Origin of the sequence: Bradyrhizobium sp. UBA2491 (genome assembly GCF_002341725.1) — a bacterium.
Classification (GTDB): Bacteria; Pseudomonadota; Alphaproteobacteria; order Rhizobiales; family Xanthobacteraceae; genus Bradyrhizobium.
In genome coordinates this window covers 47,578-102,636 of sequence record NZ_DDOP01000050.1, presented here as the reverse complement: position 1 = coordinate 102,636, position 55,059 = coordinate 47,578, and the positions used below count along the sequence as shown (strand labels likewise).

The 55,059-nt window shown below is 64.2% G+C and carries 59 protein-coding genes, 1 pseudogene and 2 riboswitches (1 of these 62 only partly in view); of the genes and pseudogenes, 35 read left to right on the top strand and 25 right to left on the bottom strand.

Annotated elements, in window-relative coordinates; translation table 11 throughout:
- On the top strand, positions 1-385 hold the 3' portion of the coding sequence (locus B2W55_RS17030; protein ID WP_024582471.1) for a PilZ domain-containing protein. The gene continues 233 nt to the left of window position 1, outside the view; only the last 385 of its 618 coding nucleotides appear in the window; the start codon falls outside the window, past its left edge; its stop codon occupies positions 383-385.
- Positions 386-718: 333 nt separating this feature from the next.
- On the top strand, positions 719-1,333 hold the full coding sequence (locus B2W55_RS17025) for a transglutaminase-like cysteine peptidase (protein WP_024582472.1): 615 nt from the start codon (positions 719-721) through the stop codon (positions 1,331-1,333).
- A gap of 128 nt (positions 1,334-1,461) precedes the next feature.
- Here B2W55_RS17025 and B2W55_RS17020 read toward each other — a convergent pair whose 3' ends face one another.
- Positions 1,462-1,974 (bottom strand): hypothetical protein, encoded by a 513-nt coding sequence (locus B2W55_RS17020; RefSeq protein WP_244442245.1) that lies wholly within the window; start codon positions 1,972-1,974, stop codon positions 1,462-1,464.
- Between B2W55_RS17020 and B2W55_RS17015 the strand changes: the two genes are divergently transcribed.
- The 3 genes from B2W55_RS17015 (at position 1,973) to B2W55_RS17005 (ending at position 3,806) form a co-directional block, all read left to right on the top strand.
- Entirely contained in the window at positions 1,973-2,602 is a 630-nt protein-coding gene (locus B2W55_RS17015; RefSeq protein ID WP_160306783.1) for a TetR/AcrR family transcriptional regulator, read from the top strand. The genes B2W55_RS17020 and B2W55_RS17015 overlap by 2 nt on opposite strands.
- A gap of 18 nt (positions 2,603-2,620) precedes the next feature.
- A complete protein-coding gene (gene fabA, locus B2W55_RS17010; protein WP_371412478.1) occupies positions 2,621-3,166 on the top strand; it encodes a bifunctional 3-hydroxydecanoyl-ACP dehydratase/trans-2-decenoyl-ACP isomerase in 546 nt (181 codons plus the stop codon).
- Between the two features lie 148 nt (positions 3,167-3,314).
- On the top strand, positions 3,315-3,806 hold the full coding sequence (locus B2W55_RS17005; RefSeq protein ID WP_024582476.1) for a hypothetical protein: 492 nt from the start codon (positions 3,315-3,317) through the stop codon (positions 3,804-3,806).
- A 413-nt stretch (positions 3,807-4,219) separates the two neighbouring features.
- Here B2W55_RS17005 and B2W55_RS17000 read toward each other — a convergent pair whose 3' ends face one another.
- The 3 genes from B2W55_RS17000 to B2W55_RS16990 all read right to left on the bottom strand — a co-directional run bounded on the left by B2W55_RS17000 (position 4,220) and on the right by B2W55_RS16990 (position 5,494).
- Positions 4,220-4,369 carry a hypothetical protein gene (locus B2W55_RS17000; RefSeq protein ID WP_160306785.1) on the bottom strand — a complete coding sequence of 50 codons (150 nt, stop codon included), beginning with the start codon at positions 4,367-4,369 and terminating at the stop codon, positions 4,220-4,222.
- Between the two features lie 199 nt (positions 4,370-4,568).
- A complete protein-coding gene (locus tag B2W55_RS16995) occupies positions 4,569-5,045 on the bottom strand; it encodes a hypothetical protein (RefSeq protein ID WP_029879427.1) in 477 nt (158 codons plus the stop codon).
- Positions 5,046-5,200: 155 nt separating this feature from the next.
- Entirely contained in the window at positions 5,201-5,494 is a 294-nt protein-coding gene (locus B2W55_RS16990; protein ID WP_029879428.1) for a hypothetical protein, read from the bottom strand.
- A gap of 86 nt (positions 5,495-5,580) precedes the next feature.
- Here B2W55_RS16990 and B2W55_RS16985 point away from each other — a divergent pair, with 86 nt between their 5' ends.
- The gene (locus tag B2W55_RS16985) at positions 5,581-5,817 is read left to right on the top strand and encodes a hypothetical protein (RefSeq protein ID WP_024582479.1); all 237 of its coding nucleotides are present in this window, start codon (positions 5,581-5,583) and stop codon (positions 5,815-5,817) included.
- Between the two features lie 4 nt (positions 5,818-5,821).
- Here the strand turns inward: B2W55_RS16985 and B2W55_RS16980 are convergent, their stop codons facing one another.
- Positions 5,822-6,352: a gamma carbonic anhydrase family protein gene (locus tag B2W55_RS16980; RefSeq protein WP_024582480.1), complete on the bottom strand. Its 531-nt coding sequence runs from the start codon at positions 6,350-6,352 to the stop codon at positions 5,822-5,824.
- A gap of 90 nt (positions 6,353-6,442) precedes the next feature.
- Entirely contained in the window at positions 6,443-6,772 is a 330-nt protein-coding gene (locus tag B2W55_RS16975) for a DUF6949 family protein (protein WP_024582481.1), read from the bottom strand.
- A 220-nt stretch (positions 6,773-6,992) separates the two neighbouring features.
- Between B2W55_RS16975 and B2W55_RS16970 the strand changes: the two genes are divergently transcribed.
- Entirely contained in the window at positions 6,993-7,703 is a 711-nt protein-coding gene (locus tag B2W55_RS16970) for a hypothetical protein (protein ID WP_024582482.1), read from the top strand.
- A 57-nt stretch (positions 7,704-7,760) separates the two neighbouring features.
- Here B2W55_RS16970 and B2W55_RS16965 read toward each other — a convergent pair whose 3' ends face one another.
- A complete protein-coding gene (locus B2W55_RS16965) occupies positions 7,761-7,973 on the bottom strand; it encodes a DUF3126 family protein (protein ID WP_024582483.1) in 213 nt (70 codons plus the stop codon).
- A 182-nt stretch (positions 7,974-8,155) separates the two neighbouring features.
- Complete coding sequence (cysE, locus tag B2W55_RS16960) at positions 8,156-8,983, bottom strand: serine O-acetyltransferase (protein ID WP_024582484.1); 828 nt, start codon at positions 8,981-8,983, stop codon at positions 8,156-8,158.
- Between the two features lie 196 nt (positions 8,984-9,179).
- Here cysE and B2W55_RS16955 point away from each other — a divergent pair.
- A pseudogene (locus B2W55_RS16955) lies at positions 9,180-10,562 on the top strand (hypothetical protein); the annotation flags it as partial.
- A gap of 3 nt (positions 10,563-10,565) precedes the next feature.
- Here B2W55_RS16955 and B2W55_RS16950 read toward each other — a convergent pair.
- The gene (locus B2W55_RS16950) at positions 10,566-11,318 is read right to left on the bottom strand and encodes an alpha/beta fold hydrolase (protein ID WP_024582486.1); all 753 of its coding nucleotides are present in this window, start codon (positions 11,316-11,318) and stop codon (positions 10,566-10,568) included.
- A gap of 85 nt (positions 11,319-11,403) precedes the next feature.
- A complete protein-coding gene (locus B2W55_RS16945) occupies positions 11,404-12,537 on the bottom strand; it encodes a hypothetical protein (RefSeq protein WP_024582487.1) in 1,134 nt (377 codons plus the stop codon).
- A 249-nt stretch (positions 12,538-12,786) separates the two neighbouring features.
- On the opposite strand from B2W55_RS16945, the gene B2W55_RS16940 reads away from it, so the two are divergent.
- Together B2W55_RS16940 and B2W55_RS16935 are read left to right on the top strand one after the other, a co-directional pair.
- The gene (locus tag B2W55_RS16940) at positions 12,787-13,032 is read left to right on the top strand and encodes a zinc-finger domain-containing protein (RefSeq protein WP_021077734.1); all 246 of its coding nucleotides are present in this window, start codon (positions 12,787-12,789) and stop codon (positions 13,030-13,032) included.
- Between the two features lie 7 nt (positions 13,033-13,039).
- Positions 13,040-14,242 (top strand): FAD-dependent monooxygenase, encoded by a 1,203-nt coding sequence (locus B2W55_RS16935; RefSeq protein WP_024582488.1) that lies wholly within the window; start codon positions 13,040-13,042, stop codon positions 14,240-14,242.
- Between the two features lie 34 nt (positions 14,243-14,276).
- Here B2W55_RS16935 and B2W55_RS16930 read toward each other — a convergent pair whose 3' ends face one another.
- Positions 14,277-14,711, bottom strand: coding sequence for a hypothetical protein (locus tag B2W55_RS16930; RefSeq protein WP_024582489.1), 435 nt, complete (start codon positions 14,709-14,711; stop codon positions 14,277-14,279).
- A gap of 313 nt (positions 14,712-15,024) precedes the next feature.
- Between B2W55_RS16930 and B2W55_RS16925 the strand changes: the two genes are divergently transcribed.
- Both B2W55_RS16925 and B2W55_RS16920 read left to right on the top strand, forming a co-directional pair.
- Positions 15,025-15,219, top strand: a complete 195-nt coding sequence (locus B2W55_RS16925) for a hypothetical protein (protein WP_024582490.1) — start codon at positions 15,025-15,027, stop codon at positions 15,217-15,219.
- Between the two features lie 7 nt (positions 15,220-15,226).
- The gene (locus B2W55_RS16920) at positions 15,227-15,805 is read left to right on the top strand and encodes a Fic/DOC family protein (RefSeq protein ID WP_024582491.1); all 579 of its coding nucleotides are present in this window, start codon (positions 15,227-15,229) and stop codon (positions 15,803-15,805) included.
- 433 nt (positions 15,806-16,238) lie between these two features.
- Here the strand turns inward: B2W55_RS16920 and B2W55_RS16915 are convergent, their stop codons facing one another.
- Together B2W55_RS16915 and B2W55_RS16910 are read right to left on the bottom strand one after the other, a co-directional pair.
- On the bottom strand, positions 16,239-18,131 hold the full coding sequence (locus B2W55_RS16915; protein ID WP_145987227.1) for an ATP-binding response regulator: 1,893 nt from the start codon (positions 18,129-18,131) through the stop codon (positions 16,239-16,241).
- The gene (locus tag B2W55_RS16910; protein WP_291532253.1) at positions 18,050-18,748 is read right to left on the bottom strand and encodes a response regulator transcription factor; all 699 of its coding nucleotides are present in this window, start codon (positions 18,746-18,748) and stop codon (positions 18,050-18,052) included. Before B2W55_RS16910 ends, B2W55_RS16915 begins: the two co-directional genes overlap by 82 nt.
- 62 nt (positions 18,749-18,810) lie before the next feature.
- Here B2W55_RS16910 and B2W55_RS16905 point away from each other — a divergent pair, with 62 nt between their 5' ends.
- Positions 18,811-19,704, top strand: a complete 894-nt coding sequence (locus B2W55_RS16905) for a PEP-CTERM sorting domain-containing protein (protein ID WP_200894421.1) — start codon at positions 18,811-18,813, stop codon at positions 19,702-19,704.
- A 129-nt stretch (positions 19,705-19,833) separates the two neighbouring features.
- On the opposite strand, the gene B2W55_RS16900 is transcribed toward B2W55_RS16905, so the two are convergent.
- Together B2W55_RS16900 and B2W55_RS16895 are read right to left on the bottom strand one after the other, a co-directional pair.
- Complete coding sequence (locus B2W55_RS16900; RefSeq protein ID WP_043855753.1) at positions 19,834-20,121, bottom strand: PilZ domain-containing protein; 288 nt, start codon at positions 20,119-20,121, stop codon at positions 19,834-19,836.
- Positions 20,122-20,393: 272 nt separating this feature from the next.
- Positions 20,394-22,013, bottom strand: a complete 1,620-nt coding sequence (locus B2W55_RS16895) for an ABC transporter substrate-binding protein (RefSeq protein WP_024582496.1) — start codon at positions 22,011-22,013, stop codon at positions 20,394-20,396.
- 288 nt (positions 22,014-22,301) lie between these two features.
- Between B2W55_RS16895 and B2W55_RS16890 the strand changes: the two genes are divergently transcribed.
- The 12 genes from B2W55_RS16890 (at position 22,302) to B2W55_RS16835 (ending at position 36,553) form a co-directional block, all read left to right on the top strand.
- Complete coding sequence (locus B2W55_RS16890) at positions 22,302-23,432, top strand: M20/M25/M40 family metallo-hydrolase (RefSeq protein ID WP_024582497.1); 1,131 nt, start codon at positions 22,302-22,304, stop codon at positions 23,430-23,432.
- 91 nt (positions 23,433-23,523) lie between these two features.
- A riboswitch (glycine riboswitch) is annotated at positions 23,524-23,631 on the top strand.
- Between the two features lie 3 nt (positions 23,632-23,634).
- Positions 23,635-23,750, top strand: a riboswitch (glycine riboswitch).
- A 65-nt stretch (positions 23,751-23,815) separates the two neighbouring features.
- Entirely contained in the window at positions 23,816-25,126 is a 1,311-nt protein-coding gene (locus B2W55_RS16885; protein WP_024582498.1) for a D-amino acid dehydrogenase, read from the top strand.
- A gap of 122 nt (positions 25,127-25,248) precedes the next feature.
- Positions 25,249-25,446, top strand: a complete 198-nt coding sequence (locus tag B2W55_RS16880; RefSeq protein WP_029879431.1) for a hypothetical protein — start codon at positions 25,249-25,251, stop codon at positions 25,444-25,446.
- Positions 25,443-26,741 carry an ArgE/DapE family deacylase gene (locus tag B2W55_RS16875; RefSeq protein ID WP_024582499.1) on the top strand — a complete coding sequence of 433 codons (1,299 nt, stop codon included), beginning with the start codon at positions 25,443-25,445 and terminating at the stop codon, positions 26,739-26,741. Before B2W55_RS16880 ends, B2W55_RS16875 begins: the two co-directional genes overlap by 4 nt.
- A gap of 260 nt (positions 26,742-27,001) precedes the next feature.
- Positions 27,002-27,946 (top strand): ABC transporter permease, encoded by a 945-nt coding sequence (locus B2W55_RS16870; protein ID WP_024582500.1) that lies wholly within the window; start codon positions 27,002-27,004, stop codon positions 27,944-27,946.
- A gap of 3 nt (positions 27,947-27,949) precedes the next feature.
- A complete protein-coding gene (locus B2W55_RS16865; RefSeq protein ID WP_024582501.1) occupies positions 27,950-28,837 on the top strand; it encodes an ABC transporter permease in 888 nt (295 codons plus the stop codon).
- Positions 28,834-30,498 (top strand): ABC transporter ATP-binding protein, encoded by a 1,665-nt coding sequence (locus B2W55_RS16860; RefSeq protein WP_024582502.1) that lies wholly within the window; start codon positions 28,834-28,836, stop codon positions 30,496-30,498. The genes B2W55_RS16865 and B2W55_RS16860 overlap by 4 nt, the downstream gene beginning before the upstream one ends.
- Before the next feature lie 248 nt (positions 30,499-30,746).
- Positions 30,747-32,267, top strand: coding sequence for a M81 family metallopeptidase (locus B2W55_RS16855; protein ID WP_024582503.1), 1,521 nt, complete (start codon positions 30,747-30,749; stop codon positions 32,265-32,267).
- Between the two features lie 6 nt (positions 32,268-32,273).
- A complete protein-coding gene (locus tag B2W55_RS16850) occupies positions 32,274-33,446 on the top strand; it encodes a M20 aminoacylase family protein (protein WP_024582504.1) in 1,173 nt (390 codons plus the stop codon).
- Positions 33,439-34,857, top strand: coding sequence for an amidase (locus B2W55_RS16845; RefSeq protein ID WP_024582505.1), 1,419 nt, complete (start codon positions 33,439-33,441; stop codon positions 34,855-34,857). Before B2W55_RS16850 ends, B2W55_RS16845 begins: the two co-directional genes overlap by 8 nt.
- Positions 34,858-34,991: 134 nt before the next feature.
- A complete protein-coding gene (locus B2W55_RS16840; protein ID WP_024582506.1) occupies positions 34,992-35,882 on the top strand; it encodes a crotonase/enoyl-CoA hydratase family protein in 891 nt (296 codons plus the stop codon).
- Positions 35,879-36,553 carry an alpha/beta fold hydrolase gene (locus B2W55_RS16835; protein WP_024582507.1) on the top strand — a complete coding sequence of 225 codons (675 nt, stop codon included), beginning with the start codon at positions 35,879-35,881 and terminating at the stop codon, positions 36,551-36,553. The genes B2W55_RS16840 and B2W55_RS16835 overlap by 4 nt, the downstream gene beginning before the upstream one ends.
- Positions 36,554-36,641: 88 nt before the next feature.
- Here B2W55_RS16835 and B2W55_RS16830 read toward each other — a convergent pair whose 3' ends face one another.
- The 3 genes from B2W55_RS16830 to B2W55_RS16820 all read right to left on the bottom strand — a co-directional run bounded on the left by B2W55_RS16830 (position 36,642) and on the right by B2W55_RS16820 (position 39,071).
- Complete coding sequence (locus B2W55_RS16830; RefSeq protein ID WP_024582508.1) at positions 36,642-37,616, bottom strand: NADPH:quinone oxidoreductase family protein; 975 nt, start codon at positions 37,614-37,616, stop codon at positions 36,642-36,644.
- Positions 37,616-38,227 carry a 2-hydroxychromene-2-carboxylate isomerase gene (locus B2W55_RS16825; RefSeq protein ID WP_024582509.1) on the bottom strand — a complete coding sequence of 204 codons (612 nt, stop codon included), beginning with the start codon at positions 38,225-38,227 and terminating at the stop codon, positions 37,616-37,618. Before B2W55_RS16825 ends, B2W55_RS16830 begins: the two co-directional genes overlap by 1 nt.
- A 139-nt stretch (positions 38,228-38,366) precedes the next feature.
- Complete coding sequence (locus B2W55_RS16820; protein WP_024582510.1) at positions 38,367-39,071, bottom strand: glutathione binding-like protein; 705 nt, start codon at positions 39,069-39,071, stop codon at positions 38,367-38,369.
- Between the two features lie 98 nt (positions 39,072-39,169).
- Between B2W55_RS16820 and B2W55_RS16815 the strand changes: the two genes are divergently transcribed.
- The gene (locus B2W55_RS16815; RefSeq protein ID WP_024582511.1) at positions 39,170-40,192 is read left to right on the top strand and encodes a methionine synthase; all 1,023 of its coding nucleotides are present in this window, start codon (positions 39,170-39,172) and stop codon (positions 40,190-40,192) included.
- A 117-nt stretch (positions 40,193-40,309) separates the two neighbouring features.
- On the opposite strand, the gene B2W55_RS16810 is transcribed toward B2W55_RS16815, so the two are convergent.
- The 3 genes from B2W55_RS16810 to B2W55_RS16800 form a co-directional block, all read right to left on the bottom strand.
- The gene (locus B2W55_RS16810) at positions 40,310-40,963 is read right to left on the bottom strand and encodes a hypothetical protein (RefSeq protein WP_024582512.1); all 654 of its coding nucleotides are present in this window, start codon (positions 40,961-40,963) and stop codon (positions 40,310-40,312) included.
- Between the two features lie 113 nt (positions 40,964-41,076).
- Positions 41,077-41,604 (bottom strand): xanthine phosphoribosyltransferase, encoded by a 528-nt coding sequence (gene gpt, locus B2W55_RS16805; RefSeq protein WP_024582513.1) that lies wholly within the window; start codon positions 41,602-41,604, stop codon positions 41,077-41,079.
- Positions 41,605-41,610: 6 nt separating this feature from the next.
- Positions 41,611-42,363: a competence/damage-inducible protein A gene (locus tag B2W55_RS16800; RefSeq protein WP_024582514.1), complete on the bottom strand. Its 753-nt coding sequence runs from the start codon at positions 42,361-42,363 to the stop codon at positions 41,611-41,613.
- Between the two features lie 226 nt (positions 42,364-42,589).
- On the opposite strand from B2W55_RS16800, the gene B2W55_RS16795 reads away from it, so the two are divergent.
- The 4 genes from B2W55_RS16795 (at position 42,590) to B2W55_RS16780 (ending at position 46,560) form a co-directional block, all read left to right on the top strand.
- Positions 42,590-44,008, top strand: coding sequence for a circularly permuted type 2 ATP-grasp protein (locus B2W55_RS16795; protein WP_024582515.1), 1,419 nt, complete (start codon positions 42,590-42,592; stop codon positions 44,006-44,008).
- 8 nt (positions 44,009-44,016) lie between these two features.
- Positions 44,017-44,964: an alpha-E domain-containing protein gene (locus tag B2W55_RS16790; protein WP_024582516.1), complete on the top strand. Its 948-nt coding sequence runs from the start codon at positions 44,017-44,019 to the stop codon at positions 44,962-44,964.
- 211 nt (positions 44,965-45,175) lie between these two features.
- Entirely contained in the window at positions 45,176-46,018 is an 843-nt protein-coding gene (locus B2W55_RS16785) for a transglutaminase family protein (RefSeq protein ID WP_024582517.1), read from the top strand.
- 116 nt (positions 46,019-46,134) lie between these two features.
- Positions 46,135-46,560, top strand: a complete 426-nt coding sequence (locus tag B2W55_RS16780; protein WP_024582518.1) for a carboxymuconolactone decarboxylase family protein — start codon at positions 46,135-46,137, stop codon at positions 46,558-46,560.
- 110 nt (positions 46,561-46,670) lie between these two features.
- On the opposite strand, the gene B2W55_RS16775 is transcribed toward B2W55_RS16780, so the two are convergent.
- The gene (locus B2W55_RS16775; RefSeq protein ID WP_024582519.1) at positions 46,671-48,281 is read right to left on the bottom strand and encodes an ABC transporter substrate-binding protein; all 1,611 of its coding nucleotides are present in this window, start codon (positions 48,279-48,281) and stop codon (positions 46,671-46,673) included.
- A 282-nt stretch (positions 48,282-48,563) separates the two neighbouring features.
- Here B2W55_RS16775 and B2W55_RS16770 point away from each other — a divergent pair, with 282 nt between their 5' ends.
- Together B2W55_RS16770 and B2W55_RS16765 are read left to right on the top strand one after the other, a co-directional pair.
- Positions 48,564-49,325, top strand: a complete 762-nt coding sequence (locus B2W55_RS16770; protein WP_024582520.1) for a peptidase — start codon at positions 48,564-48,566, stop codon at positions 49,323-49,325.
- Between the two features lie 14 nt (positions 49,326-49,339).
- Entirely contained in the window at positions 49,340-50,101 is a 762-nt protein-coding gene (locus tag B2W55_RS16765) for an SDR family oxidoreductase (RefSeq protein WP_024582521.1), read from the top strand.
- 338 nt (positions 50,102-50,439) lie between these two features.
- Here the strand turns inward: B2W55_RS16765 and B2W55_RS16760 are convergent, their stop codons facing one another.
- Positions 50,440-51,663, bottom strand: a complete 1,224-nt coding sequence (locus B2W55_RS16760; protein ID WP_024582522.1) for an MFS transporter — start codon at positions 51,661-51,663, stop codon at positions 50,440-50,442.
- Between the two features lie 117 nt (positions 51,664-51,780).
- On the opposite strand from B2W55_RS16760, the gene B2W55_RS16755 reads away from it, so the two are divergent.
- Positions 51,781-53,031, top strand: a complete 1,251-nt coding sequence (locus tag B2W55_RS16755) for a NupC/NupG family nucleoside CNT transporter (protein ID WP_024582523.1) — start codon at positions 51,781-51,783, stop codon at positions 53,029-53,031.
- Positions 53,032-53,153: 122 nt separating this feature from the next.
- Here the strand turns inward: B2W55_RS16755 and B2W55_RS16750 are convergent, their stop codons facing one another.
- On the bottom strand, positions 53,154-53,705 hold the full coding sequence (locus B2W55_RS16750; RefSeq protein WP_024582524.1) for a cupin domain-containing protein: 552 nt from the start codon (positions 53,703-53,705) through the stop codon (positions 53,154-53,156).
- Positions 53,706-53,804: 99 nt separating this feature from the next.
- The gene (locus B2W55_RS16745) at positions 53,805-54,095 is read right to left on the bottom strand and encodes an usg protein (RefSeq protein ID WP_024582525.1); all 291 of its coding nucleotides are present in this window, start codon (positions 54,093-54,095) and stop codon (positions 53,805-53,807) included.
- A 393-nt stretch (positions 54,096-54,488) separates the two neighbouring features.
- Here B2W55_RS16745 and groES point away from each other — a divergent pair, with 393 nt between their 5' ends.
- Both groES and B2W55_RS16735 read left to right on the top strand, forming a co-directional pair.
- A complete protein-coding gene (groES, locus tag B2W55_RS16740; RefSeq protein ID WP_021077770.1) occupies positions 54,489-54,803 on the top strand; it encodes a co-chaperone GroES in 315 nt (104 codons plus the stop codon).
- A gap of 46 nt (positions 54,804-54,849) precedes the next feature.
- A partial coding sequence (locus B2W55_RS16735) for a TCP-1/cpn60 chaperonin family protein (protein ID WP_291532252.1) occupies positions 54,850-55,059 on the top strand: 210 nt, incomplete at its 3' end.

The window sequence follows — 55,059 nt, the reverse complement described above, 5'->3', positions numbered from 1 at the left end:
GATCACCCGCATCATCGACAACGGCTTCGCGATGACGATCGGCGCCACCGCCCGCAAGCGTGACAAGCTCGCCGCCCAGCTCACCTGGCTCGCCAATCGCGACATCCTCAACCTGCCCGAGGACCGCCGCCACGACCGTATCGTGCCGCGCAACCCGATCGCCCTGCTCACCCAGGAAGACGGCACGCGGATGACCTGCCGCATCATCGACCTTTCCTTGTCCGGTGCGGCGATCGCCGCGGAGAACCGGCCGCCGCTGAAGTCGCTCGTGATGCTCGGCAAGGTGCAGGCCCGCGTGGTGCGAAATCTCGAAGAAGGCTTCGCGCTCGAGTTCGTCCACGAGCAGTCCGCGGAAACGCTCGAAGAGAGCGTTACCGCGAGGTAAAGCGAAAAGCGGCTCAATACCCCCATTTTCAGCGCGCGAAGGCGGCCACCGGTGCACCGGTGGCCGCCTTCGGCGCATTTGGTCCGGTGAAATCGGCGGTTAACGGCGGACGGGTTTGCCGCAACAAACCACGCTGGCGCAGCGCTTGCCGCGTTAATGCATAAAATTTGAATCAATTGCAGTTGTTTCAAATTTTACGCGAATTCGATTCAAGTACAGTTCGAATTCGCCGCAGGTTTTACCAGTATTCGCGTCAAATCTACTTTGCGTACTTAGCGGCGGCGCAAAAGCTTTGTGCGACATGTGGTCCCAACAAGAAGAACGGGGGCCACGATGTTTGGGTTCAGGGGACAGGGGAAAGGTTTGGCGGTTGCCGCCATTCTGTTTGCGACGTGCGTGTCGGCCAAGGCCGGCGACGTGGTCTATGCCAGCCTGGGCGATGTTACGCGTTCGCCGATCGGCTGGGTCGAATTCTGCGCCGACAATCCGGCCGAGTGCCGCGGCGGCGCGACGCAACCACGCGACATCGTGTTGTCGCAGACCGCTTGGCGCGACCTCGTTCGGGTCAACAAGTGGGTCAACGAGACCGTCAAGCCGATGACCGACATGGATCATTGGGGCGTGATCGAGAAATGGTCGTTGCCGACCGACGGCTACGGCGACTGCGAGGACTACGTGCTCCTGAAGCGCAAGATGTTGATGGACGCCGGCTGGCCCCGCGAGGCGCTGTTGATCACGGTGGTGCGCGACAAGAAGGGCGAAGGCCACGCGGTGCTGACGGTGAAGACCGACAAGGGCGAGTTCGTGCTCGATAACCAGAACGAGAGCATCGTCGCCTGGACGGAGACCGGCTACCGCTTCGTCAAGCGGCAATCGCAGAGCGATCCCAACGTGTGGGTCTCGCTCGGCGACAACCGCCCCGCAGTTTCAACCGCAAGCTCGCGCTGAGCGGCAACAAGGAATCGAGTTCGCGACCCGGTCACATCCCCACCCCTCCCCGTCCCAGACCGGTTCGCGCGCGGCCAGGCTCCCCCAAGCCTGGCCGCAACCTTTTTGGGGACGCGAAAGGCCGATGATCAGAACAGACCTTCGAGAAAAACCGCTGTCTCGTCCGTGATGCCGACGATCTTGTTGGTAGCCTGCCGGTAGAACTTGAAATTGAGTTCGGTCTCCGGCCGGCCGTCGTCCCAATCCTTGAAGCGCTTGAGCTGGTCGCGCCCCAACTTCTGCTTCGCGAGCGCGACGCGCCGCACTGCGATGCTGACTCGCGGCGTTTGCCGCGCGACACCAGCCTTCCGCGCCACCGGCTCGGCCGACGTCACGACCGCGCGCGCGATCAGGCCTTTGCCGCCCTCGTTCTCGCTCGCGAACACGAAGACGGTGTCGCCCGTGGCGATGCGCTTGCCGCCGTACATGGTCTTCTGCGCGGCGAAGGTGAAGGCCTTCGCTTTCAGATCGCGGATCTCGGTCTTGATCGCATATGCCATCGCATGCCTTTCGCCGCTCCGCCCCGCCGTCCCGCGCCACGGCTTGACATCGTAGCACCGTCGCGCTTGAATTGAATTCAGTTCAATGATCGAGCGGGCCATGGACGCGACCAGCCAGGGGACACGGCAACGGCTGCTCTCGGCGGCGCAGGACGAGCTCATCGCAGGCCATGGGCATCTCGAGATGCAGGCCGTCGCCAGGCGGGCGCAGGTCTCGGTCGGGCTCGCCTACCACCATTTCGGATCGAAGGCCGGTCTGATCGCCGCCGTGGTCGATGACTTCTATGAACGCCTCGACGAGGCGGCGTTCGGCGGCGCCAAATTCTCGGCCCGGAGCTGGTCCGACCGGGAAAAGCAGCGGGTCGGCGCCTACGTCGCGTTTCACTACGACCACCCGTTCGCCCCGCTGGTCATCGGACCGCTGAGCCGCGCGTCCGAGGTGCTCGATGTCGAGACCGCCTTCACCAGCCGCCAGCTGGCCGCCGGTGCCCGCATGCTTCAGGCGGCCCAGCGCGACCGGATCGTGCCCGGCGACATCGACCCTCATCTCACCATCGCGCTGATGATCGGCGGCATCCGCCAGGCGCTGATCGGCGCGCTCACGGGCGAACGGCGCCCCGATCCCGCCAAGCTGACCGACGAGATCTGGGCCTTCATGGCCGCTGCATTGCGCCTGCCCGCCGGATCGCAAATCGTAACGCCAAAGGCCGCGCGCCGAGGCCGAGCCTAAGGTTCACCCTTAACCCCAATGTCGGTGGCCATCTTGTTCAACCCGCACGATTTTCACACGCCGCAATCGTCCTACGGCAAGCCGGATCTGCTGCGTTCGAGCGAAGGCGGCTATTTCGGGCCAGGCAACGCGCAATTGCCGGCACCGCCGATGCTGATGATGGACCGGATCACCGCGATCAACCTGGACGGCGGCGCTTTCGGCAAGGGCCATGTCGCCGGCGAACTGGACATCGTGCCGGAGCATTGGTTCTTCGCCTGCCACTTTGCCGGCGATCCCGTGATGCCCGGCTGCCTTGGCCTCGATGCGATGTGGCAGATCATCGGCTTCTGGCTGGGCTGGTCGGGCTCACCAGGCAAAGGCCGTGCGCTCGGGGTCGGCGAGGTCAAATTCCGGGGGCACATCACGCGCGACGTCCGGCTGGTCCGCTACGAGGTCGACATCCGCCAGGTCAGGCGCGGCCGCCTGGTGCTGGGCGTCGCCGATGGCCGCGTGCTTGCCGACGGCGCCTGTGTCTACCTCGCGAAGGACATGAGGGTCGGCCTGATCGCGCCCAAGAGTTGAGCCCGGCGTTGCCGTCGTGCCGCAAAAGCCCTTTGCATTTGCGGCGAATTCGACCGATCCAGGCGTCACCTGCTTGAACCGCCCGGGTTTTGCCCGCGCCGGGGTTGTGGTATTCGGAACCTTTCCAATGATGTCCGGTTCTGGTCGCATGGTCGAACTTGCTCCCCGGAATTCCCAAGCCCGCAACCTGATTGGCGTGCAGCCGATCGCGATCGGCGTGGTGGCGCTGGTGCTCGTGCTGTTCGGGATCGGCTCGATCGCGCTGTGGCGCGCTTTCACCGGCAATGCGCCTGAGACCGACCGGATGGTCGCAGCCCGCCAGTTGCAGGCCCGTACCGCGCAGGTCTCCGAGGCCTTGGTGGAAAAGACCAAGGGGATCGAGGAGACCCAGCAGGAATCGATCGACCAGTTGCAGGTGGTGCAGGATCAGTTGCAGACCATGCGCAAGCAGTTCGCCGCGCAGCAGGCCGACGCCAAGAAGCTCTCCGATCAGGTCGCCGCACTGACCGAGCAGGTCGAGGGTCTGCGCCAATCCCTGGCCAGCGCGCAGGCCAACGAGCCGGCGGCCGAACCGGCCCCGCGCACGCGCTCGAAGGCAACCCGCAGCGCCAACCGGAAGCGCCACGGCTCCCGCGGCTGATGGCCTCCGCAAGGCTGGCACCGAGCGTCGGCACGGCCATACAATTGCGCCAAATCCCGAGCAAGATCAGCATCTAACGCGGAACTTTCGCATTCCAGTACCGTTGGTTCGACCGCGCTGGAGTGCCCGTTAGCGTGAATTAATCCGGACTTTGTGAACTGGTTCACATATCGGACTTCGAATCCGAGTCATCTTCATGTGACCGGATGGCGTGAGCCGATTTCAATATCCGGGGCTGGCAAGGTCGTTGACGGTATACTACGTCGACGGCCTTGTTTTTTTAGGGCCGATTTTCCAACCCGTGGTTTCGGCTTGCCCGGAGGGCACGACGGCGGCCGGGCTTGTTCGGCAAGGCCGGCAGCCCCCGCTCCCACACCCCGACGCTGGATCCAGTCCGCTTACCGGCCGCGGAGCTATTCGTCGCGACCGCGCACGCTGCGATCGCCTCTCAGCCGCAGCCTTGCAAGCTTCGGTTCGAGTTCGTGCAGCATGCAGATCAACGCAACGGCGAGGCCTGAAACAACCACCATGAACAGCAATGTCAGATCAGGAATGGTCAACATGTTCGCTATCCTCTGAGGCCGGCTCCAATCGCAGCCGGCTCTTCTGCCGTGACGTGTTCACGCACAAACTGCTGTCGCAACACGAAGCAAGCGGCGTACCAACGGCCGCGGCCCCGGCAAGCAGAACGCCGGGGCCGCGCGACGATTCCAGGACATCAGCATGGCGATCCAATGGATCGGCCATGCTTCAGCGGATGGCTCAGTTGCAAACCTGCACGGGCCGGACCTGCCGGCCATACGGCGTCAACACCGCGCGGCGCACGACGTAGCAACCGCCGTCACCGTAGCCATAACCATAGCCGTCGTCGTAGCCGTAACCGGCGTAATAGGGATTGTTGTAGTAGCTGTCGTAGTAATCGTAGGCGCCGTAGCCGAGCCCGAAGCCGATCGCTGCCGCGGCAAACGGATAGCCCCAGCCGCGCCGGTAATAGCCGCCGTGCCAGCCTCCACCATGCCAGCCACCGCCGTGCCAACCGCCGCCGATCGCGGCCGACCGGAAACCACCGCCCCCGCCCATGGCGCGGAAAGCGCCGCCATGAAAGCCGCCACCACCGTGGAAACCGCCGCCACCATGGAAGCCGCCGCCACCGAATCCGCCGCGTGCCGACGCAGTGTCGACCGTGAGCAGGCCGACCGAAGCCGTCGCCAGCAAGGCAATCATCGTTTTACGCAACATCACCCGTTACTCCTTTTCCAAGGCTTTCCTTTTCAAGCCTCCTCCGCCGCGTCCCGCGCATGCTAACCCAATGTAGGATCGCGACTTCCTCCGCGCGCCTATGCCGCGCTCACTTCTGCGCGACCCACGTTCATCGAGGGCGCAGAAGTCAAAAGTTAACAGCCGCGGCAGATGCCTTTCATCCGACGGTCGACCGTCCTGTTCTCGTCGGCGATGGCCTTGTCGACGCCTTCGGTCGCCGCCGCCGCACCGGTGGTGACGCCCTCGCCGCTGTTCAGCCGCCCCGACGATTGCGCGGTCCCGGCGCTGTTGGTGCCCGGCGATGAGGTGACTTGCGGCGATATCGGGCTGACTGACGAAGGGCTGCCGGTGCCTTGGCCGTAGGTAACCGCAGGCGCCAGCAGAATGGCGATTGTCGCGAGTGCAGCGGTAGCGGATAATTTGCGCATGGAAATTCTCCTTGCGGACGTCAACGAGTCCGCAGAACGCCGGTTCCAGCGCGCGTTCGAGCAATACAGTTTGGGAGCAATGCAATTTGCGCAAGCTGATCGAGTTCGACGACGATACGTTCGACAAGCTGAAGCAGCTGGGACGCGACCGGATGGCGAGCTTGCAGGAGCTCGCGGACGAGGCTTTCGCCGACCTGCTCAAGAAGCACGGTATTCCGATCGACCTGAAGGATGCGCTGCGCAAGAGCGCCAGGCTTCAAGATGCAGCAAAGCCGCCGCGTGCAGCGCCGAAGGCCGCACGCAAGCAGGGCCGCAGGCGCTGAGAATTCAGCCGATCTTCTTCAGTCCGGCCTTATACTGCGGACCCCTGATCGCGTAGGCCTTGGCCGGCCGCGACAACGCCTCCGCCTGCGCGGCGTCCAGCGTGCGCACCGCGCGCGCCGGCGCGCCGATGATCAGGGAATTTTCCGGAAACTCCTTGCCCTCGGTGATGACGGAGCCGGCGCCGACGACGCTGCCGCGCCTGATGCGCGCGCCGTTCATCACGATCGATCCCATCCCGATCAACACGCCGTCTTCCAGCGTGCAGCCGTGCACGATCGCGTTGTGGCCGATGGTGACGTTCTTGCCGATGGTCAGGGGAAAGCCGGGATCGACATGCAGGGTGGAATTGTCCTGGACGTTGGAGCCCTCGCCGACCTCGATCCACTCATTGTCGCCGCGCAGCACGGCGCCGAACCAGACGCTCGTCGCGGATTTGAGCCGCACCTTGCCGATCACGACAGCATTGTCGGCGATGAAGTAGCTGCCGTCAGCGGGAAGATCGGGCCCCTGCCCGTCGAGTTCGTAGATCGCCATGAAGGTCTCCTTATCGAAGGCGACCATGACACAGCGGCCGGCGTGGTTTCAAGCAAGCGGGACCGCGATCCGATGCGGATCGTGCGCCGATCAGGCGAGCACGCCGGCGGCGCGCAGCGTCATCATGAAGAAGGTGCCCGACATCAGGCTCCAGAAGCCGGAGATCACGGTCGCCATCATCACGAATTCGAAGCGGCGACGCTCGATGCGCGCGCCGCGCAACGTGTTGCGCATGATGATGAAGGGGGCCGCGAAGACGAGGAACGGGACCGCGGCGAAGGTCTTCGGCGCGACGCCCTCTTGCAACAGGCCGAACCCGGCCGGGCGCGCCGCCATCGCCTGGTAGCCGCTGGCCAGTGCGCCCGCGAACGCGAAGCCGATGCAAAGCGAGAACAGGGAATTGAGGGTATCGGGTGACATCGGAACTTCCGCTACGCAACAGGCCACTCACCCTTGCTTCGCAGAATTGGCGGCTGGCCGCCACATCATCCTTAAGAAAAGGTTAACCGGCCACGCCCGGCACGCCGCTTACGCATGGCCCATCAGCCGCGGATTCCATTGGAATCGTACGGAAATTCCTCACCGCATGGCATATTCGTCGGGTGATTCGGTAACCCCAGATCTGATCCATGCCTCGCTCATGACGCTCCTCTCGACGGCCCAGCATCTCGCCCGCGACACCCGCCGCAACCCGCGCGCGCATCTCGTTCCGATCATCCTGTCCGCGGTCATCGCGGCCGGCGCGGTGATGCTCGTCGCCTATCTGTTGTGGCCGACCTACACGACCATTCCGCCGAGCGATCCGTCGCGGCTGCCGGTGAGCGTGGGCGGCACGCTGTTCAACGTGCCGCCCATGGCCGTGCGGATGAAGATCCAGCGCCATTCCGGGCCGCAGGAGCGCGTCGACCTGAGCTTCCTCTACCCGTCGCTGCAAGCGCCCGCGGCGCCGAAGCACTACAGTGCCGACACGATCGAGGACAAGGTGCAGCCGATCGACAGGATCTTCGTCTCGATCGCCGCGCATCACGATTCACTCGCGCCGGAGCTGCGGCTGCGCACGATCTATCCGCGCTATCTCGACGAGCGCGCCAATACCGACGATGGCCTGACGACGCGCGCGTTCCGCGACAACACGCCCTATGGCGGCGAGGACCTGGTCACCGCGAGCGAGCCGCAACTGGTCGCGCGCTGCACGCGCGATACCTCGACGCCCGGCATGTGCCTGAGTGAGCAGCGCATCGAGGGCGCCGACCTGACCTTCCGCTTTCCGCGCGACTGGCTCACGCAATGGCGCGACATCGCCTCGGCGATGAACCGCCTCTCCGCGCAGATGCACAGCGCGAAGGGCTAGCTTGTTCGTCACCACGAGCATCGCGGTGACGAATTAACAAGCAGGGGCTGTTCAGCCTTACTCGCTCAGGTCTTCTTCCAGGATGGCCATCTGGAACTGGAACGAGCGATCATCGTCCTCGTCGTCGACGAACAGCACGCCGATGAACTCCTCGCCGATATAGACTTCGGCGGAGTCGTCCTTCTTGGGCCGCGGCACCACGCGGATCTTGGGATTGCTGAACACGCGCTTCAGATACGCGTCGAGCTTCCTGACTTCCTGAACGTCCACTGCCGTCTCCAATCGGGTCGATGATTTTCGGGGGAGTTTTAGGACGAGACGACCAAGATCGCCAGAGCCTTTTCAGGCTTTGGCGATGTGATGTTGCGCACACGATTGTTCGGCGTGTTTTCTCAGCGCGAACCGGCGTCCGCTTCGCTCAAAAACGTTCCGCGATCAGAAAGCGAATGAAATCAAAGACCGATCGCGTTGAGCATCTGGTCCATGGTGCGCGACGGCTCGGCGCAGCCGGCTTCGCCGACGATTTTCGCCGGGACGCCCGCGACCGTGACGTTGTGCGGCACGGGCTTGACCACGACCGAGCCCGCCGCGATGCGCGCGCAATGACCGATCTCGATATTGCCGAGGATCTTGGCGCCGGCGCCGATCAGCACGCCGTGGCGGATCTTCGGATGGCGATCCTCATTCTCCTTGCCGGTGCCGCCGAGCGTGACGCCATGCAGGATCGAGACATCGTCGTCGATGACCGCGGTCTCGCCGCAGACGAAACCGGTGGCGTGATCGAGGAAGATGCCACGGCCGATCTTCGCAGCCGGATTGATGTCGGTCTGGAACACCGCCGAGGAGCGGCTCTGCAAATAGAACGCGAAATCCTTGCGTCCCTTCTGATACAGCCAGTGCGCCAGACGATGGGTCTGCAACGCGTGAAAGCCCTTGAAGTAGAGCAAGGGATCGATGAAGCGCGAGGTCGCGGGATCGCGGTCATAGACGGCGACGAGGTCGGCGCGGAACGCATTGCCGATGTCGGGGTCATCGCGCAGCGCCTCGCCATAGGTCTGGCGGATCAGGTCGCCCGACAGCGCGGCGTGATCGAGCCGCTCGGCAATCCGATGCACCACGGAATCCTCGAGGCGCTCGTGATGCAGCACGGTCGCATAGATGAAGGATGCGAGTTCCGGCTCGCGCCGCAGGATGTCTTCCGCTTCGCCGCGGATTCGATCCCAGATCGGATCGAGCGCCGCGAGCTTGCCCCCCTGCGGATTGACGTGATGAACTGCCATAGCTGCTCTCGCAATTCGGTTGTTCTGACGTGCGTTATAGCACGGTGGACCCGGCGCGTCCCGGGAAGGCCAGGTACGGTAAACCCCGGCCGAACACCCCCGGGCCGGCGTCTAGGGGAGTTGGTCCGGATTTCGCCGAAATCAAGCCGTGCTTCTGCAACTATTGGCGGATTTCGTTCCCAGTGTGGTTTTGGGCATGGTCGGCCCCGATCAAGGGGGAAACATCATCAATACCCAGACGTTACGCGCCCGCCTGACCGATGCACGGTCGGTCTGGATCGCCACCATCGCGATCCCCCTGCTCCTGCTCGCCCCTGCCTTCTGGAACGGCTACCCGCTGCTCCAATGGGATACCGGCGGCTATCTGGCGCGCTGGTACGAGGGCTACCTCGTGCCGAGCCGGTCCACGGTATTCGGCATCTACCTGCACGCCGGCGAGACGTCGGGCTTCTGGCTCGACCTCGGCATCCAGACCTTGGCGACGCTGTGGATCCTGCAACTGACACTCCGTGTACTCGGCCTCGCCCGGCCGGTCCGGCTGATGGCGATCAGCCTCGCGCTGATCGCAACCACCGCCCTGCCCTGGCTCGCCAGCATGCTGCTGACCGACATCTTTGCCGGCCTCTCGGTGCTCGCGCTGTTCATCCTCATTGTGTGCGGCGAACGGGTCTCAACGCTTGAGAAGGCCGTGCTGTTTGCGTTCATCGCGTTTTCGGCCGCCACGCACAGCGCGACGCTGGGGGTGCTGCTCGGCCTGTGTTGCGTCGGCTGGATGCTGCGTCCATGGCTCGGCCGACGGATCCCAATTGCCGGCCTCGCGCAGGGCAGCCTGACCATCGTCACCGGCGCCGCGATGCTGCTGGCGGCGAACTTCGCGCTCTCGGGATCGCTGGCCTGGACGCCGGGCGGCATTGGTGTCGCCTTCGGCCGGATGCTGCAAGATGGCATCGTCGCGCAATATCTGCGCGACCACTGCGCGAAAGAGAACCTGAAGCTGTGCCCGTATCGCGACGAGCTGCCACCGACCGCCGACGACTTCCTGTGGGGCCACAGCATGTTCAACACGCTCGGCCGCTTCCAGGGCCTCGACGACGAGATGGGCTATATCGTGAAGCGTTCGCTGGCCGAGTATCCCGGATGGCAAGCCAAGGCGGCGCTGACCGCGACCGTCGACCAGTTGATGCATGTCGCGACCGGCGAAGGCAGCAGCGGCTGGCTTCCGCATACCTATGGGATCATCGAGCGCTACATTCCCGCCCAGGTCGCGCCGATGCGCGCGGCGCAGCAACAGAAGTGGCATCTGGACTTCACCGCGATCAACCGCATCCACGTCCCGGTGGCGCTGGCCTCGATGCTGCTGGTCGTGATGCTGTTCGGCCGCGGGCTGTGGCAGCGGCGGCTCGACGATCTAACTTTGCTGGCAGGCACCGTCACGCTGGCCTTGCTCGGCAACGCTGTGGTCTGCGGCGTGATCTCCGGACCGCATGACCGTTACGGCGCGCGCATGGTGTGGATCGCGACCTTCGTGGTGCTGATCGCGGCCGCGCGCGCCTTGGCCAGGGATGACGAGAGCGACGACGAACTACTTCCGCCGCGACAGGAAGTCGACGACCCCGGTCTTGTAGACCTTGTCGCCGACCGCCCGCATGTGGTCTCGGTTCGGAATGTCGAGCAGCTCCGCGCCCGGAATGATCCGGCCCAGCGCTGAGGCCGAGCCCGCGATCTCGTCCTTGCTGCCGACCGCGATCAGAACCGGCACGCCGATGCCGGCGGCCTCCTCGCGCGTCATCAGCCGGCGCGAGCCGCGCAGGCAGGCGGCGAGTGCGCGGCGGTCGGAGCGGGTCTGGTCGGCAAAGGCACGGAAGGTGCGGCCGACCGGATCGGTGACATCCTCGAGCGAGGCCGCCTCCAGCGCGCGCGCAACGGCCTCGCCGGGGCCGCCGCCCTCGATCAGCCCGATGCCGATGCCGCCCAGGATCGCCGAGCGCACCCGGTCGGAATGTTCGCGCGCCAGGATCGCCGTCATCCGGGAGCCCAGCGAATAGCCCATGATGTCGGCGCGCGCGATTCCGAGATGATCCATCAGCGCGATCACGTCGCTTGCCATGATCGCGATCTCGTACTGCGCGGCGTCGTAGAGCTTGGCGGATTCGCCGTGGCCACGATTGTCGAGCGCGATGACGCGCCGGCCGGCCTTGACGAGCTCCGACACCCAGGTCGGATAGATCCAGTTGACGTTCTTGCTCGAGGCAAAGCCGTGCACGAGCACGATCGGCTCGCCCGCGCCTTCGTCGATATAGGCAATTTCAACATCGCCGTGATGGAAACTCGGCATCCTGCATTCCGTCTTTTTGGGATTTCAGTACTTGCGATTTTAGTACTTGGGATTTGCGATTGGCGGTCGACCGGCGACCGCAAGCTTAGCCCTGGGCGGGCAAGCTCGCCAGCGCAGCCTGGGTGGCCATCTGCCGCCTCAGGCGGAGCGCCTTGCTGCGTCTCAGCCACCACGCCGTCGTCCGTTCGGCGCTGGCCTTGATCGAGGACAGAAAGCCGAACAGCGCGAGCAGCGCGCCGAACAGCCACATCGTGAGATTGAACGCGCCGGCCACTAGCAGCAAGGCACCGCGGCCAAGCAGTTTCAGGATCGCGCGGGTCTGACCGCCTTTCACCTCGGCGATGCGCGCCGCGCGCGCGATCTCCTGCGGGTTCTCCGCGACCTTCAGCGTGTCGCGCGCCGCACGCATGCCGGCTGCTTCGCCCACGCGTCCGACATCCTTGGCGACGCGCACCAGCGCGCCGGCTTTCTCGGCACGGAATGCCGCGCGGATCGCGGTTGCGGTTTCAGCGGGCCGAAGCACCGAGCCGGACGCGACCGCCTCGCGCAACGCCGGCTGGTCGACGACCTCACGGGTCGAGCGTCCGGCCCATTCGATCATGCCCTCGCTCAGCCGTCCCGCCTTGCGTGTATCCTTGACCAGCGTCAACCCGGCACGCAGCGGTCCGGCACCGCCGACCGAGACGTAGGTCGCCGCAGTGACGGCGAGCCCCGCGGCCGCAAGGCCGAGCACCAGCTGGTCGGCATCCTCGCCCATCGCGAGATGCTTGCCCTCGCGCACGACATCCCTGACGTCACCGAACACGAACAGGTCGCCCGCAACCGTGCCGGACAGGCTTGCGACATCGTCGGCATTGCCGGTCACGAAGCCAGTGGCGAACCCTTTGGCAAAATGCGTCGCGGACGACTGCTCGGCGCGCGCATCATCGACGCGCTTTGTGAGGTCGTCACTGAGTGCGATATTCTTCTCGCCAGCGAGCGCGACAAAGCTCGCCGCGAGGTCGGCATCCCCCGAGGCCAGTGCCGCCTCGATATTGTCAGAGATCAACGCTGGTTTGTTGCGCAGCACGGAATTGAGCCTGATGTCGGCCAATGCAGCGGGATCGTCGCGCGCGGCAAGCACCCTGCCCGCCTCATGGGCATGCGGCCAGATCGCCGCACCGATGGCTGCGCTCGCTGCCACGCCGGCCACCGCAAGGCTGAGGCGCACCCGGTTCATCGCACTGGAAACCTCAAGTTTAATTCGCCTTGTTCAATTCGCCTTGGAAATAGTGTGCCGTTTTTGCGACACACCGGGTCCGACCAAAGAAGGGCTTCTCTGGGACGACAAGATTGTGTCGAATTTGCATGAGCAGATGAGCCATCGGGGCTCTAGGAATCAACTGTTCCCGCCAGTATGGTGCGCGGCATTTCGCGATGCCGCATGCTGTTGATTGCGTCTGCCCGTCGTTGCCACCAAGGTGAGAATATGTCCGACCACGTCGTCCCGCACTTCCATAACGATGCCGGTGTCTCGGTGATCGAGATCGGGTCGCAGGAGTTCATGTGCGTGGGCGCCAACCCGCCGTTCGACCATCCGCATGTGTTCCTCGACCTCGGCAACGACAACGAGATCATCTGCCCATACTGCTCGACGCTGTATCGCTTCGCGCCCGACCTCGCGGCCGGCGAAGCGCGGCCGCCGGAATGCGTGCTGAAAGACAAGGTCGCCTGAGCGCTCCGTGGCGCTGACGCGAACCGTCATCGTTGCAGGCGCCGGGATCGCAGGACTGACGGCATCGCTGACCTTGGCGGCGCAGGGCTTTCGTGTCGTCGTGCTGGAGAAGGCGGAACGGCTCGAGGAAGCCGGCGCCGGCATCCAGCTCTCGCCCAATGCCAGCCGCATCCTGGTCGAGCTCGGGCTCAAGGACGCACTTGCGCGACGCGCGGTGACGCCTGAATCCGTTACCATCGTGAGCACGCGGGCCGGCGGCGAGATCGCACGGATGCCGCTCGGCCAGGCCGCCGAGTTCCGCGCCGGCGCACCCTATTGGGTGATCCATCGTGCCGATCTGCAGGCCGCGTTGCAGGCCGCGGTCAACGACCATCCCGATATCGACCTGCGGCTCGGCTGCCAATTCGAGGACGTGACCAAGCACGCCAACGGCCTGACCGTCGTGCAGCGCCGCGGCAATTCACGGCAGGAGGAATTGGCGGCTGCGCTGATCGGCGCCGACGGTATCTGGTCGTCGGTGCGCGGACATTTGTTTCCGGATGTACAGCCGCAGTTCTCCGGCCTGATCGCCTGGCGCGGCACGCTGGACGCAACCGCCCTGCCGCCTGAATACACCACTCCGCGCGTCCAACTCTGGATGGGGCCGGACGCCCATCTCGTGGCCTATCCGATCTCGTCTGGGCGTCAGATCAACGTGGTCGCGATCGTGTCGGGCAGCTGGAACCAGCCGGGCTGGAGCGCGCCCGGCGACGTCGACGAGATCGAGGCCGCATTCGCCACCGCGCGCTGGCCCGCGACGGCGCGGATGCTGATCGGCGCGGTCGACGGCTGGCGCAAATGGGCGCTGTTCACCCTGCCCGACCTCGGCCGCTGGAGCGAAGGCGCGGTGACGTTGATCGGCGACGCGGCGCACGCGATGTTGCCATTTGCCGCACAGGGCGCCGGGATGGCGATCGAGGACGCTGTCGTGCTCGCGAAGGCGTTGGGCGACAGCACAGGGGAGAGCACCGCGGGCATTCCCGCCGCGCTCAAGCGCTACGCACGGATGCGGCGCGGACGCGTGCTGAAGGTGCAGCGCATGGCGCGGCAGCAGGGCCGCATCTATCATTTGAGCGGACCGGCGGCGATTGCGCGCGATCTCGCGATCCGCGCCATCGGTCCACAACGCATGCTGGCGCGGCAGGACTGGATCTACGACTGGCGGGCTTGAGAACCACCTCAAGCGAGGTCACCAGCCAGGACCGTTAGTGAACGAGCCCCCGCGGCGCCCGCGGGCCCTTCGCGGCCGGCGAAGGCGCGGCGGGTGTTGCGGCCGCGGGAGTATCCGGCGGGGCTTCATGGCACTTGTTCTTGCGCCAGGCCTCTTCCGCGAGCTTCTGCTGGGCGTGGATCGAGATCAGTTCGTTGCGATAGACCATCTCGGAGACCACGGTACCGCCCACGCCGGTCTGCGCCTTGGCCATCAGCTTTTCCTGATCCGTCGCGCGGGCCGCGAGGCCCGTGCGCTCGGTCTGGAGCTGCTTGCAATCATAGAGGTCGTATCTGGCGGGATCGGCGAATGCCGACGGCATGCTGTCGCCGATCTGTGCACAGCCGGAAACGGCCGCAGCGGAAGCGAGCAGCACAATGACGGCGGCCGCGCGCGACAGCTTCGGGCGGCGTGGGAGACGAACAAACATTCAGCGTTCTTAGTCCGACAGTGTTGAGATTGGCTAAAGCAGCCGCCGGTGTCCGGATTGAGGCCCAATCGCGGCGGCGGCTGCTTATCCCAATGCGGCGAGCTCAAGGCAAATGGAATTGCGGGCCACTTCAGGGACGTGTCGGACGCCAGCGCCATTCACATCGGTAAAAAGAAGCCCCAGGAAGGAAGTGGTGAGAACCGCAAGGATGAGCCAGCGCCGCCGCGGCAAAGAGGCGTCTCCGCAACCACGCCTACGACAACTGAGACGAATTGCCGTTCAAATACAGTGTTGTTCATGTTATGATTCAGCTATGTCGAAGATCAACAAAACACCGCGAACGAAGAGCAAGGGCTTGATCATAGGCCGCAAAGGCTTCGAGAAGATAAGCGCCGTTGAAGGCATCCGAATGTCTCGTGAGATGAAAGCGACCTTCAAGAGCTTCGACAAGACCGCGGCTTCAGCCGAGGCCCGCCGATACGCGATCGTTAAGAAATACGGAAAATAGCGCTCTCGTGCCGCCGTATGATGCCGTCGACGACCACTACTGTTATCCCGGCACCAAGGTCCTCAAGAACCTCAGAAACCTGAAAAGTCAGGCCGCGCTCACCCGGTTCGAGACCGCCATCACAGCCCAACGGTTCGATGAACCGATGCCGACTGGCCTGCTTAGTGTCCGGCATTACCGGGCCGTCCATCATCACCTCTTCCAAGATGTCTACGCCTGGGCCGGCAAGAACCGCACTCTGCGGATGAGCAGGGAGGGAAACGCGTTCTGCTATCCCGAATACATTGATGGCCAGCTGAAGCAAACCTTCGCCAAGCTTCGGCGCGATCAGTATCTCCGCGACCTCTCCGCGGATGACTTCGCCATCCAGGCAGCTGAGTTCCTGAGTATGCTCAACGCCATTCACGCATTTCGTGATGGCAATGGGCGGGCCCAGCTCGCCTTCATGGCTCTTATCGGAGCGAAGGCCGGCCATCCTCTGCATCTGGAACGGCTAAATCCCGCCAATTTCCTGCGGGCCATGATCAGGAGCTTTCACGGCGACAACGGCCAGCTCATCCGGGAATTACGGCGCCTCATCGATTAGATCAATCTTTGCTGGCTGATAGAGCGGTAGATGAATTGGACCGTATTCCCTTTGCTGGAACGCCGTTTGCGCCTTATAGATGGACTGATGCGGGCGTGGCGGAACTGGTAGACGCATCGGACTTAAACCATTGAGTGCCCTTGGGGAAACCCTCGGTGCAGAACTGCTCAAAGTCGGGGAAACCTTCACTGGCAATCCCGAGCCAAGCCTCCGCCAGGAGGAAGGTGTAGAGACTAGACGGGCAGCACCTACAGCGGACATCGCCAGGGTGAAGGGATAGTCCAGACCACGAACGCCGGAACGGCGGCGGCGAAAGCCGAAGTGGTACGAAAATCCGTGGGGCCGCAAGGCCTGTGCCGGTTCGAGTCCGGCCGCCCGCACCACGCACGCGACTGCCATGTCGCGCGGTCAACATGGATACGCCGGGATCGCATCATCGCGTGAGGTCGCTGCTTTCCGGCATCAAAGACGTATCAGCCATTGGCGTCAGCACCGCCCGTAGCCGGATCGGCTTGATCGGCTTGCGCAGGACGGGGATTCCAAGGGCCTTCGCTCCGTCCGACAAGACGGTACTGTCAATGTCGCCGGTCATCAGCACCGCTCTGATCGCGGCGCCGAACTCCACACGAATGCGGTCGATCACGGCGAGGCCATCGTCCTGGCCGCCGAGCCGGTAATCGACCAGCAGGATCACCGCGCGCGGGTCGTCGCTTGCGCGCAGGCAATCGATCGCCTGCTCGGCCGATCGGCAGGACATTGCCGACCAGCCCCAGCTTCGCAGCAATCGTTCAAGCGAGTCGCAAATGAAGTCGTCGTCGTCGACGATGACGACATGCGAGGACTGGCCGGACGACGAGACACGAACTTCACCGCCCTCGTCCGCCGCACTGGCGGCGGCGGCAATGGCAACCGTCAGCCGGAAACTGGAGCCGCGACCGACGGTCGACCCGACCTGAAGCGGCCAATGCAGTCCCGCGCAGATCCTGCGCACGATCGCAAGGCCGAGGCCAAAGCCGTGTTCCGGCGCCCGCTCCTTGTTGTGGATCTGATAATATTCCTTGAAGATATCGTCGTGGTGGGCCTCGGGAATTCCCGGGCCGGTATCCAGCACCCAGATGTCGGCAACAGCTCCCCTGCGCCGCGCACCCAGCAATATCCGGCCACGGGACGTGAACTTGACCGCATTGGAGAGCAGGTTGCTCAAGACCCTCTGGAGCAGCGCGGGGTCGACGCTGACCCAGATCGCGGTCGGCATCACCGTCAGTTGAAGGTTCTTGAGTTCGGCCTCCGGGTAGGCCGCCATGGCCGAACGCTCGAACGCGGCCTGAAGCGGTGTGGCGATCGATTTCGAGTTCGCGATCGCGGCTTCGATCCCCGCCACGCCGAGGATCGCGTTGAACTGGCGGTTCAGATTGTCGACGCAGTCTTCCACCCGGTCGACGATCTGGGTCAGTTCGGGATCGGCGCGAGAGTCCCGCAGCTTCGTCGAGGCGATCGATGCGTAGAACTCCAGGGCCTGCAACGGCTGCCGGAGGTCATGCCCTGCCGCCGTGAAGAAGCGCGTCCTCTCCGCGAGCGTATCGGAGACCAGCCTGGTCTGCTGCTTCTGCAGATCCAGTATCGCTGCAAGTTCGAGCTGCCCCGCGATCGAGCGTTCGCTGTTGCGCCGGCCGACCGCACCGACGAAGCAGATGAAGGGCACCGACAGCGCCAACAGCAATGCAGCAAGGTGCGCTGCCGGTTCCGGTTGAAGCGCCAACCATATCGAAGGCGGGGCAACACCGCACACGACGGTCGCCACCAGGCCTGGGAAGAAAGGGCCGGCGGTGTAAGCGGAAGCGGCGAGCAGGCTGATCAAGCCCCAGAACGGGATCATGACGGAAGCGATCGTCGCCTGCTTGTAGAGCAGGATCGGGCCCAATCCCCACGCCGCGCCGCGCGCACCCGACGCAATGGCCCGCGCCCAGCCCCACCCAAGCAACTCCGCGTCGGGCGGATTGCGCGAATGGAACAGCCGGTCCAGCGTCGTGAGGAAGGCGTCGGAAGCCGCAACGGCCGATAACCACAATAGCGGCCGCTGCCCGCTATCGACACCGACGAACAAAACGCACAGGCCGATGATGAGGACCGCTCCAAGCGTGGAGGACCCCACGACGAAGCGCCTGCTGGTGTGCGCGCGGTAGAGCGCCCTGATGCGACCGTAGCCGATCTCGTCGCGATGGTCGCTGCGCCGAAATTGGTAGGTCAGATCAGACCGCTCTGGATCGCTTTCGCGACTGCCGCCGTTCGATTGTTCGCGTCGAGACGAATGAAGATCTGTCGCCAATGCATCCTCACCGTATTCTCTGAGATCTTTAGTCGATCGGCGATCTGCTTGTCGCTTTGACCGTCGCGCGCGAGCGTCACGACTTCCCATTGCCGCGCGGGCAGGACGTCGAGCGGAGCGGATTGCGCCTCGAGGTCGAACACGATCTGACCATCGAAGATCCTGCCGATGGCGTCCTGGAGCGAATTCGCGCTGCGCTCCTTTGACAGGCACGCAACTCCGCCCAACTGCCTCATCTTGATCGCAACCTCCGGCGTCAGGTCGGCGCAAAGCAATCCAATGGCAACGTCCGGCCACTGCCGGCGCACGTCCTGCAACAGCGAGATGCCGTCTCCGTCGGACAGCCGCCGATCGGCAAGGACGAAGTCGATATCGCGATTGTCATTGAGCAGTTCGAGCGCTGCCGCGTATCCCGAGGCCGTACAGACCGTCAGACCCGGCTCGATCTCCGCGAGCAGGCGCTGCAAGCCATCGCGATAGATTGGATGATCGTCGACGAAGAGTATCGTGGGCATGGAACATCCCGGGGTCGACGTCGGCGCTCGCCTGCATCTCCGACGCTTGAAGTCGATACCTGCTGTTTTCGGTAGGTTGACGTCAATGCACCGATTATTCAAATTAAATTCGAAATTAACCCGATCCTATTCTCGTAATTTTTTCTGCGGACGTTGGCACTGCATTGCAGGCTCAGCGCGGCTGCCGGCGACTCTCAATTGCAAACCCGATGCGGAAGCAACGGGCACGGCCCCGATATTCAATCATGGTGGGAGACATTTTCATGAAGAAGATATTCGTCGTGAAGAAGATTTTTGTCATCAGGACATTTGGAGCGATCGTGGCATCCACGCTGCTCGGGGCCGCAGCGGCGGATGCCTCGCCGTTTTCCGACCAGTTCAACGGCACAACGCTCAACCCCGGCTGGACGGTGACATCTCCGAACCCGGCGTCGAGCGTCGCCCTCGACGGATCCGGTCATCTGGTGATCACCGCCTCCTATCAGAATGGCGGCTCCGATCTATTCACGGGCAGCAATTACAATGCGCCCGTCATCCTGCAATCCGTCGATCCCAACGCGAACTACACGATCACGACATCGCTGTCGTTCAACCCGACCAACAACTACCAGGGCGCGGGCATCCTGCTTGCGACGACGACAAGTCCGTTCACGAGCGCTCTTCAGTTCAATCGAATTGTCGAACGAGCGTTCTATCCCAATGGCGGCGGAAGCATCGTCGAAGGCGCCGGCGGCTCGAACGCCTATTCGAGCGGCACGATCTACCTCGAAGTCTCCAAGGTCGGGAACGTCTACACATCCGCTTACAGCAGCAACGGAATCAACTGGACGACGCTGGGGTCTGAAACAAACACCACGGCCTACACCGAGATCGGCCTGTTCACGCTCCGTCAGCCCTGGGACGGCGTAGCACTCGATTCAGTGGCTTCGTTCGACTCGTTCAACGTCACCAGCGCCGTTCCCGAGCCTTCTACCTGGGCGATGATGATCCTCGGACTGTGCGGCCTCGGTTTGCTTGCCGCACGACGCAGGCAGCCGATCGGCATCGCCGCCGACTGACATCGCCGCTGCAAGTCAGACAAGCCCCGCCGGATTCGGCGGGGTCACGGCTTTGCCGTGTCGTCGGCACGAATGTGGCTCGTTCGCTGCCGGCGCCGATTGGGGGACGCGCACGGACGCCTCGGGCGCCTATGCGAACCCCAGTCCGAGCCGCCTCTCCCGCTTCCAGATTACATGGCACGCATGCCGCTCGCCGTCGATGGCGAGGTCGAAATGGTCGGGAAACCACAGCGGCGAATTCACTTCGATGCAGGCGCCATGGGGCGAGAGATTTCGGACCGTGCAGGGAATCGTCGTGCTGCCGAACTCGATCGCGCCGGACTTGAAGACGCGGCGGCGAGCGTCGGCACGCCGATCGGTGGTCGGCAATGCCTGTTGTGTGCTGGCTGATGTGGGCCTTTGATGGTCGTCGGCCATGACCCTGTCACGTCACGGTAGGTACTTGAGTTGCGGTGAAGTTACGACGCAATGCTAACGAGAACCTTAAGACTGGCCTCATTGAGTTGGCATGCCAGGAGGCCGCCGCGATCTGAGCGCGGTACTTGCGGTATCGCGATGCCTAGATCACCTCATCGTGTCCTCCGGCGACGCCGATTCAACCTGACCTCATCGCGCGGCCGGCGAACGACGTCGCCAAAGAAAAATGGCCGGGGCGACGCCCGGCCATTCGTGTTCGTGAAGCCGCAAGCCTATTCGGACTTGTCGATATTCCAGAAGATCGGCGTCGCCGGGCCGTCAAGCACGCCGGACAGCGACTTCCGCCACGCGCTCGGGCCCTGATACTGACCGAGCGGGATGTAGATGACCTGGTCGTAGGCCTCCTTCTGGATATCCGCCGCGATCTTCTTCTGATCGTCGAGCGACGTCGCGCGGACGAAGGCATCCTTCAGCTGTTCGATCTTCGGATCGTCGGCCCAGCCGAACCATCCGCCATTCTTGCCCTGGCCGCCGATCGAGAGATTGGCGATCGGGTTGGAGACGTCGGCGCTGACCCAGTTGGTGAAGAACATATTCCAGCCGCCGTCCTTCGGAGGCTTCTGGCTGGCGCGGCGGGTCACGACGGTCTGCCAGTCGGTCGCCTGCAGGTCGACCTTGAAGCCGGCGTCACGCAGCTGCTGCGCGACGACGACGGGCTGCGCCTTGAGCGTGGTGACATCGCCGGGCGCCATGATGACGACCGGCGTGCCGTCATAGCCGGACTCGGCGAGCGCCTTCTTGGCCGCAGCCATGTCGCCGCCCTTCAACAACGTCTCGCCGCCGACATTGGTCGCGAACGGCGTATCGCAGATGAAGAAGGCGACGCAGGTCTTGTAATATTTGGGATTGCCGACCAGCGCGTCGAGCACCTGCTTCTGGTTGATCGCCATCAGCGCCGCCTGGCGAACCTTGATGTTGTCGAACGGCGGATAGAGGAAGTTCATGCGGCCGAGCGTCTGGAAGCCGAACTTGTTCAGCGTCTCGACCTTGAGGTCCTTGTCGCCTTCGAGGATCGGCAACATGTCGAACGACGGGTTCTCCAGGAAATCGATGTCGCCGGACTGCAACGCATTCATCGCGGTCTGGGCATCGGCCATGGTGACCCACTCGACGCGGTCGACCTTCACGACCTTGCCGCCCGCGGTCCAGCTCGCCGGCTCCTTGCGCGGCACGTAGTCCTTGTTCTTGACGTAGACCGCCTTCACGCCCGGCTGGAATTCCGCCTGGACGAATTTGAACGGGCCCGAGCCGATCTGCTCCGGAATCGGCTTGTCCGGCGGCGTTTCGGCCAGTCGCTTCGGCATCATGAAGGCGACACGCGACGACGGCTTGCCGATCGAATCCAGCACCAGGCCGTAGGGCTCCTTCAGCTTCAGCGTGATCGTCTTCGCATCGGTGGCCTCGAGGCTCGCCGTGAAGTCCATCAGCTTCTGGCCCATGCCGTCGACCTTGGCCCAGCGCTTCAGCGAAGCGACGCAATCCTCGGCAGTCACCGGCGTGCCGTCGTGCCACTTCAGCCCGTCGCGCAGCGTGAACGTGTAGGTGAGCTTGTCGTCGGACACCTTCCAGTCCGCCATCTGCGGCTGGATCTTGAAGTTGGAGTCGGTCGCCACCAGCGTGTCGTAGACCATGTAACCATGGTCTCGCGTGATGTAGGCCGTGGTCAGGATCGGATCGATGACGCGCAGATCCGAATGCATCACCGCGGTGATGGTCTTGTCCGCGGCCATGGCCTGTTGCGTAAACGATAGTTGCTGCGGCGCGAACGACAGCGCGACCGCCGTCAACGCCGCCGCGAACGTGCGGCGCTTCCAACGCGAGATAGGGAACATGGAATCTCTCCTGACGTGTAACTGGTCAAAGCCGGCTTATTCGTTATGCACGCGGTTCGTTATTTAGGCGAACTAACATGCTGTATGGCTTGTGAAATCGAGACTTGCACCAAGCGCAAAGCGCGTCAATCGGTTTCGGGCAGCATCAAACGTATACGAACGAATGAACGAGAAGCCTGGTGCATTTTGACTTTACAAAGTCGTCGCCTGAGCTTTTCGTGCGACACGCATGCGCGCAGGTACGGAATAAGCGCAGTCACGCGATCAGAACAACAAGAGAGAAACGACATGAACCCAGCCAACCTCCCCTTTGATTCCGAAGCCATGTTGCAAGGCCTGCGCGGCTGGGTGGAATGCGAGAGCCCGACCTGGGACGCTGCCGCGGTCGAGCGCATGCTCGATCTCGCCGCGCGCGAGATGGCGATCATGGGTGCGACGATCGAACGCATCGCGGGACGCCAGGGCTTCGCGGGCTGCGTGCGCGCCCGCTTTCCCCATCCCAAGCAAGGCCAGCCCGGCATCCTGATCGCCGGCCACCTCGACACCGTGCACCCGGTCGGCACCATAGAGAAGCTGAAGTGGCGGCGCGAAGGCGACAAATGCTTCGGGCCCGGCATCTTCGACATGAAGGGCGGCAACTATCTGTCGATCGAGGCCATCAGGCAACTCGCCCGCGCCTCCTTTACGACGCCGCTGCCGATCACCGTGCTGTTCACGCCAGATGAAGAGGTCGGCACGCCGTCGACCCGCGACATCATCGAGGCCGAAGCCGCACGCAACAAATATGTGCTGGTGCCCGAGCCCGGCCGGCCGAACAACGGCGTCGTCACCGGCCGCTACGCGATCGCGCGCTTCAATCTCGAAGCCACCGGCAAGCCGAGCCATGCCGGTGCGACGCTGTCCTCCGGTCGTTCCGCGATCCGGGAAATGGCCCGGCAAATCATCGCCATCGACGGCATGACCACCGACGACTGCACCTTCTCGGTCGGCGTCGTGCATGGCGGCCAGTGGGTCAATTGCGTTGCCACCACCTGCTCCGGCGAGGCGCTCAGCATGGCCAAGCGCCAGGCCGATCTCGACCGCGGCGTCGAGCGCATGCTGGCCCTGTCGGGCACCGCCAACGACGTGACCTTCAAGGTGACGCGCGGCGTCACGCGCCCGGTATGGGAGCCGGACGCCGGCACCATGGCGCTGTATGAAAAGGCAAAAGGCCTCGCGGCGGCGATGGGCTTCGATCTGCCGCACGGCAGCGCCGGCGGCGGATCGGACGGCAACTTCACCGGCGCGATGGGCATCCCAACCCTCGACGGGCTCGGCGTTCGCGGCGCTGATGCGCATACGCTCAACGAGCATATCGAAGTCGAGAGCCTCGCCGAGCGCGGCCGCCTGATGGCGGCACTGCTCGCAACGCTGGACTGACGTCGATTGCACTGCACAACACGTTGGCACTGCCGGACCGAAATTTAGCCTTGTCCAGTTTTGAGGCTTCGCCTACGGTCCGGCCGTCCAATACGACGATGCGGGAGAGATCGAGGCGACAACATCTGATGTTGTTGGCTTCGGCGCCGACGGAGCAACCGCCCCGGAAACTCTCAGGCAAAAGGACTGTATCGTCAGGACGATCTGGAGAGAGACGAACATGGCCGCACATCAAGGGCCATGACGTCCACCGAAGGGGATAGTTCGTGATCGGGCGCAGGCCCGATGCGGATCAAGCTCTCAGGTACCGTGACAGATGGGGCGCCGATGCCGGTTTCACCGGCGGTTCGGCGACTCTAACCCGCGGGAGCCTGAAGACCACCATGCCACACATCGCGATCATTGGCGCCGGCATCACCGGCGTGACGACGGCCTATGCCCTGCTCGAACGCGGCTACGAGGTGACGGTCCTCGACCGGCATCGCTACGCCGGGATGGAAACCTCGTTCGCCAATGGCGGACAGCTTTCGGCCAGCAACGCCGAAGTCTGGAACAGCGCCACGACCATTCTCAAGGGACTGCGCTGGATGCTCAGGAGCGACGCGCCGCTCCTGATGAATCCGAAGCCGAGCTGGCACAAATATTCCTGGATCGGCGAGTTCGTGGGTGGCATCGCGCGTTATCGCTCCAACACCATCGAGACCACGCGGCTCGCGATCGAAGCCCGCAAGCATCTGTTCTCGATCGCCCAACGCGAGAACATCGCCTTTGACCTCGAGCGCCGCGGCATCCTTCACGTCTATCACGACAAGGATGGCTTCGACGCGGGCCTGCGGGTCAACACGCTGCTGCAACAAGGCGGGCTCGATCGCCGGCCGGTAACGGCGGATGAAATCCGCGGCATCGAGCCGGCCCTACAAACCGCCTGCTATGGCGGCTTCTTCACGCCGTCGGATGCGACCGGCGATATCCACAAGTTCACGCGCGGCCTCGCCGATGCCTGCGCCCGCCGCGGCGCGAGCTTCGTCCACGAAGCTGATGTCGACACCATCGCGCGTGGTGATGATGGTTTTCGCATCGGCTGGAACGAAGCCGCCGCGCAGGACGCCGGCGTTGCGACGCGACACGACTTGCATGCCGACGGCATCGTGATTTGCGCCGGCGTGGCGAGCCGCCATTTCGCGGGCCTGCTCAACGACCGTGTCAATGTCTATCCGGTGAAGGGCTATTCGATCACCGTGCAACTCGATGCGCCGCGCAGCCGCGACGCCGCGCCGACCGTGAGCCTGCTCGACGAGGCCGCCAAGATCGTGACCAGCCGGCTCGGTGCCGATCGCTTCCGCGTCGCGGGCACGGCCGAGTTCAACGGCTTCAACCGCGACATCAGGGCCGATCGCATCCAGCCGCTGGTGGACTGGGTGCGGCATCATTTCCCAGGGATCGACACCTCGAAGGTCGTGCCATGGGCGGGCCTGCGCCCGATGATGCCGAACATGATGCCGGTGGTCCGCGCCGGACGGATTCCGGGCGTGTTCTACAACACCGGCCATGGCCATCTCGGCTGGACGTTGTCGGCCGCGACGGCACAGACGATCGCCGCGGCGATCGACGACTGGCGCGACCTCGACGCGCCTTCAATGGTGCCCTCACAGTGCGATGCGACCGAGACCGCACGCGCAGCTTTCCCCCAATAATCCGGCCGGAGAGGAAGAATATGAGCGTATTTGCGTGTGGCCAAGTCGGAATTCGCTGAGAAACGCCGTTTGACAAGGACTAGCGTTATGATGAGAAAAAGGCTTCAGCGCGGGAGGGGACAATGCGCATCGAGCTAGCGGGCACGCGCGGCAACGCGGTGCGTCGCGCGACCGTGGACGGCACGTATGTCGACGGCGGTCGTTTCCGCGAAGAAATATCCAAACTCGCCACCGGCGCGCATCGCGCTCACCTGCGCCGCTTCTCCGAAACGCTCAACGCTCTCGCTCATGCACCGGGCTTCACGAAAGGCGCGACATGACGACCGGGACGCTGACCAAGCCGGCGCAGATTGCCGCAGAGCTGTGCGCGGCCGTCGACCGAAACTTCGACGATCAGATCGCGTTCCTGTCGCGCATGGTCCAGTTCCGCAGCTTGCGTGGACAAGAAGCGCCGCAGCAACATTGGCTGGCCGAGCAATTCGCTAAGCGTCGCTACGACGTCGATACGTTCAGCCTTGCGGACGTCAACCTGATGAGCCATCCGAAGGCTGCACCAATGGACGGCATCGATCTTGCCGGATCGCAGCAGGTGGTTGCTACGCTCGACAGCAAAGGCAGTGGGCGCAGCCTGATCCTGCAAGGTCATATCGACGTGGTGCCGGAAGGGCCGGCTGACCTTTGGGACCAGCCGCCGTTCTCGGGCGCCGTGCAGAACGGCTGGATGTTCGGGCGTGGCGCGCAAGATATGAAGGCCGGCGTCTCGGCCATGATCTTCGCGCTCGATGCGATCCGCGACGCGGGGTATGCCCCGGCCGGGCGCATCCATCTGCAAACCGTGACCGAGGAAGAGAGCACCGGCAACGGCGCCTTGTCGACGTTGATGCGCGGCTATCGCGCCGACGCCTGCCTCATTCCCGAGCCGACCGGACATACGCTCACACGCGCCCAGGTCGGCGCCGTCTGGTTTCGGCTGCGTGTCCGCGGCACCCCGGTGCATGTCGCCTATTCCGAGTCCGGCACGAGCGCCATCCTGTCGGCGATGCATCTGGTGCGCGCATTTCAGGATTACACCAAGGCGCTCAATGCCCGGGCGCTCGACAACAGCTGGTTCCGCAACGTCAAGAACCCGATCAAGTTCAACGTCGGCATCATCAAGGGCGGCGATTGGGCGAGTTCGACCGCAGCCTGGTGCGAACTTGATTGCCGGCTCGGTCTGCTGCCGGGCGAAACGCCGCAGCAGGCGATGCGCGGCATCGAGGAATGCCTGACTGAGGCGCACAAGGCCGACGAGTTCCTGTCCGGCAATCCGGCGGAGCTGGTGTGGAGCGGTTTTCAGGCGGACGCAGCGGTGTGCGAACCGGGCAGCGAAGCGGAAGCAGCTCTGTCTGCGGCCCATCACTCCGTCTTCCAGGCTCCGATGCAAGAGCGCCTGTCGACGGCCGTCAACGACACCCGCTACTATTGCGTCGACTACGGCATCCCTGCCCTTTGTTATGGTCCTTACGGCATTGGCCCGCACGCGTTCAACGAACGCGTCGAGCTCGACAGTCTTCGCAAGACAACGCAGAGCATCGCACTGTTCGTGGCCAATTGGTGCGGCGTGACGAGAGCGTAAATCGACGTGCCGTTTCAGCTCGGTGGCACGTCACGACGAGTGCAATTCGAAATAGCAGCTTCAGACCAGGGAGGCCCCGACGGCCTGAACCGCGCCTTGATATAACGTCGCCATTGGCACAGTATTTGCCTGCAAATTCATCACGTTCGCGCTAGCTTGAGACGAGACGCAGAAGCGCATGAGACACATCACGGGGACACCATGAGTATGATGCGGCCCAGCCTTCGCTTCGCACCATTAGACGGCAGGAGATAGCAGCGATGATCGGCTATCTCATCCGCCGCATCCTCGCCGCCATTCCCGTGATGGGCGTGGTGGCGCTGTTCGTGTTCCTGTTGCTGCGGCTGACGCCGGGCGACCCGGCGGCGATCCTCGCCGGCGACAATGCGACACCGGAACAGCTCGATCGCATCCGCACCTCGCTTGGTCTCAACGAGCCGATCTACATCCAGTTCTACACCTGGGTCGCCAAGCTGCTGCATGGCGACCTTGGCGTCTCCCTGATCTCGAACAAGCCGATCCTCGAGATGATCGGGCCGCGCCTCGAGCCGTCGATCTCGGTCGCGCTCGCCACCATCATCCTCTCGATCCTGGTGGCGGTGCCGCTCGGCGTGATCGCGGCGTGGAAGCACGGCACCTGGATCGACCGCTGCGTGATGGGGCTGTCGGTGCTCGGCTTCTCGGTGCCGGTGTTCGTGATCGGCTACGTGCTGATCCAGGTGTTTGCGATCTACCCGTTCCGCTGGGTGCCGGTGCAGGGCTTCAAGAGCATCTCGGCCGGCTTCGGTCCGTTCTTCGAGCGCATCATCCTGCCGACCTGTACCCTCTCCTTCATCTATGTCGCGCTGATCGCGCGCATGACGCGCGCCTCGATGCTCGACGTGCTGGGCGAGGATTACGTGCGCACGGCGCGGGCCAAGGGCATCGGCGAGACCGGCGTGCTGCTGCGCCATGCGCTGCGCAACGCCGCGGTTCCGGTCATCACCGTGATCGGCTCCGGCTTCGCACTGCTGATCTCCGGCGTCGTCGTCACCGAGAGCGTGTTCAACCTGCCCGGCATCGGCCGCCTCACCGTCGATGCGGTGCTGGCGCGCGACTATCCGGTGATCCAGGCCATGATCCTGTTGACGTCGGGCATCTATGTCGGCGTCAATTTGTTGATCGACGTTGCCTACACCCTGCTCGATCCTCGTATCCGGTACTGAGCAATGGCGATCGAAACCCTTCCCGAATCCACCATCCCCGTCACCCGGCCGTTCCGCGTCAGGTTCGGCTTCCTGACGTCGACGCCGATCATCGCGGTTGCGACGATCTGCCTTGCCCTCATCATCCTGATGGCGATCTTCGCGCCGCTGCTGGCGCCGCACGATCCCCTGCTGCTGACGCCATCGCAGCGGCTAAAGCCGTCGAGCGCGCAATATCTGCTCGGCTCCGACGCCTATGGACGCGACCTGTTGTCGCGCGTCATCTACGGCGCGCGGATCTCGCTGGTGATCGGGCTCGGCGCCGCCGTCTGCTCGATCGCCATCGGACTCCTGATCGGCCTCGTCGCCGGCTTCTTCCGCTGGGTCGATGCGGTGCTGATGCGCGTGATGGACGGCCTGATGGCAATCCCCGCCATCCTGCTCGCGATCGCCGTGGTGTCGCTGTCCGGCGCCAGCATCTGGACCGTGATGGTCGCGATCACCATCCCCGAGATCCCGCGCGTGGCGCGGCTGGTGCGCTCGGTGGTGCTGACCGCGCGCGAGGAGCCCTATGTCGAGGCCGCGATCTCGCTCGGCTCCAGCCTGCCGAAGATCATGTGGCGGCATCTGATGCCGAACACCATTGCGCCGCTGATCGTGCAAGGCACCTACGTCTGCGCATCCGCGATCCTGACCGAGGCGATCCTCTCGTTCCTCGGCGCCGGCATCTCGCCGGAAACGCCGACCTGGGGCAACATCATGGCCGAGGGCCGCGCCTACTTTCAGGTCAAGCCATCGCTGATCTTCTGGCCGGGACTTCTGCTCTCGATCGCCATTCTCAGCATCAATCTGATCGGCGACGCCGCCCGCGACGCGCTCGATCCCCGCATGAAGCAGCGTGAGGGCAAGTGACCGCAACCAACTCCTCCAACGTCGTCCTCGACATCAACAATCTCGTCGTCGGTCTCGGCCGCAAGGCGGACGCGCATCGCATCATCGACGACCTGTCGTTGCAGGTCCGCGAAGGCGAGACGCTGTGCCTAGTCGGCGAAAGCGGCTCGGGCAAGTCGGTGACCTCGCTCACCACGATGGGGCTGTTGCAGAAGGGGACGCTGGTGCCCTCGGGCGGCAGCGTCAAGCTGGTCGGTGAGGAACTGCTCACGGCCAGCGACCGCCGGCTGCGCCAACTCCGCGCCACCCGAATGGCGATGATCTTCCAGGAGCCGATGACCGCGCTCAATCCGGTGGTGCCGGTCGGCCGCCAGATCGACGAGGTGCTGCGCGCCCATACCGATCTCGATGCCCGCGCGCGGCGCCGGAAGATCCTGGCGATGATGGAACATGTCCGGCTGCCGGATGTGGAGCGCATCTTCTCCTCCTACCCGCACCGCCTGTCGGGCGGACAGCGCCAGCGCATCATGATCGCAATGGCGCTGGTGCTGGAACCGAAGCTGCTGATCGCGGACGAGCCGACCACGGCGCTCGACGTGACAACCCAGAAACAAATCCTCACCCTGATCCGCGACCTGCAACGCGATCATGGCACCGCTGTCCTGTTCATCACCCACGACATGGGCGTGGTGGCCGAGATCGCCGACCGCGTCGCGGTGATGCGGCACGGCCGGCTGGTTGAAGCCGGACCGCTACAGGACGTGCTGCGCAACCCGAAGATGGACTACACCCGCAACCTGCTGTCCTCGGTGCCGAGCCTCGTGCCGCGCGCACCGCGGCCGGAAACATCGGAGCCGGTGGTGCTGGAGGCCAATGAGCTCAGCAAGGTCTACCGGGAGCGGTCGCTGTACGGCAAAGCCCGCGAGGTCGCCGCCGCCAGCAACGTCACGCTCACTTTGCGCAAGGGCCGCACGCTCGGCATCGTCGGCGAAAGCGGCTCCGGCAAGTCGACGGTGGCACGCTGCATCGTCCGCCTGATCGATCCGACGTCGGGCGGGGTGCGGCTGGCCGGCCGCGAGATTTCCGACCTGTCACGCCGGCTGCTACAGCCGCATCGGCAGAAGATCCAGATCATCTTCCAGGACCCCTACCGCTCGCTCAACCCGCGCGTCACCGTCGGCGAGAGCATCGCGGAAGGCCCGATCAATTACGGCATGCCGCGCAAGGACGCGCTGGCGCGGGCCCGCGAACTGCTCGAGCTGGTCCATTTGCCGCCCGACGCCATCTCGCGCTATCCCCACCAGTTCTCCGGCGGCCAGCGTCAGCGCATCGCGATCGCGCGGGCGCTCGCGCTCGATCCCGACGTGCTGGTGGCCGACGAGGCGGTGTCCGCGCTCGACGTCTCGGTGCAGGCGCAGGTTCTGAACCTGCTCGACGAGATCCAGTCTCGGCTCGGCATCGCGCTGCTGTTCATCACGCATGACCTGCGCGTCGCCGCGCAGATTTGCGACGACGTCGCCGTGATGCAGCGTGGCCGCGTCGTGGAACAGGGACCGGCGGCGGAGGTGTTGACCAATCCGCAGCAGGCCTATACCCGCGCGCTGCTCGATGCCGCTCCCGGGCGCGGCTGGGACTTCGCCAACTTCCGCCCGGTTTCGGAAGGCATTGGGGCGACGGCCTAGTCTTTAGCCTTATGCCTTTAGCCTCATGCCCTGGCTCTGAGCCTTTCAATACGCCCATAGGGCATGCAAATCCGGAAGTGCTCCCCGGCTTGCGCTTGGCGCGACGACACGCTTAACGTCGCGCGCTAGAGCGTGACCTGGAAAGCGAACACCGGCTTTCGAAAGATCATACTCAAACTGAAAAGGCCAGATGATGCGATTGCTTCCAAATCGCATCATGAGCGAAGAAACGTGTCGAGACCAACTTGATGACCCGCATTGCCGTCGGCGGCTTCCTGCACGAGACCAACACCTTCGCACCGACGAAGGCGACTTATGACGACTTCGTGCACGGCGGCGGCTGGCCGTCGATGACGCGTGGCGCCGACGTGCTCAAGGTGATGCGCAAGATCAATGTGGGTCTTGCCGGCTTCGTCGAGGCCGTGGAAGCCAATGGCTGGGAGCTGGTGCCGACGCTTTTCGCCGCAGCTAGTCCATCGGCGCATGTCAGCAAGGACGCCTACGAGCGGATCGTGACGGAAATGGTCAACGGCATTGTCGCGGCCGGGCCGATCGACGCGGTCTATCTCGACCTGCACGGCGCCATGGTCACCGAGCATCATGACGATGGCGAAGGTGAAACCCTCGCCCGCGTGCGCAAGGCGATCGGCCGCGACCTGCCGCTGGTGGTAAGCCTCGATCTGCATGCCAACGTCTCGCCTGAGATGATCGAACATGCCGACGCGCTGATCGCCTACCGCACCTACCCGCATGTCGACATGGCCGACACCGGCCGGGCCTGCGCCAGGCATCTGGCGTTGATGCTCAAGTCCGGGCAGCGCTTTGCAAAGGCATTCCGGCAATTGCCGTTCCTGATCCCGATCAGCTGGCAATGCACCAACGACCAGCCGACCCAAGGCATCTACCAGAAGCTTGCCGCGCTCGAGAGCGACGCCGTGCCGACGCTGTCGTTCGCGCCGGGCTTCCCGGCCGCCGATTTCAGGGATTGCGGGCCGAGCGTGTTCGCCTATGGCCGGACCCAGGCCGATGCGGATGCGGCCGCCGACAAGGTCGTCGCCCTGGTCGAGGGCCATGAGGACGATTTCGACGGCCGGATCTACTCGCCCGACGAGGGCGTGCAGCTCGCGATGGAGCTCGCGAAGTCGGCGAGCAAGCCGATCATCATCGCCGACACCCAGGACAATCCCGGCGCCGGCGGCGATTCCGACACCACAGGCATGCTGCGCGCGCTGGTGCGCAACCGGGCGAGCGCCGCGACCGGTGTGATCTACGATCCGCAATCGGCCAAGGCCGCGCATGCGGCCGGGATCGGCGCCACCGTCACGCTGGCGCTCGGCGGCAAGTCCGGCATTCCCGGCGACGCGCCGTACAAGGAGACCTTCGTCGTCGAGCAGCTCTCGGACGGCAAGTTCGTCGCGCCCGGTCCGTATTTCGGCGGCCGCGACATGGACATGGGCCCCTCGGCCTGCCTGCGGGTCGGCGACGTCCGGGTCGTGGTCGGCTCCTACAAGGCCCAGCTTGCCGACCAGTCGATGTACCGCTATGTCGGCATCGAGCCGACCGCGCAGAAGATCCTGGTCAACAAGAGCTCGGTGCATTTCCGCGCCGATTTCGAGCCGATCGCGGAGAAACTGCTGATCTGCGCCGCCCCCGGCGCGATGCCGGCCGATACCGCCACGCTGCCGTGGAAACATTTACGTCCCGGCATTCGTATCAGACCAAACGGCCCCGTTTTTACACCCACCTCCCCATCACGCACCAACGGATAGAGAGCCATGCCGACCATTGAGCGCATCGACAGTTTTGCCGACGAACTCACCGCCATCAGACGGGATCTGCATGCGCATCCCGAGATCGGCTTCGAGGAGGTCCGCACCTCGGGCATCGTCGCCGACAAGCTCGCGAGCTGGGGCATCGAGGTGCATCGCGGCCTCGGCGGCACCGGCGTGGTCGGTGTGCTCAAGGGCAAGGGCAGCAGCAGCAAGAAGATCGGCCTGCGCGCCGACATGGACGCGCTGCCGATGGAGGAGAACACCAATCTGAAGTGGCGTTCCACGATTCCCGGCCGCTTCCACGGCTGCGGCCATGACGGCCACACCACGATGCTGCTCGGCTCGGCGCGCTATCTCGCCGAGACCCGCAATTTCGACGGCACCGTGCACTTCATCTTCCAGCCGGCCGAAGAAGGCCTCGGCGGCGCGCGCGCGATGATCAAGGACGGCCTGTTCAAGCAGTTCCCCTGCGACGAGGTCTATGGCCTGCACAACGCGCCCGACCTCAACCATGGCGAGATCGCGATCCTGCCGGGCCCGGCGATGGCCGCGGCCGACTTCTTCGACATCAGGATCCAGGGCTATGGCGCCCACGGCGCGATGCCGGAACGCTCCAAGGACGCGGTCGTGATCGCGATGACGCTCGGACAGGCGTTGCAGTCGATCGTCAGCCGCAACGTCGATCCGCTGCAGGCCGCCGTGCTGTCGATCACCCAGATCCATTCCGGCTCGGCCTACAACGTCATTCCCGGCGACGCCTGGATGTGCGGCACGGTGCGCTGCTTCTCCGAGGAGATCCGCGAGCTGATCCGCAAGCGCATGCGCGAGATCTGCACCGGCTTTGCCGCCGCGTATGGCGCCGAGATCTCCGTTGAGATCCGCGACGGCTTCAGCGTGCTGGTCAATCAGGAGGAGCAGTCCCGCGTCGTCGAGGAAGTCGCGCGCACCGTTGTCGATCCGGCAAAGGTGATCACCCGCTCGACGCCCAAGATGGGCAGCGAGGATTTCGCAGACATGATGCAGGCCGTTCCCGGTGCGTATTTCTGGGTCGGCCATGACGGTTCAGTGCCCGTGCACAATCCCGGTTACGTTCTCGACGACAAGATCCTGCCGATCGGCGCCAGCATGTTCGCCCGCATCATCGAGAAACGTATGCCGGCAGGTGCCCATGCATAAGCCGAAACAGGACACCATCACATCGCTGCACGATCTCTCGGCCGTCGACCTGCTCGCGGGCTATCGCGCCAAGCAGTTCTCGCCTTCCGAGGTGCTGGAGGAGATCATCTCCCAGGTCGCGACCTGGGAGCCGCAGATCAAGGCACTGTATCTGTACGACCCTGACGGCGCGCGGAAAGTCGCCAAGGCCTCGACTGAGCGCTGGCAGCAGGCCGAGCCGGCCGGCACGCTCGACGGCGTGCCCGTCACCATCAAGGATAACGTCGCGACCAAGGGCCAGCCGGTGCCGCTCGGCGCCGCGAGCGTCAAGCCCGTGCCCGCCGAGAAAGACGCGCCGCCTGCCGCGCGGTTGCGCGAAGCCGGCTGCGTGATCTTCTCCAAGACCACGATGCCGGACTACGGCATGCTGTCGTCCGGACTGTCGTCGTTCCATCCCCTCACCCGCAATCCCTGGGACGTCAGCAAGAACCCCGGCGGCTCGAGCGCCGGCGCCGGCGCCGCGGGTGCTGCCGGTTATGGCCCGCTGCATCTCGGCACCGACATCGGCGGCTCGGTGCGGCTACCGGCCGCCTGGTGCGGCCTCGTCGCGCTGAAGCCGAGCCTCGGCCGCGTACCGATCGACCCACCCTATGTCGGCCGCGTCGCCGGCCCGATGACCCGCACCGTCGATGACGCCGCGTTGATGATGAGCGTGCTGTCGCGTCCCGATCGCCGCGACGGCATGAGCCTGCCGGCACTCGAAGTGAACTGGAAGGCGCTGGAGAAGTCGCCGCGCAAGCTGCGGATCGGCCTGATGCTCGATGCCGGCTCCGGCCAGAAGGTCGAGAAGGAGGTTCGCGAGATTGTGGTCAAGGCGGCGAAGGCGTTCGAGTCCGCCGGCGCCGTCATCACCGAGATCGACGGCATCCTGACGCCCGAGATGCTCGAGGGGCTCGACCATTTCTGGCGCGCCCGGACCTGGGACGAGCTGTCGAAACTGCCGCAGGCCGATCGCGGCAAGACGCTGCCCTATATCCTCAACTGGGCCGAGGCCGGCGCAAAGCTCTCCGGCGTCGACGTGGTTCGCGGCTTCAACCAGACGATGGCGATCCGCGCCGCCGCCGCAAAACTGTTCTGCGAGGTCGACTACGTGATCTCGCCGGTATCGCCGGTGGTGAACTTCCCGGCGGAGTTCGCGGCACCACTCAACGATCCGGCAAAGCCGTTCGAGCACATCTGCTTTACCGTGCCGTGGAATATGTCGGAGAATCCGGCGCTGTCGATCAACGGCGGCTACGACAAGAAGGGCTTTCCGATCGGCGTCCAGATCATCGGCCGCCGCTTCGACGACATCGGCGTGCTCGGCATGGGCAAGGCGTTCGAGGGCCTGCGCGGCCCGCAAAAACCGTGGCCGGCGCCGCCGAAGAAGTAGCGCCTCAACACAAGTCGCGATGCGCGGAACCAGGCCGCGCATCCGACTTCTTCACAAGGGATGATTGCCGGGTTAACTGGATGGAGACGCGCGCCAGCGCCGTTCATTCAAGAAACCGAGAGGAAATCATCCCCATGGCGTACGAGACGATCAAGTACGAGGTCGCCGAGCAGATCCTGACCATCACGCTGAACCGGCCCGACAAGCTCAACGCCTTCAACGCCACGATGCAGCAGGAGCTGATCGACGCGTTCGACAAAGCCGACAAGGACGACGACGTCAGGGCAATCATCGTGACCGGCGAAGGCCGCGGCTTCTGCGCCGGCGCCGACCTCTCCTCCGGCGCCAACACCTTCGACCGCGATGCGCGGCGCGGGCCGGTCAAGCGCAATGCCGATGGCAGCGTCGACTACAGCGATCCGCAGGTGCGCGACGGCGGCGGCCAGGTGACGCTGCGCATCTTCAAGTGCCTGAAGCCCGTCATCGCGGCGGTGAACGGTCCCGCCGTCGGCATCGGCGTCACCATGCAGCTGGCGATGGACATCCGCATCGCGTCGGAAGCCGCACGCTTCGGCTTCGTGTTCTCCCAGCGCGGCATCGTGCCGGAGGCCGCCTCGAGCTGGTTCCTGCCGCGCATCGTCGGCATCTCGCAGGCGCTGGAATGGTGCTACTCGGGCCGCGTCTTCCCGGCGCAGGAAGCCCTCGCCGGCCGTCTCGTGAGCAAGGTGGTGCCGCCGGATGACCTGCTGCCGACCGCGCGTGCGCTGGCCAAGGAGTTCGCGGCCAAGACCGCGCCGGTGTCGGTGGCGCTGATCCGCCAGATGATGTGGCGCATGATGGGCGCCGACGATCCGATGGAAGCGCACAAGGTCGACAGCCGCGGCATCTATGCCCGCGGCCGCTCCGACGACGTCAAGGAAGGCGTGGTCGCGTTCCTGGAGAAGCGCCCCGCGCAGTTCAAGAACAAGGTGTCGTCGGACATGCCCGACTATTTCCCGTGGTGGCAAGAGCGCGAGTATAAGTGAGCGAACGGCGTCCCCCGACGTCCACACTTGACGGCGTCGTCCTGCTGCACGGCATCAGCAGGACGGCGCGCTCGTTTCGCAGGATGGAGCTGGCGCTGCGAGACGCCGGCTTTGCCACCCTCAACCTCGACTATGACAGCCGACGCAAGCCGCTCGGCACGCTGGCCGAGGATATTGACCCGTCGATCGTTCGTTTCGCCGATAGCCTCGATGGCTCGGTGCATTTCGTCTGTCATTCGATGGGCGGCCTGCTGGCCCGCGTGTACCTCGCACGACACCGCCCCGCCCGGCTCGGCCGCGTCGTGATGCTGGGCACGCCGAACGGCGGCAGCGAGATCGCCGACCGCCTGAAGAACCTCACAGCCTATCGCGCCTTTTTCGGCCCGGCCGGGCAACAGCTCGTCACCCGCCGCGATGCCGCGACCAGCGCGCTGTTGCCCGCCATCGATTATGAGGCCGGCATCATCGCGGGCAACCGCTCGGTCTATCCTATCACGTCGATGGGCCTGCCGCGGCCGCATGACGGCCGGGTGTCGGTCGCCAACACCAGGCTCGACGGTATGGCCGACCATATCGTGATCCGCACCTCGCATCCCTGGCTGGTACGCAACAGGGAGGCGATCACGCAGACGATTGCGTTCTTGCGAGAGGGAAAGTTCGCAACGACGTAACCGTCATTGCGAGGAGCGAAGCGACGAAGCAATCCATACTGCCCACACACGGTGAGCATGGATTGCTTCGCTCCGCTCGCAATGACGGTTATCGAGTGATCAGCGCCACGCGGCCGATCGCCTTGCGTTCGATCAACAGCCGCATCGCCTTGGCGTAGTCCTCCAGCGGCAGCCGGTGTGAGATATTTGGCCGCACCCGGCCGGCCTCGGCCCATTCGTTCAGCGCCTTGAACCTGACCTCGCCGAGCGCGGGATCCTTCCGCACCGCCTCGCCGGCACGCACGCCGAGCACGCTGGCGCCCTTGATCATCAGCAGGTTGGTGCGGGCAAGGCCGATGCCGCCGGTGAAGCCGACGATGAGGATCCGCGCGCCCCAGTTGATGCAGCGCATCGAGCTCTCGAACACCTCGCCGCCAACCGGATCGAACACGAGGTCGGCGCCGCGGCCATCGGTGAGACGTTTCACCGCATCGCGGAACGGCTCGCGCGCATACAGCACGAGATGATCCGCGCCGCGTTGCCTGGCGATCGCCAGCTTCTCCTCGGATGATGCCGCCGCGATCACGGTGGCACCGAGCAGCTTGCCGATCTCGACCGCGGCAAGCCCGACGCCGCCGCCGGCACCGTGCACCAGCAGCACCTCGCCCGGCTTGATCTGACCGCGGTCGATCAGCGCGTGATACGCGGTGCCGTGCGCGGCCAGGAAGGTCGCGCCCTCGGCATAGTCGAAGGTCGACGGTATCGGCACCAGTTGCGACGGCGTTGCGACGGTCTCGTCGCAATAGGCGCCGTGGCGCATCTTGACGATCACCTTGTCGCCGACCGCGACACCTGAGGCATCATTGACCTCGACGACATCGCCGGCCGCTTCCGAACCCGGCGTGAACGGCAGCGGCGGCTTGAGCTGGTACTCGCCGGCAGCCATCAGGATGTCGGGGAAATTGATTCCGGCGGCACGGATCGCAACGCGCGCCTCGCCCGGCTTCAACGGCACCGAGGCAAAGCTTTCCAGTTGCAGGCGCTCGGGCGGCCCGAGCTCGCGGCAGACAACGGCTTTCGGCATCAGGCGGCCCGTGCCTTGAGGCGTGCCAGCGCCTCCCGGATCAACGGCAGGCGGTCGTTGCCGAAATACATGTCGGTCTTGTCGAGATAGATCGTGGGTGAGCCGAATGCGCCGCGCGCTACCGCCTCTTCGGTATTGGCCTTGAGCTGATCCTTGATGGCCTGGTCGCCGATGCCGGCAAAGAACTTTGCGGGATCGATCCCGGTTTTGGTGCAGATCTCGGTCAGCACCGCATCCTGCGAGATGTCCTTGTCGTCGCCCCAATAGGTCTCGAACACGGCGCGCGCGAACGGCACCATCTTGTCGTTGCCGAGCCAGATGCAACCGCGCATCGCCTTGACGCTGTTCACCGGAAACACGGTCGGCGGCATCTTGATCGCAAGACCGGCCGAGCGCGCCCAGTCGGAGAGATCCTTCTTCATGTAGCGCGCCTTCAGCGGCACCGGCGTTTCGCGCTGCGCGTAGACCGAGGGATTGACGGTGTTGAAGATGCCGCCGACCAGAATCGGCCGCCAGGTGATCGGAGCGTCGAACTCCTTGGCGATCGGCTGGATGTTATGCCAGGCCAGGTAAGTCCACGGGCTGGAGCAGTCGAAGAAGAATTCGATCATGGGCGTTTCCTTAGGTTGGTGTTGTCTCACTTTCGTCATTCCGGGGCGCGCCGCTTGGCGCGAGCCCGGAATCCATACTCACGATGGTGGTTATGGATTCCGGGCTCGTCGCTGCGCGTCGCCCCGGAATGACAAAATATCATTTCTTCTCGACCAGCTCCTTGGCACGCTGGCCGAACATGTTCTTGCGCGATTCCTCGTCGAACGGCTCCTTGACGAACTTCCCGATCGCAAGACCCGCCTGCACCTGCGGCCGGGCCCGAACGGTCGCGTACCAGCGCTTGATGTTCGGATAATCGTCGAGCGTGAAACCCTGTGCCTGGTGGGTCATGGTCCAGGGGAAGCAGGCGATGTCGGCGATCGAATAGTCATCGCCGGCGACATAGGCGCCGGTCTTGCCGAGTTGGCGGTCGAGCACGCCATAGAGTCGCGCCGCCTCGTCGCGGTAGCGTTCGATCGCATAGGGAATTTTCTCGGCCGCATAGAGCGCAAAATGGCCGTGCTGGCCGAGCATCGGCCCGAGGCCGCCCATCTGCCACATCACCCATTGGATGACGTTCGACCGCGCACGTAACTCCCTGGACAGGAAACGGCCGGTCTTGTCGGCGAGATAGATCAGGATCGCGCCGGTCTCGAACACCGAGAACGGCCCGCCGCCATCGGCCGGCTGATGGTCGACGATCGCGGGGATGCGGTTGTTCGGACTGATCGCCAGGAATTCGGGCCGGAACTGCTCGCCGGCGCGGATGTTCACCGGGATCACCTTGTACGGCAGGCCCAGCTCCTCCAGCATGATCGAGATCTTCCAGCCGTTCGGCGTCGGCGCGTAGTGCAGATCGATCATCGGCGTCCATTCCCCATCACAAAGCCTCTTGTTGTTCTGTACCTGCACTCTAGGACATGGCACACAGGCGCTCAATCCGAACCCACCGGGAGGCTCCCATGCTGTTTCCAACCACGATCGCAGGCTCCCTGCCCAAGCCGGAATGGCTGGCCGAGCCGAACATGCTGTGGGCTCCCTGGAAATCCGAAGGCACCGAGCTCGCCCGCGCCAAACGCGACGCGACCGTGCTCGCGGTCAAGCTACAGGAAGATGCCGGCGTCGACATCGTCACCGAGGGCGAACAGGGGCGCCAGCACTTCGTGCATGGTTTCCTGGAGCGGATCGAAGGCATCGATTTCGCCCACAAGGTCGAAATGGGCATCCGCAAGGACCGCTACAAAGCCATGGTGCCGCAGGTGGTCGCACCGCTTCAGCTCAAGGGCCGTGTCCACGAGGGTGAGGCACGCGCCGCGCGCGCCCACACCAGGAACCGGCTGAAATTCACGATGCCCGGCCCGATGACGATCATCGACACCATCGCCGACAAATATTACGGCGACCGCGTCAAGATGGCGTTTGCCTTCGCCGAGCTGTTGAACCAGGAAGCCAAGGCGTTGCAGGCCGATGGCGTCGACATGATCCAGTTCGACGAGCCTGCGTTCAACGTCTACATGGACGAGGTCCGCGACTGGGGCATCAAGGCGCTGGAGCGCGCCGCCGAGGGTCTCACCTGCGCCACCGCCGTGCACATCTGCTACGGCTACGGCATCAAGGCCAACACCGACTGGAAGCAGACGCTTGGCGGCGAATGGCGCCAGTACGAAGAGACCTTCCCTGTCATCGACAAGAGCACGATCCAGCAAGTCGCGATCGAATGCCGCAACTCGAAAGTGCCGATCGAACTGCTCGCCGCGCTCCCCGGCAAGATCGTCCAGGCCGGCGTGATCGATGTCGCCAGCGACGAGATCGAAACCCCTGAGGATGTCGTCAAGGTGATCGAGGCGGTCGCGAAGCATGTGCCGAAGAGCAACATCATCGCGACCACCAATTGCGGCATGGCGCCGATGCGGCGGGATATCGCCGAAGCCAAGCTGATCGCACTCGGTGATGGTGCGAAACTGGCACGGCAGCGGCTCGGGTGATGCCGAGCGCGACCCGCTCAATGCCTGCAAGACGTTGGTCACGCAGGCAAGAGGCTTCCGTCGTCCTGAGGAGCGCGTAGCGCGTCTCGAAGGATGAATCGGCCCGGCTGGTGGCCGTCAATCCTTCGAGGCTCGCTCCGCTCGAGGACGGAATTGCCCCGAATTCGCGCTAACGTGCAGCACCGGCCGATAACCGGACTGAAATGCACGAACGGTCGACGGCGGCGTCAGCAACATCGCTGGCGCACTCACCTCGGCCCGCTCGTAACCGGCGAACGACCACCGCAAGGTCTTTCCATTGGCGACGAGATGGCTTTGGTCGCTCGCCTGCACCATCGTCCCGTCGGGCAATTCGTTGATAGGCACCGGCAACGGATGCAGCCGCTTCTGCCGGCGATCCAGCCGCTCGGCGTGCAGCACCGCATCCATCGCCTTGACCTTGAGATCACCCACGCCGTTGCCCTGCTCCCAGGCCGCACGAAACCGCTTGGCGTCGTCGCGGCGGCAGTAGAAGCAGGGCCGGTGCCCGGCCGCAAACGCGGTGGCCTCATCGAGGAAGAACAACTCGGTCCAGCTCTGCTGGCTCATCACCTTGCGTCGTCTGCCCCTGAATTCGCAGACGCAGGTGAGCCACGCCGGCGACGACCAACGCTTGTTCAAAAGCGTTCGGGTCGCGGGATCGTGGATGATACCGCGATTGCCGGTGAAGGTGCCGCGGTGCGCGGACGCGACGATCTCGCCTGTCGGTGTGACGCGGTTTTGCAGGGGCATGGCACAGCTCTAACCACGATCGTCATTGCGAGGAGCGCAAGCGACGAAGCAATCCATCATACCGCATATGCGGAAGCATGGATTGCTTCGCTGCGCTCACAATGACGGCTACCTCATGCCGCCCCATCCCGGATCGGTGGCTGGAACGACAACGCAGTGTCCCACGGGAAGAAGATCCAGGTGTCCTGCGACACCTCGGTGATGAAGGTATCGACCAGCGGGCGTCCCTTGGGCTTGGCGTAAACCGTGGCGAAATGCGCGTCCGGCAGCATCTCGCGCACCAGCTTGCCGGTCTTGCCGGTGTCGACCAGGTCGTCGACGATCAACAGCCCCTTGCCGGTGCCGCCGCCGAGCTTGGCGGTCTGCTCCGAAATGCCCTTGAGCACTTTGAGGTCGCCCTGCTTGTCATGGTCATAGCTGGCGACGCAGACCGTATCGATGATCCGCAAGCCGAGCTCGCGCGCCACGATCGCCGCCGGCACCAGCCCGCCGCGGGTGATCGCGACCACCGCATGGAACGGGCCGACTTCATTGAGCCGCCAGGTCAGCGCCCGGCAGTCCCGGTGGAATTGATCCCACGACACCGGGAACGGCCTGCCGGCCCGCTCCTGCGCACTTGGTTCAGAACTTTTCTCGACCATGTCGTCTCAACCCGCCGGCTTCTTCTGCGCGGCCTGCACCTGCTTCAGCATCTCCTTCACCGCGGTCATCGCCGCGGCGAGCTTTTCCGGATCGCGCGAACGGACCACCAGATTGGTGTTCGGCTTCTGGTTCTCGTCCTGGAACGGATAGCTGCCGATAATGGTGTCGGGATGAGCTTCCGCGATCGCCCGCAGCGGGCCGCCGATGTCGCCTTCCCGCGCGTCGGCACGGACCGAATCCGACAACATCCGCACGCCCGACTTCAAGGTCGGCGCCACGATGTCCATCATCGCCTGCATGATGGTCGGAATGCCCGCCATCACGATGACATTGCCGAGCTTGAAGCCCGGCGCCAGGATGGTCGCGCTCTGGATCAGCTCGGCACCGTCGGGCACCCTGGCCATCCGCAGCCGTGCCTCGTTGAGGTCCTGCTCGCTCCAGCGCTCCCGGAAGCGGGCCACCACGTCAGGGTGATGGTGAATATCGACCCCGAACGCCTTCGCCACGCTGTCGGCGGTGATGTCGTCATGGGTCGGTCCGATGCCGCCGGTCGTGAACACGTAGGTGTACCTATGCCGCAGCGCATCAAGGGCGGACACGATGTCGGCCTCGTCGTCGGCGACGACGCGAACCTCCTTCAGGTCGATGCCGATATTGGTCAGGTACTCGGCGATGAAGCCGATGTTCTTGTCCTTGGTCCGGCCGGACAGGATCTCGTCGCCGATCACCAATATCCCTGCCGTGACGATCTCGCTCATGGTCTCATTCCTTAAACTTGATGCCCTGACATTGCCGGTCCAATGCCTTGATGTCACGGGGTCTTGCCGCCGAATTAAGCAGACCTCAGCCGGTTTTTCGGGCAGGCCTTCCTGGCTACCCCTAGCAAATGCCACAAGCCAATGCATATCGCGCTGGCCCGGCCCTTGCTACCATCCCATCAAGTCATGCACTGTGTCACATGGCTTGGGAGGGCAGTCAGGGTATATGGCAGTCGCGTTCGATGAGATGAACGGCCTCGGCGAGGATCTCCGCCCGGCCTACCAGGAGCTCTCCCGCTGGCTCAAAGAGACGCCGCCGGACGCGCTCGAATATCGGCGCCAGGAAGCGGAGCTCTTGTTCCGCCGGATCGGCATCACCTTCGCGGTCTATGGCGATGCCGAGGCCCAGGAGCGGCTGATCCCGTTCGACGTCATTCCCCGCATCATGTCCGCGACCGAATGGACGCTGCTGGAGAAGGGCCTGAAGCAGCGCGTGCTCGCGCTCAACCTGTTCCTCAAGGACATCTATCACGGCCGCGACATCCTGCGCGCCAACATCATCCCGGAAGACCTGATCTTCCAGAACCCGGTGTTCCGGCCGGAGATGAACGGCCAGGAAGTGCCGCACGACATCTACGTCCACATCGCCGGCATCGACATCATCCGCACCGATCCCGACAATTTCATCGTGCTGGAGGACAATGCGCGGACGCCGTCCGGCGTGTCCTACATGCTGGAAAACCGCGAGATCATGATGCGGCTGTTTCCGGACCTGTTCGCGCGGCATCGTGTAGCACCCGTAGAGCGCTATCCGGACGAACTGTTGTCGGCACTGCGCTCGGTGGCGCCGCACAGCGCCTCCGCCGAACCCACGGTCGCGTTGATGACGCCCGGCGTCTACAATTCAGCCTATTACGAGCATTCGTTCCTCGCCGACAAGCTCGGCATCGAGCTGGTCGAGGGGCGCGACCTCATCGTCAAGAACGACGAGGTGTTCATGCGTACCACCGAGGGGTTGAAGCGGGTCGACGTGATCTACCGTCGCGTCGACGACGACTTCCTCGATCCCCTCACCTTCCGGCCGGATTCCGCGCTCGGCGTGCCCGGGCTGATGTCGGCCTATGCGGCCGGCAACATCACGCTCGCCAACGCGGTCGGCACCGGCATCGCCGATGACAAGGCGATCTATTCCTACATGCCCGACATCGTGAAGTTCTATCTCAGCGAGGAGCCGATCCTGAAGAACGTGCAGACCTGGCGCTGCCGCGAACCGCAGGATCTGTCCTACGTGCTCGATAACCTCGCCGACCTCGTCGTCAAGGAGGTGCACGGCTCGGGCGGCTACGGCATGCTGATCGGCCCCGCCGCCACCAAGGCGACCATCGAGGCGTTCCGCGACAAGCTCAAGCGCGAGCCTGAAGGCTTCATCGCCCAGCCGACGCTGGCGCTGTCGACCTGCCCGACCTGCACCGACAAGGGCCTCGCGCCGCGCCATGTCGACCTTCGCCCGTTCGTGCTGACCGGCTCGACCCACACCACCATCGTGCCCGGCGGGCTCACTCGTGTGGCGCTGAAGGAAGGCTCACTCGTGGTCAATTCGAGCCAGGGCGGCGGTACCAAAGACACCTGGATACTGAGCGAGTAGTTGAAAGCATGCTGTCGCGCACCGCTGAAAACCTGTTCTGGCTGGCCCGTTACGTCGAACGGGCCGAATATCTCGCGCGCACGATCGACGCCACGTTGCGCGTCACGGCGCTGCCGGCGGCCTATATCGGCAAGACCAACGAGTGGGATTCCGCACTGCTCACCGCCGGCGTCGGCGCGACCTTCTACGATCACTACCAGGAGGCCAACCAGCAGAACGTCGTCGAATATCTATCCTTCTCGTCGGAGAACCCCTCCTCGATCAAGAATTGCATCGAGGCGGCGCGGCTGAACTCGCGCTCGGTACGAACCGCGCTGACCTCGGAGATGTGGGACACCATCAATTCCTCCTGGATCGAGTTGCAGGCAGTGTGGAGCAAGGGCGGCACCGGCAGCCGCGAGGAGCTGGCCAGGTTCCTGCGCTTCGTGCAGGAGACCTCGCTGCGCTTCGACGGCTCGGCCTACCGCACCATGCTGCGCAACGACGCCTATTGGTTCTCGCGGCTGGGCGTCCATCTCGAGCGCGCCGACAACACCGCGCGGATTCTCGACGTCAAGTATCACATGTTGTTGCCCGAGGAGGAGCATGTCGGCGGCCCGCTGGATTACTACCAGTGGACCTCGATCCTGCGCTCGGTGTCGGCAACCACGGCCTATCACTGGGTCTACCGGGAAACCCTGAAACCCTGGCTGATCGCCGACCTGCTGATCCTCAACGACACGCTGCCGCGGTCGCTGGCCAGCTGCTACAGCAATCTGGTGCGCAACCTCGACCAGATCGGCGTCGCCTATGGCCGCCAGGGCGCCGCCCAGCGCCACGCCCGCGGCATCCGGAACCGGCTCGAGCACAGCAACATGGATGACATCTTCCAGCACGGCGTGCACGAATTCATCCAGGAATTCATCGCCGACAACTCACGGCTGGGCGAGATCGTCACCAAGCAGTATTTGATATAGGCCGAAGATGTGAATTCGGCGCCGTCTGCGGGCACTGTCCTCACCGCTCCCGGAGGGAGAGGTCGGATCGCGTTTTGCGATCCGGGTGAGGGAATTCGGTCTACCGAGGGCCTTGACCCCTCACCCGAACTGCTTCGCAATTCGACCTCTCCCGATGGGAGAGGTATAATCCCGTTGCCGTCAGCTCTGATCTGACCTACTGGAAACGCACATGCGCCTGCGGATTGCCCATACCACCACCTATCGCTACGAGCCGGCGGCTTCGGGCGTGATCCAGATTCTGCGGATGACGCCGGGCAGCCATGACGGCCAATATGTCGCCAATTGGCAGATCGACGTCTCGACCGACTCCCGGCTCGATACCCATGAGGACGCGTTCGGCAACGTCACCCATGTGCTGACGCATGGTGCGATCAGCGACCTCACCATCCATTGCGAGGGCCTGGTCGAAACCCATGACACCGGCGGCGTGCTCAAGGGCACCGACGAACGGTTTCCGCCGAGCCTGTTCCTGCGGCCCACGCCATTGACCGACCTCAACCCGGCAATGACGGCCTTGGTGCGCGAACTGCGCGCGGAAGCCGGCAGCGACGTGCTCGGCTTCCTGCATGCGCTGATGGTCCAGGTCTACGAGCACATGACCTTCGACGAAGACCCGACCAACAGCGCCACGTCGGCGTCCGAGGCGTTCGCGCTCAAGCGCGGCGTCTGTCAGGACTACGCCCACATCCTGATCGCCTGCGCGCGCGCCGGCGGGGTTCCGGCGCGGTTCGTCTCCGGCCACTTCCTGCGCTCCGACGGCATGGTCAACCAGCAGGCCGGCCACGCCTGGGCGGAGGCCTACGTGCCCGACCTCGGCTGGATCGGCTTCGACGCCGCGAACGGCATCTGCACCACCGACGCGCATGCCCGCGTCGCGATCGGCCTCGACTATCTCGGCGCCGCGCCGGTCCGCGGCACCCGCTATGGCGGCGGCAACGAGACGCTGACGGTTGCGGTCAAGGTCGATCAGGCCGGCCGCCCCGGGCAGTGGCAGAGCCAGACCCAGTCGTAGGCACCGCTCTCTCCCCGTCATTCCGGGGCTCGCGTAGCGAGAGCCCGGAATGACGACGGTAAGATACGAGCGTGCTATCATTGCGGCCGTATCAATCCGAACCATCGGGACACACCATGGCAACCGTCAAACTGCTTTCCGACGACGAACTCTCGGCCGAGGCCCGCGCCGTCTTCGACGACATCCGCAAGGTGCGGAAATCGGACTTCGTCAACAATTTCTGGCGCGCGCTCGCGCATGATCCGAAGACGCTGCGGCGGACCTGGGAGAGCATCAAGGAGGTGATGGCGCCGGGCGCGCTCGATCCGAAGGTCAAGGAGATGCTCTACGTCGCGGTCTCGGTGGCCCATGGCTGCAGTTACTGCATCCATTCGCACACCGCGGCCGCCCGCGCCAAGGGCATGACCGACGCCGAGCACCAGGAAATGCTGGCGATCATCGGCATGGCCGCCGAGACCAACCGGCTCGTGACCGCGCTCGGCGTGCCGGTGGACGATGCGTTCCTCGTGGATGCACCGGCGGGACGAAGCCAGGAGACGTGACGACTCCGCTCAGGTCCGTAGGATGGGTAGAGCGCAGCGAAACCCATCACCTTATCTTCCGTGCGGAGACATGATGGGTTTCGCTGCGCTCTACCCATCCTACGCATGCGTTATTTGTCCAGCCAGACATCCTCGAAGCGCAGATTGTTGTACTGGCTGTTGTCGTGCGGATGAAAGTTCTTCACGTAAGGCTGCCAACAATTGCCGGCCGATGAGTGCAGGATGACCGGCCGCGCGGCATCGTCGACCAGCAGGCGCTCGATGTCGAACACGATCTTGCGCCGCTTGTCCTTGTCGACCTCGCGCGACTGCGCGGCGAGCAATCTGTCGACCTCGGCATTGCAGTACTGGGTGTAGTTGCGCTCCGAATTGCAGGAATAGTTCTCGACCAGATTGCCGTCGGGATCGTCGACGCTGACGCCGGTGACATTGAGGCCGATCGTGTAATCCTTGCGCTGCAGCCGCGAGTACCAACGCGGCGTGTCCAGGATGTCGAGCTCGGCCACGATGTAGATCTTCTTGAGCTGGTCGGCGAGGATCACGGCCGGGTCGCGATAGGTCGGCAGATTGCGGGTCTGGATCTTGATCGACAGCGGCTTGCTGTCGCTGTAGCCGAGCTTCTGCATGATCGCCTGTGCGTCCGCGAGGTTCTTCGCGGTGTCGGGGCCGTAGCCCATCAGCGTCGACAGCACGTCGTCCGGCATGCCCCACTCGCCTTCGGGCCTGGCCTGCATCGCACCGCCGAGCCGTCCCGTGCCCTCGAACAAAATGCTGTTGAAAGCCTTGCGATCGAGCGCCAGTGACATCGCCTTGCGGATATCCGGATCGTCGAACGGCGGATTGACGCGGTTGACCAGGAGATTGATCTGTAGATTGGTCGAAGTCATCTCGCAGATCGCGTTCGGCGCCCGCGCCTTGACGTCCTTCATCAGGGGAATGCTGACGTCGGACGGAAAGGTGATGTCGTAATCGCCGGTCGCGAATGCCAGCATGCGCGTGGCGCGGCTGTCGATCGAGCGCACCGTGATCTCGTCGAGATACGGCCGGTCCTTCTTGAAGTAATCGGGATTGCGGACCAGACGGATCGAATCGCCGCGCCGGAACTCGACGAATTTGAACGGCCCGGTGCCGACCGGCTTGGTGCGCATCACCTGCTGCGGCACATGACAGGGATAGACCACCGAGAAGGCGCTCGCGAGCAGCGCCAGCAGGCCCGGTTGCGGCTCGGTCAGCTCGAAGGTCGCCTCATCGTCGCCATTGATGCTGACATCTCTGAGCTTCGTGTACCAGACCTTGCGCGGATTGCGCTTGAAGTCCTGGGTCTTGGACTCCTGCGTCTCGCTCTTGCCGATCAGCATCCGCCAGGTGCACTGGACATCCTTGGCCGTGAACGGCTGGCCGTCATGCCATTTTACGCCGTGATGCAGCCTGAACGTCAGTCTGGTGTTGGTCGGGTCCCACGACCAGCTCTCGGCGAGGTCCGGGATGACGGTGTCGATGCTCTCGTGCACCTTGGCCGGATCGAACACCACGAGGTTGTTGAACACCGCAGCGAACGGCATCACCGAGGCGATGGTGGATTCCTCGAGCAACGAGGTCGAGGGCGGATTGTCGTTGTGATAGAGCCGCAGCGTGCCGCCCTTCTTCTGCGCCGATGCAGGGCCCGCCGCGATTGCCGCGACGCCCAATACCATGACGCACGCGGCCAATTTGAACGACATTCTCGCCTCCCGGAATTCTTGTTGTTCTTGTCGATTGCGGGCAGTCGACCACAATGCCCGGTGGCTCGCAATGACAGCGAACCCGGATCATTGCCGGCTGCGCGCAACGCAGAGCGAGACTGGCTAAACTCCGAACAATGGGCAGCAGGAACAGACCCATGCGGGCCTTGTCCGCGGTCCGGCCCCCGTCGCACGTCCCGTCACGGGGAATTGGGGTTGGATGCAACGTCGAAATTGGCTACACGTTTGGCGCCGAGAACCTCGGACCGTTGGGGACTGGAAATGACCTATTGCTGCGGAATTCTGGTGCGCGACGGCCTCGTCATGATCGCCGATACCCGCACCAATGCCGGCCTCGACAACGTCTCGACGTTCCGCAAGCTGCACATCTTCGAAAAGTCCGGCGAGCGCATCATGGCGATCGCCAGCGCCGGCAACCTCGCGATCAGCCAATCGGTACTCTCGACCCTGACCGAGGGCATGGAAGACCCGCACACCGGCGAACTCGAGACGCTGATGAACGCGCCCACCATGTTCCAGGCGGCGCAACGGATCGGTCGCGCGATCCGCGCGGTGCACGCCACCGAGGGCGACGCGCTGCGCGCCGAGGACATCTCCTTCGACGTCTCGTTCCTGTTCGGCGGCCAGATCAAGGGCTCGCGGATGCGCCTGTTCATGGTCTACACCGCCGGCAATTTCATCGAATGCACCACCGACACGCCCTATTTGCAGATCGGCGAGCACAAATACGGCAAGCCGGTGCTGGACCGCGCCATGCACTACGACGTCGAACTCTATGAGGCGCTCAAAACGGGGCTGATCTCGATGGATTCGACGATGCGCTCGAATCTCGGCGTGGGCCTGCCGATCGACGTGCTGGTGGTGCGCACCGATGCCTGCGAGGCCGACCTCAACCACCGCATCGAGGCCGGCGAGCCATATTTCCACGATCTGCGCTCGCGCTGGTCGGCGGCGCTGCGCGCCGCGCACCAGAACATTCCGCGGCCGCCTTACAAGAACGAGACCGAAGCAAAAACCAAGTAAGAGGAAACTGAGAGATGACTGAAGCAGCCAGCAAGATTGCACTCGTCACCGGCGCCGGCACCGGCGTCGGACGCGCGGCGTCGCTCGCCTTGATGGACAAGGGCTATACCGTGGTGCTGGTCGGGCGCCGCCTGGAGATGCTGGAGGAGACCGCCAAGCTCGGCCCGGCCGGCAAGAGCCTGTGCGTCACCGCCGACATGGCCAACCCGGCGGCGATCGCCGCGCTATTCGACAAGGTCAAGGCAACCTACGGCCGGCTCGACGTGCTGTTCAACAACGCCGGCATGGGCGCGCCGCCGGTGCATTTCGAAGACCTGGCCCTCGAACAGTGGCAGGCCGTCGTCAACACCAACCTCACCGCGCCGTTCCTGTGCACCCAGCACGCCTTCCGCATCATGAAGGACCAGACCCCGCGCGGCGGCCGCATCATCAACAACGGCTCGATCTCGGCGCACGCGCCGCGGCCGTTCTCGGCGGCCTACACCTCGACCAAGCACGCCATCACCGGCCTGACGAAAGCCTCCAACCTCGACGGCCGGATGTACGACATCGCGGTCGGCCAGGTCGATATCGGCAATGCCGCGACCCCGATGACCGACCGCATGGTCAACGGCCCCGGCGTGCTGCAACCGGACGGCACCACCAAGCACGAGCCGCGCATGGATGCGAAGGCGGTCGGCGATGCCGTCGCCTACATGGCCGGCCTGCCGCTCGACGCCAACGTGCTGTTCATGACTGTCATGGCGACCAAGATGCCGTTCGTCGGCCGCGGCTGATCTGCCTCTCCTCCGCTTGCGGCAGAGCGACACGACGGCATGGCCGGGCTTGCCCCTGCCATGCCTCGCATGGGGCGCAGTCAAAAATGTCGAAAACAACCCCATGCAAAGGCGCCAGCGGCTGCCGGCGTCCGACACAAGCGGCTTGACACGTCGGGCAAATCAGCAGTATTTTTCCATTATTCCGAATTTTACAAACACCCTCGCCACGGCGTAGCTCAAATCGAGAGCCATCAGCACCGTCATTGCGAGCGAAGCGAAGCAATCCATCTATCCCCGAGATGATAGATGGATTGCTTCGTCGCTTCGCTCCTCGCAATGACGTGGAGAGAGCGAGCCTACTCCAGCTTCTCCACGTCCCGCAGCGTCGGGAACAGCTTCATCCAGAGCAGCGCGACGGCGATGGTGGCGACGCCGCCGAGCACGGCTGACGGCACGGCGCCGAGCAACGCCGCGGTGACGCCGCTCTCGAACTGGCCGAGCTGGTTCGAGGCGTTGATGAACAGGAAATTGACCGCGCCGACGCGGCCGCGCATCTCGTCGGGGGTGGCGAGCTGCACCAGCGAGAAGCGGATCACGACGCTGATCGTGTCGGCGGCGCCGAGCACCGCGAGCGCCAGCGCGGACAGCCACATCCAGTGCGACAGCGCGAACACCACCGTCGCCACGCCGAACACGATCACGGACTGGAACATGCGCATGCCGACGCGGCGGTTGATGGTGTGCCGCGCCAGCACCATGGTCATCAGCAGCGCACCGACCGCCGGCGCGGCGCGCAAGATGCCGAGGCCGAGCGGACCGGTTTGCAGGATATCGCGCGCATAGATCGGCAACAGCGCGGTGACGCCGCCGAACAGCACCGCGAACAGATCGAGCGAGATGGTGCCGAGGATCGCCGGATTGCTGCGCACGAAGGTGACACCGGCAAACAGATCGTCCGACGATCCGCCGCTCTTCACCGGCGCCTGTTGCAGCCGGCCGATGCCGCCGGTCAAGACAGCGCCGAGCAGCCAGAACACCATCATGATGCCGTAGGGCGCACTCGGCATCAGCGCATAGGCGAAGCCGCCGAGCGCCGGTCCGGTGATGGTCGCGACCTGCGCCGCGCCACTCGAGATCGCGGTCGCCCGCTGCAACGAGCCTTGCGGCGCGATCAACGGCAACACGGCAGCGGTCGCCGGGCTCTCGAACGCGCCGGCGATGCCGAGCACGAAGGTCGCCACGAAGATCTGGATCTCGGAGATGGTGCCGGCAAACGTGCTTCCCGCGAGAAACAATGCGGTCAGCGCTTCCGCGACCTGGCAGGCCTGCACCACGCGCTTGCGCTCGAAGCGATCGGCGGCGTGACCGGCGACGAACACCAGCAACGCGGTCGGCAGGAACTGGACAAGGCCGACCATGCCGAGGTCGAACGCGCTGCCGGTCAGATCATAGATCTGCCAGCCGATCGCGACCGCGCCGATCTGGCTGGAGAAGCGCGACAGGCTGCGCGACAACAGGAAGAACAGGAATGGTCTGTGGCCGAGCAGATCGCGGGCGCCGGCCGGCGTGGCGGTGGGCATGGACGCTGGCGTGGCCGAGCGCCTGCAACTTGTCAATGGCCGCCAAGGGAACGCGCAACAGCATTGCGCTAGGCGACGCCCCCACCCATAATCGCGCGAGGGGTCCCTGGGGGCGTGATGCTGCAATTGCAATCGGCGTTCGGCGTGGTGGCGTTGCTGGTCATCGCCTGGGTGTTGAGCGAGAATCGCAGCATGGTGTCGTTGCGGCAGGCGGCGATCGGGCTCGCGGTGACCGTCGCGACCGCGCTGGTGCTGATCAAGGTGCCGCTGGTGACGCACGCCTTCGGCGTGATCAACGATGCCGTCGGCACCATCGCCGCCGCGACACGCGCCGGCACCGCCTTCGTGTTCGGCTATGTCGGCGGCGGCCCGGCGCCGTTCGATCCCAAGGCGCCTGGCTCGGACTTCATCCTCGCCTTCCAGGCGCTGCCGATCGTGCTGGTCATGAGCGTGCTGACCACGTTGTTGTTCTATTGGCGCGTGCTGCCGCCTGTGGTGCGCGGCATGGCCTGGCTGCTCGAGCGCACGCTCGGCGTCGGCGGCGCGGTCGGGCTGTCGACCGCGGCCAATATCTTCCTCGGCATGGTCGAAGCACCGCTCTTCATCCGTCCCTATCTGGCGCAGCTCAGCCGCAGCGAATTGTTCCTGGTGATGACCGGCGGCATGGCCGGAATCGCCGGCACCGTGCTGGTGCTCTACGCCACGCTGCTGGCGCCGCTGATCCCCGACGCACCCGCGCATTTCGTCATTGCGTCGGTGCTCGGCGCGCCGGCCGCGATCCTGATCAGCCTGATCATGATTCCGGAGACATCGGACAAGCGCACTGGCGGCTCGCTCGACGATCCCGAAATCGAGGTGTCCTCGACAATGGACGCGATCGTCAAGGGCACCGCGGCGGGGCTCGAGCTCTTGATGAACATCATCGCGATGCTGCTGGTGCTGGTCGCGCTGGTCTATCTCGTGAACGCGATCATCGGCCTGCTGCCGGAGATCGGTGGCGCGAAGATCTCGTTGCAGCGTCTGCTCGGCTACGTCATGGCGCCGGTGTGCTGGCTGATGGGCCTGCCCTGGCCGCAGGCGATCACGGCGGGGAGCCTGATGGGTACCAAGACCGTGCTCAACGAGCTGATCGCCTATGTCGACCTGTCGAAGCTCGGCCCCGATGCGCTCGATCCGCGTTCGCGGCTGATCATGCTCTATGCGATGTGCGGCTTCGCCAACTTCGCGAGCCTCGGCATCATGATCGGCGGCCTCGGCATCATGGCGCCGACGCGGCGCGACGAGATCAACGCGCTCGGGCTGAAGTCGATCGTCTCAGGCACGCTGACGACGTGTTTGATGGGCGCGATCGTGGGGGTGCTGACGTGACGACCGTAGTCGTCATTCCGGGGCGCGCGCAGCGCGAGCCCGGAATCCATTTCTCCACGCAGGTTGCGGCCTGATGGATTCCGGGCTCGGCGCTATGCGCCGCCCCGGAATGACGGCCTGAGTTAAGCCTTCAGCTCCACCGTCTTGAACTCGGCCGGCAGGATCACTTCCAGCAGTTCGACGTCGTCGGAGTAGTCCAGGATCATGTGCCGGATGCGCGGCGGCTGGGTCCAGGCGCTGCCTTCTCTCATCAGCGTCTCGCCTTCGCCTTCCATGTAGGTCTTCACCCAGCCCTTGAGCACATAGACCATCTGGAAGTCGACGTCGTGGAAGTGCAGCTTCGAGACCTCATCCGGATTGCACGGTCCCTGCAACCGGATCACATGCGCTTGCGCGAGACCGTTTGAGGCGGCTGATATGCCGAGGTCGCGATACTTGGCATAGGCACGCAAGCCGTCGGCCTTGAAGTCCTCTTCGCGGTGATGGCTGATGGCGATGCGCTGCTTCGGCCGGGCCTTGGTTGCAGCTTTCGGCGCGCCCTTCTTCGCCGCGGTGACACGCCCTTTCGACTTGATGGTCTTACGCGCGGACGATTTGGCTCCGGTCTTGAGCCCGGTCCATTTCTTCTTCACAGCGGTCTTGGCTGCGGATCTTGACGCCGTCTTCTTGGCCATTGTTCGCCTCCCGTCTTTTTCTGATGGACGGAGGCTAACACAAGTCGCGCCACGCGCGGCGGGCAAAGGCGCGCACCGCGCCCTGCCCGTCCTCGCAGATCAATGCAGCCGGAACACGCCGTCGACGGCGCGCAGCTCGGCCGGCTTGACCAGCTTGGAATGCGCCACCGTCACCGAGAACAGCGGGCCCTCCAGCTTGTCCTGCCAGAAAGCGAGGAAATCCTGTAGCGCCGGAAATTTCGGAAACAGGTCGTAGTTCTGCCAGACATAGGTCTGTAGCAACGAGGGGTGATCGGGCATCCGGTAAAGAATTTGCGCCGTCGTCAGCCCGTACCCCAGCAACTGCTTCCGGAAATCGTCGGAAACAACCCCACCAACTCGCGAGACCATGCCAACCTCCTGTGAAGGAGCGCATTCACATGGTGGCCGACCTCCCCGCCGGACCACCGGCACTGGATGCGCTCACATGAGAGAAATGTGACGCACGCGACTGGCCCATCTCAAGCCCAAATGTTTAATAGGTTGTTGAAATTTCGTGCGTTGGCAGCAGCTTACCGCATCTGCTAATAGCCCTCAGAGCCCCGTCGGAGGGCATTAAGGATGCCGAAATGATCTCGGCTTCCTGCTGGCAACCGTCACATACGAGTGCCAATTTTTCTGCTAGAGGCACTTGCCCGCCGTCAAGGCTTGGCCTATCTCCTGCCCAACCAGTCTGGCACTCGCCGGACTGGACTGCTAACTCTCCAAAAATCTACAGCATATGCAAACGTTTAGGAGGACTGCATGAAATTCCGTCCGCTTCACGACCGCGTCGTGGTTAAGCGTATCGACGCCGAAGAGAAGACCGCTGGCGGCATCATCATTCCGGACAGTGCCAAGGAAAAGCCCTCGCAGGGCGAAGTCATCGCCGTCGGCCCGGGCGGCCGCGACGAAGCTGGCAAGCTGATCCCCATCGACGTCAAGGTCGGCGACCGCGTCCTGTTCGGCAAGTGGTCCGGCACCGAGGTCAAGATCGACGGCGAAGACCTGCTGATCATGAAGGAAAGCGACATCATGGGCGTGCTCGACGTCCCCGCTTCCAAGAAGAAGGCGGCCTAAGCGCCCCCTCTCCCTCCCAGGTTAAACCTCTCAAGGAAAAACTCAGATGGCAGCTAAAGAAGTCAAATTCTCCGTCGAGGCGCGCGACAAGATGCTGCGCGGCGTCGACGTTCTCGCCAACGCGGTGAAGGTCACCCTCGGTCCGAAGGGCCGCAACGTGGTGCTCGAGAAGTCGTTCGGCGCTCCCCGCATCACCAAGGACGGCGTCACCGTCGCCAAGGAGATCGAGCTCGAGGACAAGTTCGAGAACATGGGC

What these genes read in the sequence shown, in the direction of transcription:
- B2W55_RS17025 (WP_024582472.1), top strand. Translation starts at nt 719, where the DNA reads ATGTTTGGGTTCAGGGGACAGGGGAAAGGTTTGGCGGTTGCCGCCATT.
- B2W55_RS17015 (WP_160306783.1), top strand. Translation starts at nt 1,973, where the DNA reads ATGGACGCGACCAGCCAGGGGACACGGCAACGGCTGCTCTCGGCGGCG.
- B2W55_RS17020 (WP_244442245.1), bottom strand. Translation starts at nt 1,974, where the DNA reads ATGGCCCGCTCGATCATTGAACTGAATTCAATTCAAGCGCGACGGTGC.
- fabA (WP_371412478.1), top strand. Translation starts at nt 2,621, where the DNA reads ATGTCGGTGGCCATCTTGTTCAACCCGCACGATTTTCACACGCCGCAA.
- B2W55_RS17005 (WP_024582476.1), top strand. Translation starts at nt 3,315, where the DNA reads ATGGTCGAACTTGCTCCCCGGAATTCCCAAGCCCGCAACCTGATTGGC.
- B2W55_RS17000 (WP_160306785.1), bottom strand. Translation starts at nt 4,369, where the DNA reads ATGTTGACCATTCCTGATCTGACATTGCTGTTCATGGTGGTTGTTTCA.
- B2W55_RS16995 (WP_029879427.1), bottom strand. Translation starts at nt 5,045, where the DNA reads ATGTTGCGTAAAACGATGATTGCCTTGCTGGCGACGGCTTCGGTCGGC.
- B2W55_RS16990 (WP_029879428.1), bottom strand. Translation starts at nt 5,494, where the DNA reads ATGCGCAAATTATCCGCTACCGCTGCACTCGCGACAATCGCCATTCTG.
- B2W55_RS16980 (WP_024582480.1), bottom strand. Translation starts at nt 6,352, where the DNA reads ATGGCGATCTACGAACTCGACGGGCAGGGGCCCGATCTTCCCGCTGAC.
- B2W55_RS16975 (WP_024582481.1), bottom strand. Translation starts at nt 6,772, where the DNA reads ATGTCACCCGATACCCTCAATTCCCTGTTCTCGCTTTGCATCGGCTTC.
- B2W55_RS16970 (WP_024582482.1), top strand. Translation starts at nt 6,993, where the DNA reads ATGACGCTCCTCTCGACGGCCCAGCATCTCGCCCGCGACACCCGCCGC.
- cysE (WP_024582484.1), bottom strand. Translation starts at nt 8,983, where the DNA reads ATGGCAGTTCATCACGTCAATCCGCAGGGGGGCAAGCTCGCGGCGCTC.
- B2W55_RS16950 (WP_024582486.1), bottom strand. Translation starts at nt 11,318, where the DNA reads ATGCCGAGTTTCCATCACGGCGATGTTGAAATTGCCTATATCGACGAA.
- B2W55_RS16945 (WP_024582487.1), bottom strand. Translation starts at nt 12,537, where the DNA reads ATGAACCGGGTGCGCCTCAGCCTTGCGGTGGCCGGCGTGGCAGCGAGC.
- B2W55_RS16940 (WP_021077734.1), top strand. Translation starts at nt 12,787, where the DNA reads ATGTCCGACCACGTCGTCCCGCACTTCCATAACGATGCCGGTGTCTCG.
- B2W55_RS16930 (WP_024582489.1), bottom strand. Translation starts at nt 14,711, where the DNA reads ATGTTTGTTCGTCTCCCACGCCGCCCGAAGCTGTCGCGCGCGGCCGCC.
- B2W55_RS16925 (WP_024582490.1), top strand. Translation starts at nt 15,025, where the DNA reads ATGTCGAAGATCAACAAAACACCGCGAACGAAGAGCAAGGGCTTGATC.
- B2W55_RS16900 (WP_043855753.1), bottom strand. Translation starts at nt 20,121, where the DNA reads ATGGCCGACGACCATCAAAGGCCCACATCAGCCAGCACACAACAGGCA.
- B2W55_RS16895 (WP_024582496.1), bottom strand. Translation starts at nt 22,013, where the DNA reads ATGTTCCCTATCTCGCGTTGGAAGCGCCGCACGTTCGCGGCGGCGTTG.
- B2W55_RS16890 (WP_024582497.1), top strand. Translation starts at nt 22,302, where the DNA reads ATGAACCCAGCCAACCTCCCCTTTGATTCCGAAGCCATGTTGCAAGGC.
- B2W55_RS16885 (WP_024582498.1), top strand. Translation starts at nt 23,816, where the DNA reads ATGCCACACATCGCGATCATTGGCGCCGGCATCACCGGCGTGACGACG.
- B2W55_RS16880 (WP_029879431.1), top strand. Translation starts at nt 25,249, where the DNA reads ATGCGCATCGAGCTAGCGGGCACGCGCGGCAACGCGGTGCGTCGCGCG.
- B2W55_RS16875 (WP_024582499.1), top strand. Translation starts at nt 25,443, where the DNA reads ATGACGACCGGGACGCTGACCAAGCCGGCGCAGATTGCCGCAGAGCTG.
- B2W55_RS16870 (WP_024582500.1), top strand. Translation starts at nt 27,002, where the DNA reads ATGATCGGCTATCTCATCCGCCGCATCCTCGCCGCCATTCCCGTGATG.
- B2W55_RS16865 (WP_024582501.1), top strand. Translation starts at nt 27,950, where the DNA reads ATGGCGATCGAAACCCTTCCCGAATCCACCATCCCCGTCACCCGGCCG.
- B2W55_RS16855 (WP_024582503.1), top strand. Translation starts at nt 30,747, where the DNA reads ATGACCCGCATTGCCGTCGGCGGCTTCCTGCACGAGACCAACACCTTC.
- B2W55_RS16850 (WP_024582504.1), top strand. Translation starts at nt 32,274, where the DNA reads ATGCCGACCATTGAGCGCATCGACAGTTTTGCCGACGAACTCACCGCC.
- B2W55_RS16845 (WP_024582505.1), top strand. Translation starts at nt 33,439, where the DNA reads ATGCATAAGCCGAAACAGGACACCATCACATCGCTGCACGATCTCTCG.
- B2W55_RS16840 (WP_024582506.1), top strand. Translation starts at nt 34,992, where the DNA reads ATGGCGTACGAGACGATCAAGTACGAGGTCGCCGAGCAGATCCTGACC.
- B2W55_RS16830 (WP_024582508.1), bottom strand. Translation starts at nt 37,616, where the DNA reads ATGCCGAAAGCCGTTGTCTGCCGCGAGCTCGGGCCGCCCGAGCGCCTG.
- B2W55_RS16825 (WP_024582509.1), bottom strand. Translation starts at nt 38,227, where the DNA reads ATGATCGAATTCTTCTTCGACTGCTCCAGCCCGTGGACTTACCTGGCC.
- B2W55_RS16820 (WP_024582510.1), bottom strand. Translation starts at nt 39,071, where the DNA reads ATGATCGATCTGCACTACGCGCCGACGCCGAACGGCTGGAAGATCTCG.
- B2W55_RS16815 (WP_024582511.1), top strand. Translation starts at nt 39,170, where the DNA reads ATGCTGTTTCCAACCACGATCGCAGGCTCCCTGCCCAAGCCGGAATGG.
- B2W55_RS16810 (WP_024582512.1), bottom strand. Translation starts at nt 40,963, where the DNA reads ATGCCCCTGCAAAACCGCGTCACACCGACAGGCGAGATCGTCGCGTCC.
- gpt (WP_024582513.1), bottom strand. Translation starts at nt 41,604, where the DNA reads ATGGTCGAGAAAAGTTCTGAACCAAGTGCGCAGGAGCGGGCCGGCAGG.
- B2W55_RS16800 (WP_024582514.1), bottom strand. Translation starts at nt 42,363, where the DNA reads ATGAGCGAGATCGTCACGGCAGGGATATTGGTGATCGGCGACGAGATC.
- B2W55_RS16795 (WP_024582515.1), top strand. Translation starts at nt 42,590, where the DNA reads ATGGCAGTCGCGTTCGATGAGATGAACGGCCTCGGCGAGGATCTCCGC.
- B2W55_RS16790 (WP_024582516.1), top strand. Translation starts at nt 44,017, where the DNA reads ATGCTGTCGCGCACCGCTGAAAACCTGTTCTGGCTGGCCCGTTACGTC.
- B2W55_RS16785 (WP_024582517.1), top strand. Translation starts at nt 45,176, where the DNA reads ATGCGCCTGCGGATTGCCCATACCACCACCTATCGCTACGAGCCGGCG.
- B2W55_RS16780 (WP_024582518.1), top strand. Translation starts at nt 46,135, where the DNA reads ATGGCAACCGTCAAACTGCTTTCCGACGACGAACTCTCGGCCGAGGCC.
- B2W55_RS16775 (WP_024582519.1), bottom strand. Translation starts at nt 48,281, where the DNA reads ATGTCGTTCAAATTGGCCGCGTGCGTCATGGTATTGGGCGTCGCGGCA.
- B2W55_RS16770 (WP_024582520.1), top strand. Translation starts at nt 48,564, where the DNA reads ATGACCTATTGCTGCGGAATTCTGGTGCGCGACGGCCTCGTCATGATC.
- B2W55_RS16765 (WP_024582521.1), top strand. Translation starts at nt 49,340, where the DNA reads ATGACTGAAGCAGCCAGCAAGATTGCACTCGTCACCGGCGCCGGCACC.
- B2W55_RS16760 (WP_024582522.1), bottom strand. Translation starts at nt 51,663, where the DNA reads ATGCCCACCGCCACGCCGGCCGGCGCCCGCGATCTGCTCGGCCACAGA.
- B2W55_RS16755 (WP_024582523.1), top strand. Translation starts at nt 51,781, where the DNA reads ATGCTGCAATTGCAATCGGCGTTCGGCGTGGTGGCGTTGCTGGTCATC.
- B2W55_RS16750 (WP_024582524.1), bottom strand. Translation starts at nt 53,705, where the DNA reads ATGGCCAAGAAGACGGCGTCAAGATCCGCAGCCAAGACCGCTGTGAAG.
- B2W55_RS16745 (WP_024582525.1), bottom strand. Translation starts at nt 54,095, where the DNA reads ATGGTCTCGCGAGTTGGTGGGGTTGTTTCCGACGATTTCCGGAAGCAG.
- groES (WP_021077770.1), top strand. Translation starts at nt 54,489, where the DNA reads ATGAAATTCCGTCCGCTTCACGACCGCGTCGTGGTTAAGCGTATCGAC.